The sequence below is a fragment of the Rhodobacteraceae bacterium M382 genome, assembly GCA_025141015.1.
Classification (GTDB): Bacteria; Pseudomonadota; Alphaproteobacteria; order Rhodobacterales; family Rhodobacteraceae; genus Aliisedimentitalea; species Aliisedimentitalea scapharcae.
The window spans coordinates 812,501-869,387 of the sequence record CP081098.1; the positions used below are offsets into that span (position 1 = coordinate 812,501).

55 protein-coding genes and 2 rRNA genes (2 of these 57 cut by a window edge) are annotated in these 56,887 nt (G+C 56.9%); 28 read left to right on the forward strand and 29 right to left on the reverse strand.

Annotated elements, in window-relative coordinates; genetic code table 11:
- Positions 1-1,854, forward strand: a 23S ribosomal RNA gene (locus tag K3727_03575); it begins 974 nt to the left of the window's first position.
- Between the two features lie 226 nt (positions 1,855-2,080).
- A 5S ribosomal RNA gene (rrf, locus tag K3727_03580) occupies positions 2,081-2,195 on the forward strand.
- A gap of 347 nt (positions 2,196-2,542) precedes the next feature.
- Here rrf and K3727_03585 read toward each other — a convergent pair.
- Complete coding sequence (locus K3727_03585; GenBank protein ID UWQ91895.1) at positions 2,543-2,791, reverse strand: hypothetical protein; 249 nt, start codon at positions 2,789-2,791, stop codon at positions 2,543-2,545.
- Between the two features lie 476 nt (positions 2,792-3,267).
- Between K3727_03585 and K3727_03590 the strand changes: the two genes are divergently transcribed.
- From K3727_03590 to K3727_03650, 13 genes are all read left to right on the forward strand, one after another.
- Positions 3,268-3,882 (forward strand): hypothetical protein, encoded by a 615-nt coding sequence (locus tag K3727_03590; GenBank protein ID UWQ91896.1) that lies wholly within the window; start codon positions 3,268-3,270, stop codon positions 3,880-3,882.
- A gap of 370 nt (positions 3,883-4,252) precedes the next feature.
- On the forward strand, positions 4,253-5,182 hold the full coding sequence (locus K3727_03595) for a hypothetical protein (GenBank protein ID UWQ91897.1): 930 nt from the start codon (positions 4,253-4,255) through the stop codon (positions 5,180-5,182).
- Between the two features lie 57 nt (positions 5,183-5,239).
- A complete protein-coding gene (locus K3727_03600; GenBank protein UWQ91898.1) occupies positions 5,240-6,721 on the forward strand; it encodes a UbiA family prenyltransferase in 1,482 nt (493 codons plus the stop codon).
- On the forward strand, positions 6,718-7,950 hold the full coding sequence (locus K3727_03605; protein ID UWQ91899.1) for a glycosyltransferase family 39 protein: 1,233 nt from the start codon (positions 6,718-6,720) through the stop codon (positions 7,948-7,950). Before K3727_03600 ends, K3727_03605 begins: the two co-directional genes overlap by 4 nt.
- A gap of 4 nt (positions 7,951-7,954) precedes the next feature.
- Positions 7,955-8,326: a hypothetical protein gene (locus K3727_03610; GenBank protein UWQ91900.1), complete on the forward strand. Its 372-nt coding sequence runs from the start codon at positions 7,955-7,957 to the stop codon at positions 8,324-8,326.
- A gap of 130 nt (positions 8,327-8,456) precedes the next feature.
- Positions 8,457-9,569 (forward strand): LytTR family transcriptional regulator DNA-binding domain-containing protein, encoded by a 1,113-nt coding sequence (locus tag K3727_03615; GenBank protein ID UWQ91901.1) that lies wholly within the window; start codon positions 8,457-8,459, stop codon positions 9,567-9,569.
- A gap of 137 nt (positions 9,570-9,706) precedes the next feature.
- Positions 9,707-10,561 (forward strand): xanthine dehydrogenase family protein subunit M, encoded by an 855-nt coding sequence (locus K3727_03620; protein ID UWQ91902.1) that lies wholly within the window; start codon positions 9,707-9,709, stop codon positions 10,559-10,561.
- Positions 10,562-10,573: 12 nt separating this feature from the next.
- Positions 10,574-11,068 (forward strand): (2Fe-2S)-binding protein, encoded by a 495-nt coding sequence (locus tag K3727_03625; protein UWQ91903.1) that lies wholly within the window; start codon positions 10,574-10,576, stop codon positions 11,066-11,068.
- Positions 11,065-13,482, forward strand: coding sequence for a carbon-monoxide dehydrogenase large subunit (locus K3727_03630; GenBank protein UWQ91904.1), 2,418 nt, complete (start codon positions 11,065-11,067; stop codon positions 13,480-13,482). The genes K3727_03625 and K3727_03630 overlap by 4 nt, the downstream gene beginning before the upstream one ends.
- Positions 13,483-13,596: 114 nt before the next feature.
- On the forward strand, positions 13,597-14,463 hold the full coding sequence (locus K3727_03635; GenBank protein ID UWQ93260.1) for a MoxR family ATPase: 867 nt from the start codon (positions 13,597-13,599) through the stop codon (positions 14,461-14,463).
- The gene (locus K3727_03640) at positions 14,460-15,647 is read left to right on the forward strand and encodes a VWA domain-containing protein (protein UWQ91905.1); all 1,188 of its coding nucleotides are present in this window, start codon (positions 14,460-14,462) and stop codon (positions 15,645-15,647) included. The genes K3727_03635 and K3727_03640 overlap by 4 nt, the downstream gene beginning before the upstream one ends.
- Positions 15,644-16,447 carry an XdhC family protein gene (locus K3727_03645; GenBank protein UWQ91906.1) on the forward strand — a complete coding sequence of 268 codons (804 nt, stop codon included), beginning with the start codon at positions 15,644-15,646 and terminating at the stop codon, positions 16,445-16,447. The genes K3727_03640 and K3727_03645 overlap by 4 nt, the downstream gene beginning before the upstream one ends.
- A gap of 248 nt (positions 16,448-16,695) precedes the next feature.
- Positions 16,696-17,145 carry a carbon monoxide dehydrogenase subunit G gene (locus K3727_03650; GenBank protein ID UWQ91907.1) on the forward strand — a complete coding sequence of 150 codons (450 nt, stop codon included), beginning with the start codon at positions 16,696-16,698 and terminating at the stop codon, positions 17,143-17,145.
- Between the two features lie 221 nt (positions 17,146-17,366).
- On the opposite strand, the gene K3727_03655 is transcribed toward K3727_03650, so the two are convergent.
- The 7 genes from K3727_03655 to K3727_03685 all read right to left on the reverse strand — a co-directional run bounded on the left by K3727_03655 (position 17,367) and on the right by K3727_03685 (position 27,259).
- The gene (locus tag K3727_03655) at positions 17,367-18,743 is read right to left on the reverse strand and encodes an aspartate aminotransferase family protein (protein UWQ91908.1); all 1,377 of its coding nucleotides are present in this window, start codon (positions 18,741-18,743) and stop codon (positions 17,367-17,369) included.
- 214 nt (positions 18,744-18,957) lie between these two features.
- Positions 18,958-20,145 (reverse strand): acetylornithine deacetylase, encoded by a 1,188-nt coding sequence (gene argE / locus K3727_03660; protein ID UWQ91909.1) that lies wholly within the window; start codon positions 20,143-20,145, stop codon positions 18,958-18,960.
- Positions 20,142-20,840 (reverse strand): GntR family transcriptional regulator, encoded by a 699-nt coding sequence (locus K3727_03665; GenBank protein UWQ91910.1) that lies wholly within the window; start codon positions 20,838-20,840, stop codon positions 20,142-20,144. The genes argE and K3727_03665 overlap by 4 nt, the downstream gene beginning before the upstream one ends.
- Positions 20,841-21,188: 348 nt before the next feature.
- Positions 21,189-23,600, reverse strand: coding sequence for an FAD-dependent oxidoreductase (locus tag K3727_03670; GenBank protein UWQ91911.1), 2,412 nt, complete (start codon positions 23,598-23,600; stop codon positions 21,189-21,191).
- 25 nt (positions 23,601-23,625) lie between these two features.
- Positions 23,626-25,170, reverse strand: coding sequence for a trimethylamine methyltransferase family protein (locus K3727_03675; GenBank protein ID UWQ91912.1), 1,545 nt, complete (start codon positions 25,168-25,170; stop codon positions 23,626-23,628).
- A 91-nt stretch (positions 25,171-25,261) separates the two neighbouring features.
- Complete coding sequence (locus K3727_03680; protein ID UWQ91913.1) at positions 25,262-26,182, reverse strand: LysR family transcriptional regulator; 921 nt, start codon at positions 26,180-26,182, stop codon at positions 25,262-25,264.
- 189 nt (positions 26,183-26,371) lie between these two features.
- Positions 26,372-27,259, reverse strand: a complete 888-nt coding sequence (locus K3727_03685) for a LysR family transcriptional regulator (protein UWQ91914.1) — start codon at positions 27,257-27,259, stop codon at positions 26,372-26,374.
- Positions 27,260-27,773: 514 nt separating this feature from the next.
- On the opposite strand from K3727_03685, the gene K3727_03690 reads away from it, so the two are divergent.
- The 5 genes from K3727_03690 (at position 27,774) to K3727_03710 (ending at position 31,191) form a co-directional block, all read left to right on the forward strand.
- Complete coding sequence (locus K3727_03690) at positions 27,774-28,121, forward strand: hypothetical protein (protein ID UWQ91915.1); 348 nt, start codon at positions 27,774-27,776, stop codon at positions 28,119-28,121.
- A gap of 98 nt (positions 28,122-28,219) precedes the next feature.
- Positions 28,220-28,651 (forward strand): cytochrome c, encoded by a 432-nt coding sequence (locus K3727_03695; protein ID UWQ91916.1) that lies wholly within the window; start codon positions 28,220-28,222, stop codon positions 28,649-28,651.
- Between the two features lie 10 nt (positions 28,652-28,661).
- Positions 28,662-29,003, forward strand: a complete 342-nt coding sequence (locus K3727_03700) for a copper resistance protein CopC (GenBank protein UWQ91917.1) — start codon at positions 28,662-28,664, stop codon at positions 29,001-29,003.
- 2 nt (positions 29,004-29,005) lie between these two features.
- A complete protein-coding gene (locus K3727_03705; GenBank protein ID UWQ91918.1) occupies positions 29,006-29,872 on the forward strand; it encodes a CopD family protein in 867 nt (288 codons plus the stop codon).
- Between the two features lie 8 nt (positions 29,873-29,880).
- Positions 29,881-31,191 carry a multicopper oxidase family protein gene (locus K3727_03710; GenBank protein UWQ91919.1) on the forward strand — a complete coding sequence of 437 codons (1,311 nt, stop codon included), beginning with the start codon at positions 29,881-29,883 and terminating at the stop codon, positions 31,189-31,191.
- A 398-nt stretch (positions 31,192-31,589) separates the two neighbouring features.
- Here K3727_03710 and K3727_03715 read toward each other — a convergent pair whose 3' ends face one another.
- From K3727_03715 to secG, 15 genes are all read right to left on the reverse strand, one after another.
- Positions 31,590-31,835: an acyl carrier protein gene (locus K3727_03715; GenBank protein ID UWQ91920.1), complete on the reverse strand. Its 246-nt coding sequence runs from the start codon at positions 31,833-31,835 to the stop codon at positions 31,590-31,592.
- Entirely contained in the window at positions 31,825-33,234 is a 1,410-nt protein-coding gene (locus K3727_03720; protein UWQ91921.1) for an acyl--CoA ligase, read from the reverse strand. Before K3727_03720 ends, K3727_03715 begins: the two co-directional genes overlap by 11 nt.
- Complete coding sequence (locus tag K3727_03725; GenBank protein ID UWQ91922.1) at positions 33,234-34,205, reverse strand: hypothetical protein; 972 nt, start codon at positions 34,203-34,205, stop codon at positions 33,234-33,236. The genes K3727_03720 and K3727_03725 overlap by 1 nt, the downstream gene beginning before the upstream one ends.
- A 458-nt stretch (positions 34,206-34,663) precedes the next feature.
- Positions 34,664-35,671, reverse strand: coding sequence for a hypothetical protein (locus K3727_03730; GenBank protein UWQ91923.1), 1,008 nt, complete (start codon positions 35,669-35,671; stop codon positions 34,664-34,666).
- Between the two features lie 89 nt (positions 35,672-35,760).
- Positions 35,761-36,567, reverse strand: a complete 807-nt coding sequence (locus tag K3727_03735; protein UWQ91924.1) for an ABC transporter permease subunit — start codon at positions 36,565-36,567, stop codon at positions 35,761-35,763.
- Between the two features lie 49 nt (positions 36,568-36,616).
- Complete coding sequence (locus tag K3727_03740) at positions 36,617-37,501, reverse strand: ABC transporter permease subunit (protein ID UWQ91925.1); 885 nt, start codon at positions 37,499-37,501, stop codon at positions 36,617-36,619.
- A 107-nt stretch (positions 37,502-37,608) separates the two neighbouring features.
- Entirely contained in the window at positions 37,609-38,316 is a 708-nt protein-coding gene (locus K3727_03745; GenBank protein UWQ91926.1) for a transporter substrate-binding domain-containing protein, read from the reverse strand.
- Positions 38,317-38,357: 41 nt separating this feature from the next.
- Complete coding sequence (locus K3727_03750) at positions 38,358-39,131, reverse strand: amino acid ABC transporter ATP-binding protein (GenBank protein ID UWQ91927.1); 774 nt, start codon at positions 39,129-39,131, stop codon at positions 38,358-38,360.
- A 208-nt stretch (positions 39,132-39,339) separates the two neighbouring features.
- Positions 39,340-40,161 carry an SDR family oxidoreductase gene (locus tag K3727_03755; GenBank protein ID UWQ91928.1) on the reverse strand — a complete coding sequence of 274 codons (822 nt, stop codon included), beginning with the start codon at positions 40,159-40,161 and terminating at the stop codon, positions 39,340-39,342.
- A gap of 1 nt (position 40,162) precedes the next feature.
- Positions 40,163-40,903, reverse strand: coding sequence for a PhnD/SsuA/transferrin family substrate-binding protein (locus K3727_03760; protein ID UWQ91929.1), 741 nt, complete (start codon positions 40,901-40,903; stop codon positions 40,163-40,165).
- Positions 40,900-41,340: a TerB family tellurite resistance protein gene (locus K3727_03765; protein UWQ91930.1), complete on the reverse strand. Its 441-nt coding sequence runs from the start codon at positions 41,338-41,340 to the stop codon at positions 40,900-40,902. Before K3727_03765 ends, K3727_03760 begins: the two co-directional genes overlap by 4 nt.
- Positions 41,341-41,412: 72 nt before the next feature.
- Complete coding sequence (locus K3727_03770; GenBank protein UWQ91931.1) at positions 41,413-41,868, reverse strand: TerB family tellurite resistance protein; 456 nt, start codon at positions 41,866-41,868, stop codon at positions 41,413-41,415.
- Between the two features lie 42 nt (positions 41,869-41,910).
- Complete coding sequence (locus tag K3727_03775; GenBank protein UWQ91932.1) at positions 41,911-42,204, reverse strand: DUF1330 domain-containing protein; 294 nt, start codon at positions 42,202-42,204, stop codon at positions 41,911-41,913.
- Positions 42,205-42,691: 487 nt separating this feature from the next.
- On the reverse strand, positions 42,692-44,335 hold the full coding sequence (locus K3727_03780; GenBank protein ID UWQ91933.1) for a CTP synthase: 1,644 nt from the start codon (positions 44,333-44,335) through the stop codon (positions 42,692-42,694).
- A gap of 188 nt (positions 44,336-44,523) precedes the next feature.
- Positions 44,524-44,892, reverse strand: coding sequence for a preprotein translocase subunit SecG (gene secG / locus K3727_03785; GenBank protein ID UWQ91934.1), 369 nt, complete (start codon positions 44,890-44,892; stop codon positions 44,524-44,526).
- A 208-nt stretch (positions 44,893-45,100) separates the two neighbouring features.
- Here secG and nthA point away from each other — a divergent pair, with 208 nt between their 5' ends.
- From nthA to K3727_03800, 3 genes are read left to right on the forward strand one after another with little or no spacing between them, the layout of a single operon-like run.
- Positions 45,101-45,724, forward strand: coding sequence for a nitrile hydratase subunit alpha (nthA, locus tag K3727_03790; protein ID UWQ91935.1), 624 nt, complete (start codon positions 45,101-45,103; stop codon positions 45,722-45,724).
- On the forward strand, positions 45,721-46,395 hold the full coding sequence (gene nthB / locus K3727_03795) for a nitrile hydratase subunit beta (GenBank protein UWQ91936.1): 675 nt from the start codon (positions 45,721-45,723) through the stop codon (positions 46,393-46,395). The genes nthA and nthB overlap by 4 nt, the downstream gene beginning before the upstream one ends.
- Complete coding sequence (locus tag K3727_03800; protein ID UWQ91937.1) at positions 46,395-46,724, forward strand: nitrile hydratase accessory protein; 330 nt, start codon at positions 46,395-46,397, stop codon at positions 46,722-46,724. Before nthB ends, K3727_03800 begins: the two co-directional genes overlap by 1 nt.
- Before the next feature lie 4 nt (positions 46,725-46,728).
- Here K3727_03800 and K3727_03805 read toward each other — a convergent pair whose 3' ends face one another.
- On the reverse strand, positions 46,729-47,124 hold the full coding sequence (locus tag K3727_03805; protein ID UWQ93261.1) for a hypothetical protein: 396 nt from the start codon (positions 47,122-47,124) through the stop codon (positions 46,729-46,731).
- 162 nt (positions 47,125-47,286) lie between these two features.
- On the opposite strand from K3727_03805, the gene K3727_03810 reads away from it, so the two are divergent.
- Together K3727_03810 and K3727_03815 are read left to right on the forward strand one after the other, a co-directional pair.
- Positions 47,287-48,582, forward strand: a complete 1,296-nt coding sequence (locus tag K3727_03810) for an adenylosuccinate synthase (protein ID UWQ91938.1) — start codon at positions 47,287-47,289, stop codon at positions 48,580-48,582.
- The gene (locus tag K3727_03815) at positions 48,582-48,821 is read left to right on the forward strand and encodes a DUF2842 domain-containing protein (GenBank protein UWQ91939.1); all 240 of its coding nucleotides are present in this window, start codon (positions 48,582-48,584) and stop codon (positions 48,819-48,821) included. Before K3727_03810 ends, K3727_03815 begins: the two co-directional genes overlap by 1 nt.
- 150 nt (positions 48,822-48,971) lie before the next feature.
- On the opposite strand, the gene K3727_03820 is transcribed toward K3727_03815, so the two are convergent.
- Entirely contained in the window at positions 48,972-51,176 is a 2,205-nt protein-coding gene (locus K3727_03820; GenBank protein UWQ91940.1) for a chemotaxis protein CheA, read from the reverse strand.
- Between the two features lie 138 nt (positions 51,177-51,314).
- Here K3727_03820 and K3727_03825 point away from each other — a divergent pair, with 138 nt between their 5' ends.
- The gene (locus K3727_03825) at positions 51,315-51,980 is read left to right on the forward strand and encodes a thiamine diphosphokinase (protein ID UWQ91941.1); all 666 of its coding nucleotides are present in this window, start codon (positions 51,315-51,317) and stop codon (positions 51,978-51,980) included.
- Here K3727_03825 and K3727_03830 read toward each other — a convergent pair.
- The 4 genes from K3727_03830 to K3727_03845 all read right to left on the reverse strand — a co-directional run bounded on the left by K3727_03830 (position 51,952) and on the right by K3727_03845 (position 55,620).
- Positions 51,952-52,890, reverse strand: coding sequence for a DMT family transporter (locus K3727_03830; GenBank protein UWQ91942.1), 939 nt, complete (start codon positions 52,888-52,890; stop codon positions 51,952-51,954). The genes K3727_03825 and K3727_03830 overlap by 29 nt on opposite strands.
- Before the next feature lie 106 nt (positions 52,891-52,996).
- A complete protein-coding gene (locus tag K3727_03835) occupies positions 52,997-54,370 on the reverse strand; it encodes an L-serine ammonia-lyase (protein UWQ91943.1) in 1,374 nt (457 codons plus the stop codon).
- The gene (locus K3727_03840) at positions 54,370-55,071 is read right to left on the reverse strand and encodes a glutathione S-transferase family protein (protein ID UWQ91944.1); all 702 of its coding nucleotides are present in this window, start codon (positions 55,069-55,071) and stop codon (positions 54,370-54,372) included. The genes K3727_03835 and K3727_03840 overlap by 1 nt, the downstream gene beginning before the upstream one ends.
- 84 nt (positions 55,072-55,155) lie before the next feature.
- Positions 55,156-55,620: a hypothetical protein gene (locus K3727_03845; protein UWQ91945.1), complete on the reverse strand. Its 465-nt coding sequence runs from the start codon at positions 55,618-55,620 to the stop codon at positions 55,156-55,158.
- A 73-nt stretch (positions 55,621-55,693) separates the two neighbouring features.
- Between K3727_03845 and K3727_03850 the strand changes: the two genes are divergently transcribed.
- Entirely contained in the window at positions 55,694-56,134 is a 441-nt protein-coding gene (locus K3727_03850) for a MarR family transcriptional regulator (GenBank protein UWQ91946.1), read from the forward strand.
- 93 nt (positions 56,135-56,227) lie between these two features.
- A protein-coding gene (rpiA, locus tag K3727_03855) for a ribose-5-phosphate isomerase RpiA (protein ID UWQ91947.1) crosses the window boundary here: on the forward strand, positions 56,228-56,887 show its 5' portion. The gene runs 129 nt beyond the window's last position; the window shows 660 of its 789 coding nt (coding positions 1-660); the start codon lies at positions 56,228-56,230; its stop codon lies off the right edge, out of view.

Genomic DNA, 56,887 nt, shown 5'->3' on the forward strand with positions numbered 1-56,887 from the left:
TGCTAACGTCCGTAGTGGAGAGGGAAACAACCCTGACCTACGACTAAGGCCCCTAATTCATGGCTAAGTGGGAAAGCAGGTGGGACGACCAAAACAACCAGGAGGTTGGCTTAGAAGCAGCCATCCTTTAAAGATAGCGTAACAGCTCACTGGTCTAATCAAGTTGTCCTGCGGCGAAGATGTAACGGGGCTCAAGCCATGAGCCGAAGTCTAGGATGCACATAGTGCATGGTAGCAGAGCGTAGTGTGACATAGTCTCATTCCTCCTTAACTCCTTCGGGAGTATTGGAGGAGAGAGGCTTTCGATGAAGCGGGCGCGTGAGCGATCCCGTGGAGAGATCACTAGTGAGAATGATGACATGAGTAGCGACAAAGAGTGTGAGAGACACTCTCGCCGAAAGTCCAAGGGTTCCTGCTTAAAGCTAATCTGAGCAGGGTAAGCCGACCCCTAAGGCGAGGCCGAAAGGCGTAGTCGATGGGAACCAGGTTAATATTCCTGGGCCATGGAGTGGTGACGGATCTCGAAGGTAGTTCATCCTTATCGGATTGAATGGGCTGCTGAGAGGTTCCTGGAAATAGCCCTCCTATAAGATCGTACCCTAAACCGACACAGGTGGACTGGTAGAGAATACCAAGGCGCTTGAGAGAACTATGTTGAAGGAACTCGGCAAAATACCTCCGTAAGTTCGCGAGAAGGAGGCCCGGTTCCTAGGCAACTAGGGGCTGGGGGCACAAACCAGGGGGTGGCGACTGTTTATTAAAAACACAGGGCTCTGCGAAGTCGCAAGACGACGTATAGGGTCTGACGCCTGCCCGGTGCCTGAAGGTTAAAAGGAGGGGTGAGAGCTCTGAATTGAAGCCCAGGTAAACGGCGGCCGTAACTATAACGGTCCTAAGGTAGCGAAATTCCTTGTCGGGTAAGTTCCGACCTGCACGAATGGCGTAACGACTTCCCCGCTGTCTCCAACATAGACTCAGCGAAATTGAATTGCCTGTCAAGATGCAGGCTTCCCGCGGTTAGACGGAAAGACCCCGTGCACCTTTACTACAGCTTCACATTGGCATTAGGCCGAGCATGTGCAGGATAGGTGGTGGGCTTTGAAGCAGAGACGCAAGTCTCTGTGGAGCCTCCCTTGAGATACCACCCTTGCTCTGCTTGATGTCTAACCGCGGTCCGTTATCCGGATCCGGGACCCTGTGTGGCGGGTAGTTTGACTGGGGCGGTCGCCTCCTAAAGCGTAACGGAGGCGCGCGAAGGTTGGCTCAGAGCGGTCGGAAATCGCTCGTTGAGTGCAATGGCAGAAGCCAGCCTGACTGCGAGACTGACAAGTCGAGCAGAGTCGAAAGACGGCCATAGTGATCCGGTGGTCCCGAGTGGAAGGGCCATCGCTCAACGGATAAAAGGTACGCCGGGGATAACAGGCTGATACTGCCCAAGAGTCCATATCGACGGCAGTGTTTGGCACCTCGATGTCGGCTCATCTCATCCTGGGGCTGGAGCAGGTCCCAAGGGTACGGCTGTTCGCCGTTTAAAGAGGTACGTGAGCTGGGTTTAGAACGTCGTGAGACAGTTCGGTCCCTATCTGCCGTGGGTGTAGGATACTTGAGAGGAGTTGCCCCTAGTACGAGAGGACCGGGGTGAACGAACCACTGGTGGACCAGTTGTCGTGCCAACGGCAGTGCTGGGTAGCTATGTTCGGACAGGATAACCGCTGAAGGCATCTAAGCGGGAAGCCCCCCTCAAAACAAGGTATCCCTGAGGACCGAGGTAGACCACCTCGTCGATAGGCCAGAGATGTAAGCATGGTAACATGTTCAGTTGACTGGTACTAATGGTCCGATAGGCTTGATTTGATCCAGTAAAAGTAAGACTGCTGGCCTCATGTAGCGCTCCGCGCAATAGGCCAACAAAACTGGAACCAAACAAAAGCATACAGCCCCAAAAAATCTTGGCTTGGACAGCACAATGTTGATTGATCTCTATCCGCTCTGACAATGAATGGGTGACAACGCGCTTTCCTTTGGAAAACGCTGTCTGTCACTCTCACTGTCCGAGAGCGGACAGTGAGTATTTATTCGGTTTGGTGGTCATAGCACGAGTGAAACACCCGGTCCCATCCCGAACCCGGAAGTTAAGCACCGAAGCGCCAATGGTACTGCGACTTAAGTCGTGGGAGAGTAGGTCACCGCCAAACCTAATAAATACTCACAAAATCTCTCAATTCGATCCAAAACACACACCCTCCCAAAAAAACACCAGACAAACTAAAATAATCGCAAGTCGATATGTCATCGACAAAATTGACGTGTGGCCCTGAAACGCCTCCAGCTTTGTGTAACCTCCGCCCAACCACAGGACGGAGAAATGAAGGTGGGAGACATCGGCGAGCAGATCATTCAGAGGGTCAAGGAACAGGGCTGAAACCTTCGGGAAATTCGGTGGGCTCAGGATGCGGTGACAAAATCGTGGCCTCAAACCCATCGCACCGGACGAGCTTGGCTCATCCGGTGCGAAAACCGAGGATTGACTGTCTCTGAGGGCTTATCCCGCCTGGCGGGCGTCCTGCTTGCAGTCGCGTTTGTCGTGCCCGGCACCTTCGGATTGACGGCAATCCTGGCGATCGCCCCGGCGGTCCTGGCGGTTGTCCATGCCGCGTGTGTCGGCAACCTCATAGCTGGAGCTCGCGGGCATCATTCCCGTGTCCAGGACGGGCATCGGCGCGGTCGAAGCGGAAGCCAGAGAGGCGGTGAGCGCAACGGCGACGGCGGCGAAGGTGGCTTTGGTGAACATGATCTGGGTCCTTTCCCTGTGAGCGGTGTGACCGATCTGCGGCCCGCTCCGTGTCTGATGACACCAATATGCGCCCCCCATCGCCCCAATGCCGGTGAATTTGGGTCAAAAACTTGCGAATACGAGACGCAAAGCCACCCAAACATAACCCAAGACAGCAATAAAACCTCAGACCCCAACGTGCCCGAATGCGCCTCAAATAAAATCTCCAAACAACACAAAAAAATACAAACAAAAATCAATGACAGAATAAGAAAGGGTTTCGCCATTTGTCGACATGATCTGGCGAGGCAGTGATATGAGGACATTCAATTTAGAGGGCGACGGGTTGGCCTGTATTTGGTAAGATGGCGGTGATAAACCGCGAAATCTTTGAGTTACGGCAAGAGACGGTTGGTTTCCTGAGGCCGCATTATGGGCGGACACCCGAGTATTTGGTCCGGCTGAAAAGCCGGGAAAAACTTTGGGAGAGTATAATGTCTAAACTGAATTATATTATGGTCACCGTCGCCAGTTGCGCGCCGGCCTATTTGGATCAGGCTCTGGCGCATGTTGGAAATCTGGTGACTGAATTAAAGGGGCAGGCCGGGGCGGTCATGGCAAGATATGGCGTTGTCAGCACAGGTGAACACGCTGGCAGTCTGATCTTGTTCCAGGGTTATGATGAATTGAATGGCATTGATCGGGCCTTTGGCGTTTACGGCACGTCGGACGCCTACAAGGATCTGATTGGAAGCGGCCAAATCGCTGTCACCCTGCGCAACATCATCAAGATGGAAGACATCGGGCTCGACAATTCATCTACGGAGCTTCCGGCATATGGGGTTCTGACCCGGTTTGGATCTGCTGATTTGATGTTGGAAAAGATGAAGCCGGTTATTCCGTGTTTCGAAGACAATGGTGCGATGTTCCTTCGGTACGGAACGATCATGACAGGAAACGCGGCTGGACGGAGATTGTTGGGCGTGGGCTACCCCTCCATGGATGCAATTGAAAAAACCTACAATGCCTTGCGGGAAAGCAAAGAGTACAACGACGTGGTGCAGGATATCGATTTGGATTTTCGCAACATATTCCGCTATGCGGGTTGATCACCGGCCAAGCAGGAAACTGGCACATGCGATTCCAGGGCGATTGGGCTCAAAATAGTGTAGGCCATCCGGCCAACTCAGTGCAGCGACCGCATCTGCCGGGCCTGTAACGGTTGGTCAACATCTGCGCCTACACGCTTGCCATCGCCACGCACGTGAGGGTGGCAAGAGGCCCAAATCCAAACTTTGGAACGGTATATCCCGCCCAAAAGCAGCAAGAGTTCTTCGGGGAAAATCCGGAACAAATCCGGGTTGATCGGTGTGATTGTCGATGATTTTGGCCTGACGGGTCCTGTCTACAGCTTGTCAGGCCCTAAAGGGTTGCCTTGAGCACTCAGTTGTCTGACTCTCTTGGAACTGGAGTGTGTTGATGACCCGACCGAATTTTGCCCGTGTGAACGAGATCAGAGAGCCCAGAACGGGTGCCTGGACAGGGCCCCTGCGTATCATTGCGTGCTGTCTGTTGTTGTATCTCATCGCGGCGGCCCAGGTTGAGGCCGAGCAAAAAGCGCAATGGCCCAGAGTGGTTCAGTCAGGTCACAGTCTGACCGACAGCATCATTGATCCCTTGCGGAGTTTCGTCAGGTTCTCTGGGCGGCGCGCGGCGAAGATGGATGCATCTACCATTCCCGGAAGCCCGATGGACTGGCGCTGGTCACATCCGGCCAATCCAGACATTCGCCAACCCGAGGTGATCGGGGATTATGACGTTCTGGTGATCACGGAACGTGCGCCTTTGTCCGGGACCGTCGAATGGCATAATTCATCGGACTGGGGGCTTCGATGGTTCGAGCACGCCTGGCAACACGGTGGAAATGGTCGCGGAGCCCGCACAATCCTGTATGCCACCTGGATTGATGTCATCAGCGGCCCTGACTTTGACAATCCCTATAACGACATCGAAGGTCATCTGACCTTCAGGGAACGGTTGCCGCTGGAACAGCGCCGCTGGCAAAAGATCCTTGATCACGTCAACACCAACAAACCTGATGCTGCTGTCGACATGGTGATGATCCCCGGACCTTTGATCATGGCGGCTGCATATGATGACATCACAGCCGGGATTGCTCCGGGAATTACCCATATCTCACAACTGTTCGAAGATAGTATTCACCTCAATGAAATGGGCAGCTATCTCATTGCCTTAGCTCATTTTTCGGTGATTTACAAACAGGATCCGCGTGGTCTCCCGCAGGGGGTGCCAGCCAGAGGTGGCCCGGACAAGGCCCAAGCCAAATGGATGCAGGATCTGGTTTTGGACGTGTTGATGCGTTTCCCGAGCGATGGGTTTCCCGGTTAATCTTGCATTGAAAGCGAAAATCCAGATTATGAAAGCGATTTCAACCGGGTGGGCAAATTGAAAAATCTGGATACTCCCGATCGCAACATTCCGTTGATCGTTGATCTTGACGGCACACTCTGCCGCAGCGATACGCTCCATGAAACGATTGTTGGAATGCTGGGACATGGCCAGCAGACGTTGTTTCAGCTGCCAGGTTGGCTCCTCCAGGGCAAGGCGGCCTTTAAGGAACATCTTGCTTTTCATCGGATTTCAGACGCGGCAAGCCTGCCGTATAATGCTGATGTCATTGAGCAGATCCAGACGGCCAAAGCGCAAGGACGAACGATCTTGTTGGTCTCGGCCTCCCATCAACGTCAGGTTGACGCTGTCGCCAATCATTTGGATTGTTTCGATGACGCTATTGGAACTGGGGGGACGCTTCCTTTGCAGGTCGCCGGTGAAGGTGCGACCAACTTGGGCGGTGGAAACAAAGCACGCTTTCTGATCGATCGCTTTGGCCAGGGTGGGTATGATTATATCGGAGACCACAAGACCGATTTGCCGGTCTGGAAAGGTGCGCGCCGGGCCTTGGCCGTCAGCCCGAACGGCGGGCTCGAGCGGGCGGCTGCAGCACAGGGCATCGACCTGGAACCTGTTGGCGCTGCATCGACATCCAAATTATCGGCTTTGTTCAGGGCGATGCGGCCCCATCAATGGGCCAAGAACGCCTTGATCCTGTTGCCAGTTCTGACAGCACAAGACGCGGCATTGGTGTTGCCTGCGATTGTCGCAATGATTTGCTTTTGTATGGCGGCGTCTGCGGCCTATTTGATCAATGACCTGATTGATCTGGCGGCCGACCGCGCCCATCCGCGAAAACGGATGCGACCGCTGGCGGCTGGAACACTGCCTGTGTCGTATGGGTTGGCGGCGGCGGCCGTGTTGCTGCCGAGTGCCTTTGGGATTGCTGCGGCCATTCTTCCGGGGTGGTTTGCTTTGGTGCTGGTTCTCTACATGGCTCTGACGTTTGCCTATTCATTCTGGTTGAAGCGCAAATTGATGATTGATGTCATCGTTCTCGCTGCACTGTATACCCTGCGGATCGTTGCAGGTGCTGCGGCAACCGGAATCGTATTGTCGCCCTGGTTGCTGACTTTTTCGATGTTTCTTTTCTTCTCGCTTGCGACAATCAAACGTCAGGCTGAACTCGAGGATCTGGCGCAGAGCGGTGGCGAGAAAACCAAAGGGCGCAACCTGTTGGTGGTCGATTTGCCAATTCTGCGGGCGATGTCGATATCGGCGGCCCAGGCTGCGGTTCTGGTGTTCGCGTTATATGCCGAAGATGACGCCGTGCGGCAGCAATACGCGCAACCGGATCTGCTTTGGGGTGTCTGCCCAATTCTGTTCTTCTGGCTAGGGAGAATGCAGTTTTTGACCGCGCGTGGTTTCATGCATGATGACCCTGTGGTGTTTTCGATGCGGGACCGTATCAGTTTGATCAGTGGCTTGTTGACTGTGGTTCTGATTGTTTTGGCCGCCGCGGGTGTGAGCTCATGAAGCCTGCGCAAACTCGCATTTTCTGGATATTGTTGATTTTCGGAATGGGGCTGAGGCTGATCTGGGCATTGATGGTGCCAGTCGAACCGATTTCGGACGCCCATGCCTATGATGTTTTTGCCCGCAATATCGTTGCCTATGGCGTCTATGGCTGGACCCCTGATGAGCCAAGTGCGTATTGGCCGGTTGGGACGTCTGCCATTGTCGCTGCTGGTTATGCCCTGACCGGGGGCAGCTATTGGAGCGTCGTGTTCTTTAACCTGATTGCCGGAGGCGCAATCATCGTCTTGACACAAAGGCTCGCGATGCGTTGGTTTGGCGGCGTTGCCGGGCTGGCTGCGATGGCGATCGTGGCGTTTTGGCCAAACCTGATCATGTTTACCACGACGATAGCCAGCGAACTGTTCTTCCTCGCATTTTGCCTTGGGGGGTTGTTCTTTTGGAAGCGCCCTGACGGGGATCGGCCATTTGTGGATCTTGTCTTGTGCGGACTTCTGTGGGGAGCGGCCTGTTATGTTCGCCCGGTTATTCTTTTGGCTCCGGTTGCGCTGGCGCTGGTCGATGTCCCGCGCGGGGTTTTACCCTTTGCACGCAGCATGGTTCGCGCTGGTTCTGTTATCGTCCTGATCGTTGCAACTGTCGCACCATGGAGCGAACGCAACCGCCAAGTTCTGGGTGAGAGAGAGCTGGTTTCGACGAACTTCGGTGCCAATCTGTGGATGGGCAATAATCCAGACAGTGATGGTGGATACAAACCCTTGCCACCCGAAGTCCGAGAGATGAGCGAGATCGAACGCGGTGAGTATCTAAAGGAAAAGGCTGTGACCTACATGGCCAGCGATCCTTGGGGTACGGCAAAGCGTAGTCTGAAAAAAGCAGTCCTGCTGCACAAGAATGAAACCATTGGTGTTGTTTGGAACCAACAGGCGATCGAACGTCTGTATGGGGCCAAAACTGTGTACCTGTTGAAGTTGATCGCGAGCGGATATTGGTACCTGGTGTTGACTGGTGCACTCTGCGGTCTGTTTATCGTTGGAAGGCGCGAGGGGTATGTGTCTGCGATATTTCATCCGGCAACTGCCCTGTTGGGCTATTTCACTGCCGTTCACGCAATGATCGTTGTGTCGGATCGCTATCACATGCCCAGTGTGCCTTTTCTGGCGGTCTTCGCTGCTGTAACGGTTGGCAGTATCGTCGTGCAGTTGGGGTCCACTGCGAACAGGAAGTGAAACTATGATGCTTGGTCACTGGGCTCTTATCGCGCTTGCCGCCACGTCGAATGTGGTCTTGAATTTATGCCTCAGAAAAGCCAGCCGCATGTTGGACCTTTCGGGGGCGTGGCCATTGGTGTTGAGCCTGCTGCAATCGGTCTGGATGTGGTTGGCTGTGGTCAGCGCGGTCACGCTGATCGGGGCCTTCATGGCGGCGATACGGGTGTATTCGCTGAGCATGACATATACTGCAATCACTGCGCTTGCGATGGTTGCGTTGACCGTAATCGGCGCGCTGGCCCATAGCGAACAGATATCGTCGCTGCGTATCGCAGGCCTGACATTGATCATCCTCGGGTTATGTGTGTCTGCGTTTGCGGAAACCGGAAGCTGAAATGCGGCCCAACGGTTCGGCACCGCTGTTCGCGATTGCATGAGCGGCGCGGAGGTCGAACACGGTTATGTTGACAATACTGTCATGGGTTTAACTTGATCGGAATTATCGGTCTCGTTAGACACACACCATGGAGTTGTTGGACTATTCCCATAACAACGGGCTGGTATTGGCGTCGCTATTTGTTGCGCTGATTGCCGGCTTTACCGGATTGTCCCTGACCAAGGGCCTGTCCGAACGTAGCGTGCCGCACAGGAAGATCCTGGTCGCGCTCGCCTCTGTGGCATTGGGAGGCGGCATCTGGTCGATGCATTTTGTTGCCATGTTGGGTCTGCAGATGCCAATTCTCTTCTATTACGATGCCGCGATCACATTGGCCTCGGCTTTGGTGGCCATTCTGGTTGTCGGCATCGCCCTGCTGATCCTGCATTTCTGGAAACGGACCCGGACCACTTTGGCGTTGTCAGGGGTCATTGTTGGGCTTGGGGTGCTCGCGATGCATTATATCGGCATGGCGGGGCTGGAGCTGTGCAGAGCGCTCTATACACCGACCGGAGTCACGTTGGCGATCTTGTCGTCCTGTGCGCTGAATATTGCGGCCTTTTCGATTGCCTATGGGCAGCGTACTGACCGGAACATCATTTTGGGAACCGTGGTTTTTGGGGTTGCCGTGTTCACGGTGCATTTCATTGCGCTTTGGGGAACCAATTTCATCCCGGTCGAGACCGCGACCGAAGTCGGCCCGTTGATCGGCAATGATGTCATGGCCATCGGTGTTGTTCTCAGCAGCTTTGTCTTGTGTGGGGCGTTCCTGTTGACGGGGATTACGTTTCTGACGCCGCAAACCACGGCTCCCGCGCCCACGGCTGATCCCGAACCAATTGTGCCGGAACAGCCGGCTCTGACGCCACGCGCGACACAGATACCATACGAACAGGACGGCCAGACCCGGTTTGTGGACACGGCCGATGTCGCGCTGATCCGTGCTGAAGGGCACTATACCCATTTGTACACGGCGGGTGAAAAACTGTTCTGTGTATGGTCGATCACCGAAGCGGAAAAACGGTTGATCCCCGGCGCGTTCATCAAGACCCACCGCAGCTATTTGGTTAATCCTACCTTTGTGTCCAGCTTTGAACGTCTAAAGGACAACGGGATCTGTTACTTCAGGATCGCCAGTGTCGAAAAAGCTCCGGTCAGCAGATCACGCCTGCCGATTGTGCGCGAGGCGTTGGGAATATAACAAAGCGCAGTTCGTGCACCGTTATTCGCATTTCGTGCAGAAAACCGCTCTTTTCACTGAAATCCGGTAGCCGCGGCTGCCTGTTGCATTCCTTCCTGTGACCCAAGCCAGACCAAGCATGGCAGGGAGGACCAGCAATGATACCAGCGGCGTTCGATTATCATCGACCCACGAATATGGGCGACGTGATCGCTCTTTTGGAGCAGCACGGTGATGATGCCCGTGTGATGGCAGGAGGGCACAGCCTGATCCCCATGATGAAGTTGAGGATGGCCGAGATACCGCATCTGATCGACCTTCAGGATGTCCAGGGTCTGGACGGGATCACCATTCAGAACGGGCGCATCACACTGGGTGCTTTGGTGACGCAACATGACCTGATCAACCATCAGGAGCTGACAGAAAGCGCCCCAATTCTGCGCGAAGCGGCGCTTCAGATTGCAGATCCCCAGGTCCGCTACATGGGGACCGTTGGCGGCAATGTCGCAAATGGGGACCCGGGCAATGATATGCCCGGACTGATGCAGTGTCTGGATGCCCAGATCGCGCTGATCGGTCCCGGGGGTCCCCGTAGCGTTGCGGCACGTGAGTATTACCAAGCCGCCTATATGACGGAACGAGAGGACGACGAAGTTCTGACCGCGATCAGCTTTGACATCCCACAAGGCGGGTACGCCTACGAGAAACAAAAGCGCAAAATCGGTGATTACGCGACCGCAGCCGCCGCCGTTCAGATCCAGAAGAGCGCCGGTCAGATTACGTCGGCCTCGATCGCGATGACCAATCTCAGCGACGTTCCGATCTGGTCTGCGGATGCCGCCGCTGCGTTGGTTGGGACACCCTGTGATGAGCTGGCCGTAAAGGCCGCCGTTGCAGCAATGCTGGGAGATATCGACCCGGTCGAAGACAACCGTGGCCCCGTTGCGTTCAAGCGCCACGTGGCCGGGATCATTCTGGCGCGTGCGATCCAGCGCGCCTGGGATCGGGCATAAGGGACCAACACAATGTCAGACAAAATGCACGTCAAACTGAACGTAAATGGCGAGGACCACGAATTCCTGGCCGAGCCGCGCGAACTGTTGATTTATGCGCTACGCGAGAAACTGAACCTGACCGGTCCGCATGTGGGTTGCGACACGTCGCACTGCGGGGCCTGTACGGTAACTGTTGATGGAAAATCGGTGAAATCCTGCACCATGTTTGTGGCCCAGGCCAATGGTGCGGAAATTACCACCATCGAAGGTATCGGCAACCCCGGTGCGCTGCATGTGCTTCAGGAAAGTTTTCGGGAACACCACGGATTGCAATGTGGGTTCTGCACGCCGGGCATGATCATCCGGGCAACAAAATTGCTCGAAGAAAACCCGACTCCCACCGAAGAAGAGGTTCGCTTTGGCATGGCCGGGAATATTTGCCGCTGCACAGGCTATCAGAACATCGTCAAATCCATTCTCGCGGCCGCGAGCGAATTGAACGCCAGCAAGGAGGCTGCAGAATGAATGATATGACGCCTGACCAAAAAGAACGCTCTGCCAATCTCAAGGGGTTGGGCTGTTCGCGAAAACGCGTTGAAGATGCCCGATTTACCCAAGGCAAAGGCAATTATGTCGATGACATCAAACTGCCCAACATGCTGCACGGAGATTTCGTGCGCTCCCCCTATGCCCATGCGCGTGTTGTTTCGGTCAACAAAGAAGCCGCTTTGGCGCTGCCTGGTGTTGTTGCCGTTCTGACCGCAGAGGACCTGGCCCCATTGGGGTTGCATTGGATGCCCACACTGGCGGGTGACAAACAGATGGTATTGGCGGATGGCAAGGTGCTGTTTCAAGGACAGGAAGTGGCCTTTGTCGTGGCCAATGACCGCTATATCGCAGCGGATGCCGTGGAACTGATCGAGGTCGAATACGAAGAACTACCGGTTCTGACCAACCCGTTCGAAGCGATGAAATCAGATGTGGTCCTGCGCGAAGACCTGGCCGGTCAGACAGAGGGTGCGCATGGGCCGCGCAGGCATCATAACCATATCTTTACCTGGGAAGCAGGTGACGAGGCGGCCACCAACCAAGTGTTGGACAATGCCGAGGTGGTTGCAAGTGAAAGCATGTATTATCACCGGACGCATCCCTGTCCGCTGGAGACATGCGGGGCCGTGGCGTCGATGGATGCGGTGAACGGCAAGCTGACCCTGTACGGAACCTTTCAGGCTCCGCATGCGATCCGCACGGTGGTGTCGCTGATCTCGGGCATCGAGGAGCACAATATTCGTGTTGTGTCTCCGGACATTGGCGGTGGCTTTGGCAACAAGGTGGGGGCCTATTCCGGGTACGTCTGTTCTGTCGTGGCTTCGATCGTCACCGGAAAGCCGGTGAAATGGGTCGAAGACCGCATGGAAAATCTGATGACCACGGCTTTCGCGCGCGATTATCACATGACGGGCAAGATCAGCGCCACCAGGGACGGTAAGATCACCGGGCTGCATTGTCATGTGACGGCGGATCACGGTGGTTTCGATGCCTGTGCGGACCCAACCAAATTCCCGGCCGGGTTCATGAATATCTGCACAGGGTCTTATGACATTCCAGTCGCCTATCTGGCCGTAGATGGGGTTTACACCAACAAGGCTCCTGGGGGGGTTAGCTATCGATGTTCTTTCCGCGTGACCGAAGCGGTGTATTTCATAGAACGCATGATCGAAGTTCTGGCGATCAAGTTGAACATGGATGCGGCCGAGCTGCGCCGGATCAACTTTATCCGAAAGGATCAATTCCCCTACAAGGCTGCGCTGGGTTGGGAATATGACAGTGGAGATTACCACACCGCCTGGGACAAAGCGATGAAAGCGGTGGACTATGACGGGTTGCGCGCGGAACAGGCGCAACGGGTCGAGGACTTTAAGGCCGGGAAAACCCGCACGCTGATGGGCATCGGTCTGACGCATTTCACTGAAATCGTCGGCGCAGGTCCGGTTAAAAACTGTGATATTCTGGGTATGGGGATGTTTGACAGTTGTGAAATCCGCATCCACCCGACCGGATCGGCGATTGCGCGTCTTGGCACGATTTCCCAAGGTCAGGGGCACGCAACGACATTCGCACAGATTCTGGCCAGCGAAATCGGGTTGTCGGCAGACAGTATCACCATCGAAGAAGGTGACACCGACACCGCGCCATATGGGTTGGGAACCTACGGGTCACGGTCAACCCCGGTCGCGGGCGCGGCGGCGGCCATGGTCGGGCGCAAGATCCGGGCCAAGGCGCAAATGATCGCAGCCTATCTGCTCGAAGTTCACGACGACGATGTGGAATTCGACGTTGATCGGTTTGTCGTCAAAGGAGCTCCGGAACGCTTTAAGACCATGAAGGACATTGCCTTTGCGTCCTACAATCAGGCGATCCCGGGGTTGGAGCCGGGATTGGAGGCTGTCAGCTATTATGACCCACCCAATATGACCTATCCGTTTGGGGCCTACGTCTGTGTGATGGACATTGACGTTGACACCGGTGTGCCGGAAATCCGCAGATTCTATGCGCTGGACGACTGCGGCACACGCATCAACCCGATGATCATCGAAGGGCAGATCCACGGTGGGTTGACCGAAGCGCTGGCTGTCGCTCTGGGGCAGGAGATCGCCTATGACGATCTGGGAAATTGCAAGACCGGGTCTTTGATGGATTTCTTTCTGCCGACAGCGTGGGAAGTGCCCAATTATGAAACCGACCACACGGTCACACCCAGCCCACACCACCCGATCGGGGCCAAAGGCGTTGGCGAGAGCCCTCATGTGGGTGGTGTTCCGTGTTTCTCCAATGCGGTTCAGGATGCGTTCCGTGCTTTTGGACTGACGCATACCAATATGCCGCACGATCATTGGCGGATCTGGCAGACTGCCAATGATCTAGGTTTGCACGACTAACGCATTTGGTGCCGGTGTTGCCGGCCAAACCGTCCGGAGGGGAGTATCCCTCTCCGGGCTCCCGCCCAATTGCATCTTCGATCTGAAAGAAACGGGATCATCGCATTGACTTACATGGACCTGCAAAAGCAGCTGGCCAAGGTCGGCTATGTAACATCGGATGATTTGGCGATGGCTGTGCATCTGGCCCTGTCCTTGGGGCGGCCCTTGTTGCTCGAAGGGGCTGCCGGTGTCGGCAAGACCGAAATCGCGTTGGCTTTGGCTGCGGTTCGCGACACGCAATTGATCCGCTTGCAATGCTACGAAGGGCTGGACGCAGCGCAGGCGATTTATGAATGGAATTATCAGCGTCAGCTTTTGACGATCCGGGCGGCTGCCGAGGCCGGTGAGACTGGCAAAGCGGTTGAAGACCGGATTTTTTCTGAAGACTTCCTGTTGCAGCGCCCCTTGCTCAAGGCAATCCGCCAGGATCAGCCGCCAGTGTTGTTGATTGACGAGATAGATCGCGCCGATGAGGAGTTCGAGGCCTATCTGCTAGAAATCCTGTCGGATTTCCAAATCACTATTCCAGAGCTGGGTACGCTAACGGCGGTCTCGCGCCCGATTGTCGTTCTGACGTCGAACGGTACCCGCGACTTGAGCGATGCGTTGCGCCGACGTTGCCTGTATGCGCATGTCGCCTACCCGGATCGCGAGACCGAGCTGGCCATTCTCAAGACACGTTGCCCCGAAATTGAAGTCCGGTTGGCCCGACAAATCATCGGGTTTGTGCAATCCCTGCGCCAGGAGGATCTGGAAAAGAACCCGGGCGTCGCCGAAATGCTGGATTTTGCTGCGGCGCTCATGGGGCTGGGGATCGCGGACCTCAGCCATGATCCCATAGTCTTGCAAGCGACACTCGCCACGCTTTTGAAAACCGAATCCGATCGCTACAATATCACACCGGAAATTGCCCAGCGGCTGGCGGGAAAAGCAGCATGAGCAGGGTGACAAAATTTGCTGCCCGAGATCCGGGGCCAGCGGCACGGGTGATTGGGTTCATGGCCCATTTGCGTGCCAACGGCCTGAGAGTCGGTGTGAGCGATGGGGCTCTTGCGCTCAGGGCTTTGGCCTGTGTGCAGGCCGCCAATCCGCGTCAGGTTCGTCGCGTGCTGCGTGCAGTTTGTACCGGCACGGCAGACGACTATACCCGGTTTGATGACCTCTTTGATGCCTATTGGTTAAACGGGGGGCGCGTCGCGGAAAAAACGGTTCCGGTACAATCTGCGTCCGCAGGGGCACAAGGCGTGACCTCCTCGCGCAAGAGCGGTGACTTGGCTCGCAGTGAGAGGAAGGGCAGGGCGACCTCGCCAGAGACCGGAGATGCGGATAGCGACGCAGACGGCGTGGGGACGCTAGTGGCGAGCACCGGTCATTCGGTGTTCAAGAGAGATTTGCGTGATCTGGTCGAGCCGAGCGACATTGCCGAGGCCGAAGTGCTGGCCCAAAGCTGGGGAGCGGCGCTGCGACACAAACGGTCGCGTCGTCGCAAACAGGCGCAAAAGGGCGATCAGATTCATTTTCGCAAGCTGATCCGCCATAGTCTGTCGACCGGGGGAGAACCTGTGGTTCTGCCTAAGAAACGTCGCCCGGACAGGCCTTTGAAAATCACGGCCATTTGCGATGTTTCTGGGTCGATGACTGTGTATTCGCGGATTTTTCTGGCCTTTATCATGGGGCTTATGCGGGCGGATGATGCATGTGATGCCTATCTGTTCCACACCCGTCTCGTCCGCATAACCGATGCTTTGCGGGACAAGGATACCCTGCGTGCGTTGGGGCGATTGTCACTGCTGGCAGAAGGGTTTGGCGGCGGATCACAGATTGGCGCATCGCTGTCGTTGTTCTCGCGCAGCTATGCGCGCCGGTTTGTGGATGGACGAACCGTGGTTCTGATCCTGTCGGACGGCTACGACTCGGCGGGATCTGATCAGATTGGCACGGCTCTGGCGGCGCTGAAGAAACGCGGATGCAAGATCATCTGGCTGAACCCCCTCAAAGGGTGGGAGGGGTATGAGCCAGTGGCGCGCGGGATGGCGGCGGCGCTGCCGCATCTCGACCTGTTTCAAGCGGCGAATACTTTGGCCGACTTGGCCGCATTGGAACCGGAGCTGGTAAAGATATGACCCCGGCAGAGATGACAGATACCGATATTGGCACCTTGGCGCGCAAGATGCGGGCCGAACGGAAACCATTTGCCATTGCCACAGTCATTCGCACCGTCGGAGCAACCGCTGCGAAACCCGGTGCCAAGGCGATTTTGGATGCAGACGGAACGATCCTGCAAGGCTGGATTGGCGGTGGGTGTGTCAAAGGGGCTCTGGCCAAGGCCGCCGCGCGGGCCGTGGCCGAGGGCAAGCCACAGTTGATTTCGCTGCATCCGCAGGATGTGCTGGAAGAAAAGGGAATTGTCGCTGGCGAAGATGTAGATGGGGTACGGTTCGCCCGCAATGGTTGCCCGTCCAAAGGGTCAATTGATATCTTTGTAGAAACGGTTCTGCCACAGCCTGAGTTGGTGATTTTTGGCCAATCTCCGGTCGCGCGCGCGCTGGGCAATTTGGCCGAGCAGTTCCAGTGGACTGTTGCGGTCTCGCCAACCACACCTGCCGCGCTGGAACACCCCGGATTCCAAAATCGAATGGTCGTTGTGGCGACACAGGGACAGGCTGATCTTGACAGTCTGCGCAGCGCGCTTGCAGCGTCAGCCCAATTTATTGCGTTTGTCGGGAGCCGACGCAAGTTTGCGGCCCTGGCAGACCAGTTGATCGCAGAAGGAATTCCACAGAAGGCGCTCGCAAAGGTCCAGGCCCCCGCAGGGTTGCACATCGGTGCTGTGACACCGGATGAAATTGCGCTGTCGATCCTGGCACAGCTGACACAGGTGCGGCGTGGCCACCTGCGTGGTGCTGGGGGGGGCGATGCATAGGGTGTTGGCATTCTTCGTTTTGGCTCCACCGCAGGGTGATACAGTGCCGATCGCTCCCATCAACCGGTACCACGAAACCGAAATTATCGCAGGACGTCCACCATGTCCTGTCATTCAGGAGGGCTATTCACTCATGCGAAAAATCCTGTTGAGCGTGTTCAAAAAACTCAAATCAAAACCTCTGACAGCCGAACAGGCAGAGGTTTTGGCGAACGTAAAATTCCCCTGTTGCTAAGAAGGACACCCAGATGGAATTGACAGACGAAATCACAATCAATGCCCCGATTTCAGTTGTTTATGAGGCTTTGAATAACCCGGAGGTGTTGCAGCAGTGTATCCCGGGATGCGAAGAGTTGATCAAACACTCAGATACAGAGCTGGAAGCCAAGGTCGTGCTGAAAGTCGGACCCGTCAAGGCGCGGTTCAGTGGGAATGTTGAGCTTGACACCTCGGGAGCGCCCAATGCGTTTTCCCTGACCGGGCAGGGCAATGGTGGAACCGCCGGACATGCCAAGGGCGGTGCTGATGTCACGCTCCAAGAGGTCGGTGGCGCGACCATTCTGAAATATGAAGCCAAGGCGGAGATCGGTGGCAAGCTTGCCCAGCTTGGCGGGCGTTTGATCCAAAGCACAGCCAAGAAACTGGCCGCAAAATTCTTTAAGACGTTTGCAGAAGTGGTCGAGACGGTTGATGCCTGACCGCCGGAAGTAGGCGCGTGTACTTATCCCTGCGTTTGTTTTCCGTGTTGTATATCTGGTTGGAAGACAGCCGATCCCCAGCGTGTAGGGCGCAAGGAATGGGAAGCGGCCGGTCATGTTGTTCAGGGTGCCTCTGAAATAGCGCGATCATGTGCTTGGGCATGGCTGCCCCGGTCACCACAGACTACGTTGGCCCACCAAAGGGCGGGCCAGCGTATGGGTCATGTTGTTGGCAGGACATCGTTCAGGGCGTCGGCTGTTGCGCTGACAATCACATCTGCTTCCGCCCGTGTCAGGCACATCGGCGGGGCCAGACCTATGATATCCCCCTGTGGCATGGCCCGTGCGATCACGCCGCGTTTCAGCATTCCACCCACAACCGATGGGCCCGCTTTGAGCCCTGCATCCAAAGGTGCGCGGCTTCTGCGATCAGCTGTGAGTTCAACAGCGCACAGCATACCTTCGCCGCGGATTTCACCGACATTCGGATGTTCGGCCAGTGCCTTTTTCATCTGGGCATTCAAATAGGCACCCACCGTAGCGGCGTTTTTAACCAATCCCAGATCGTCGATCAATTTCAGATTGGCTACGCCGGCTGCGGCGCAGATCGGGTGGGCGGAATAGGTCCAGCCATGGCCAATGGGACCAAAGGCATCGGTCCCATCTTCGAGTACCTTCCAGACCCTGTCGGAGACGATGGAGCCGGACAAAGGCGCATAGGCAGATGTCAGCCCCTTGGCGATGGTGATGATGTCCGGTTCGATCCCATAGTGTTGCGACCCGAACATGCTGCCCAATCGACCAAATCCGGTGACCACTTCATCTGCGATCAGAAGGATGTCATATTTTTTCAGCACGTCCTGAATCGCCGCCCAATATCCGGCAGGCGGCGGGACAATGCCGCCGGTGCCCAAAACCGGCTCGCCTATAAAGGCGGCAATTGTGTCGGGGCCTTCGGCCTGGATCATCTTGTCCAACTCGGTGGCGCAATGGGCGCTGAACTCCTCTTCGCTCATTGTGGCGTCCGGGCGGCGATAGTAATAGGGCGCTTCGGTGTGGATCACCTGCGCCAGCGGCAGGTCGAACTTCTTGTGAAACAGTTCAAGCCCGGTCAGCGATCCGGTCATCAACCCCGACCCGTGATAACCACGCCAGCGCGAGATGATCTTCTTCTTTTCCGGGCGGCCCAGGATATTGTTGTAATACCAGATCAGTTTGATGTTGGTTTCATTGGCGTCCGAGCCGGACAATCCAAAATAGACCTTGGACATATTGGACGGAGCCCGGTCCAGGATCATTTTGGCCAGGGTGATTGACGCCTCGGTGCCATGACCGACGTAGGAATGATAATAGGCCAGTTCCTGTGCCTGGGCGGCGATGGCGTCTGAAATCTCGGTTCGGCCATAGCCGACGTTCACGCAATACAGCCCGGCAAACCCATCCAACAGGCGGGTGCCGTCGCGGTCTTCGATGTAGACACCGCTGCCGCCCGTGACAATCCGGTTGGGCAGATCCCCGCGGGCAAAATCCGCAAGATGGGTCGATGGGTGAAAGAAATTCTCGCGATCCCATTGATCCAGTTGATCGTTCTTCAACATCTATCTCTCCTCAGGTCCGGGGTGTTGGGGTATTTGGCAATCAGTTGGCTACTGCGATCAAAAGACACGGTCATCGCGCATTCAAAACAGTTGGGTAACGAACAGGTTTGCGGCGACATCGCCTTGGATCGCGCCAGGTGCGAATTACCATTCTTGCGCTGGGCCTTGTAACGTACGGGCAGGGAAAAATGCGGTTGCATGGATGGCCCGGTTTTCACTGTGACAGTCGGTCAGACAGGCGCTTCAGAAATTCGAGCCCTTCGGTCAGTTCTTCCACGGTGATGAATTCATCCGGCTTGTGCGCGCGATTGATGTCGCCGGGACCAAAAACAACAGTCGAATAGGCGTCGTCGCTGAAATATCCTGCGTCGGTGCCAAAGGACACGACGCGGGTGTCATTGATGCCGGTAAGAGCGCTGACAAATTCGGCGGCTTTGGCTGCGTTGCGATCGTCCAGCGGCGGAACGGCAGTTTCGGTGATGATACGAATGTCGGTGTCGGGTGCGATGGCGCGCAGGGCAGGCAGGATTTCGGTCTCGGCGAATTCCGCGATTTCTGTAATCACTGCTGCGCCGTCTTCGCCGGGCATCGGGCGGTATTCCCATTTGAAATTGCACCAACCGGCGGTGGCGTTGCGCGCGGCTCCGCCTTCGATTGTACCGATGTTGAATGTCGGGTAGGCCGGGTCAAAGGCCGAGTTGGCAATCGGATGGGCCGCGCGGTTTGCCCCCATTTCTTCAATCTTGGCGATCAACTTCGTCGCGGCATTGATCGCATTTGCGCCTTTGGTCGGGTCACAGGAATGCACCGCATGACCGATGATTTCGGTGCGCATTTCATACCCGCCCTTGTGGCCGGTCACGATGGTCATATTTGTTGGCTCTCCAACGATAACGACCTCGGGACGATAGGTTTCGCCCGCCATCGCATCCAAGAGAACCGGCATACCCAATCCACCGATTTCTTCGTCATAGGAAAAAGCGATGTGGATGGGGTGTTTCAATTCGGCGGCCTGAAAGACCGGAACCGAGGCCAGAACACAGGCCAAAAATCCCTTCATATCGACCGACCCACGGCCAAACAACTGGTTGCCCATGCGAGTCAGGACAAAGGGATCAGTGGCCCAGGCCTGGCCATCGACGGGAACGACGTCTGTGTGGCCATTCAGAACAACACCGCCGTCAATTTGCGGACCGATTGTCGCAAAAAGATTGGCCCGCTCGCCTGTATCGTCATAGCTCAGCGTGGTTTTGACCCCATGGGCTGCCAAATAGTCCCGGACATAGCCGAGGATCGGGTGGGTCGATCTGCCCGAGATGCTGTCAAAACCAACGAGGTTTCGCAGAATTTCGATGGTTTCTTCCAGCAGATCTGGTGACGGCCCGGTCAACGTATGGGTCATGATTCCACCATGGAGCGGCCCAGCAAAGTCATCATGCGTTGCAGATCTTTGCTGCGGTATTCCCCGACGCCGCGAATGTCGTTTAGCGCCATCGCGGCGCGAATTTCCAACAGCTCGTTGAGCTGTCCTGCAAACACGTCGTCCCAGCCGAACTGGGGCAAAAACGTGTACCAGATCCGGGCCACGCGGTAATACAGCAATTCGATCACTTCGCGCAGCGGCGTATTACCGGTCAGATCTGACAACAGGTGTTGCAGGTCGTTTGCGACCAACGCCAATGCGCCGAAATTGCCCCTGTCGGATTCCAGATCTTTGGTATCCGCAATGATCTGATCAATCCTGGCCAAATGCGCAGATGTGATTTCGACCGGCGACAGTTCACCCATCATCGCGGCCAGCCGTTTGCGCAGATCATAGGTTTCCTTGAAGGTGTACAGATCAATGTCAGTCACGATCGTGCCGACGCCGTTTTTAATCTGCACCAGCCCCATAAACTCGAGCTTGTTAAAGACCCGTTTGATCGGCGTTCGGCTGATCCCGAATTCCTTGGCCAGCGTCCCTTCGCTCAGAACTGTGCCGGGACGATAGCGCAACAGGCAAATGCGGTCGCGCAATGTGCAGAAAATACGTTCAAATCGCTCGTTTCCTGTTTCATCTTCGACAGCGGGCAATTGCATTTGGCGCAGTTCTTGCACGTCAGGCTCCTTGGCAAAACGGGTTGCACAGCTTTTGTGGTGCGCCGTTCAGGTTCGATTCTGCGGTGACATGCAAATCAATAGGGGTGAATTTTGCTAAGATCAACCTGTATACAGATTGTCTGGACCATAATTTTACCTTCGGCCAAGCTTGTTGCGCGTCGGTTTCTATGTGGTTCGATTGCGAGGTGAATGTGGAGAGCCAGCGAATGTTGAACGTGACACCGCCACATCGTGATTTCATCCCGTGACACCATGACGTCACCGTGTAGCGATATCTAGGTCATGCCCTTTGGTGACGATGGAGTGGATATCGCCAACCAAGCCACGTGGTCAAACTCTGTCAGATCAGGCTTTTTGTCGCGCATTGGTCGGATCCCAGACCGGCGCGCCATGTAAGGTGAACGCCCGGCGTTCTCCCAGTATCATCACCTCAAGGCCGTCGCTGCATTTGGGATCGATATAGGCAAAAGCCAGGCTTTTTCCTGTGGCATGACCGTAACCGCCAGACGTGCAGACACCGACTACAGTTTCTCCTTGCATGACCGCCTCGCCGCCATAGATGTCACAATCGGTGGCCGCGACTTCGCCGTAAACCAATTTGGTCGTGATGCCCTGTCGTCGCACCGCCTCTGTCGCCGCACGGCCTTTGAAGGCGCCTTTGGTCGGGGCGTAGAACCGGGTGCAATCGGCCTCGATCAGGGTGATTTCATTGGTCAGCTCAGATGCGTACCCGCGATACCCCTTTTCCATACGCAGCGAATTCACCGCCTGAATGCCGAAATCGGCAATGCCATGTGCGGCACCTTTGGTCCAGATTGCATCGTATAGCTGCGCCAACTCTGTCATCGGCACATGAAGCTCCCAGCCCAGTTCCCCCACATAATTGACCCGCAAGGCACGTACTGGAATCCCGGCGATTTCAATTTCTTGCCCGGTGAGCCAGCGGAATGAAGCATTGGTTAGATCCGCATCCGCCAGCGGAGCCAGGACATCACGTGCGCACGGGCCGGCCACAACCAACATGCCAAAATCATCGGTGACATTCCGGATGGTCACGTCATCACTTTTGGCCATGGTCAGTTGATCCAGAACCACCTGTTCGGCACCGGCCCCCGACAGGACATAGAACCGATCGTCACCAAGACGCGTGATGGTCCATTCACCTTCGATCCGACCGCCGTCGGACAGAACATGGCTCAGGGAGATGCCGCCCATGCGTTTGGGCAATGTGTTGGCCGTCAAATGGTCCAGCAGTGTCTCGGCCCCGATGCCAGTCACCTCGAATTTGGCAAAACTCGACAGATCCATGATGCCGACGCGATCCCGCACGGCCCGGCATTCTGCGGCGACCAGATCAAAGACAGAGTTGCGGCGGTATTGCAGTTTCTCTTCGAACCCGTCGGGTGCAAAATATTTTGGGCGTTCCCAGCCGTACACTTCTGTAAAGACGGCACCCTTGGCCCTGAGCCGATCGAACAGGGGCGTGATGCGGTTTGGTCGCCCGGCCTGGACTTCACGGCCGGGCAGGGGCGTTTCAAACATGTTTTCATAGTCGTCAAAGCTTTTGGCGCGGGTATATTCCGGATCGGCGTAGGTCCCAAAACGGCGCGGATCGACACAGTGCATGTTGATTTCGGCGTCACCATGCACCATCCATTGCGCTAGGTATTTCCCGGTGCCCGCCCCCTGCGCAATGCCAATTGCAGCTCCGCAGCATTGCCAGAAATTGCGCAACCCCGGCGTGGGGCCGACCAGTGGATTGCCATCTGGCGTGTGGGGGATCGCACCATTGATGATCCGTTTGATCCCGGCATTGGCAAAGATCGGCATCCGTTCCAGCGCTTTTTCCAGCCATGGCGCTATCCGGTCTATGTCTCCTTCGAACAGCTCATTTTCGCTATGCCATTCGGGAAACCCGCCACGTCCAGTCCAGGCTTCGCGGCTGCCATAGTGTTCATAGATGCCGACGAGGCCTGCATTCTGTTCCTGACGGTAATACCCCGCTGTGGCGGGATCTCGCATGACGGGCAGTTCACGGTCTGATCCTTTGAACTCTTCCAAAGGTTCGGTGACCAGGTATTGATGTTCCATGTTGGTGATCGGAGTTTCCACGCCAACCCATTTCCCCACCTCGCGCGCATAACACCCGGCGGCATTCACGACATGTTCGGCCCGAATGTTGCCGGTGTCCGTCACCACCTCGAATTCACCGGATGCCAGAACGTTGATGTCCGTGACCCGGGTACGGCGGATGATGGTGGCCCCCATCTGGCGGGCACCAGCGGCCATGGCGTTGCAGGCACTGGACGGGTCCACATGGCCGTCCATGTTGGTATAGGCCCCGGCCAGAATGCCATCGGTTTTGATCCAGGGATTCAATTCCTTGATCCGGTCAGGACCTATGACTTCCATGTGGAAACCGACATTGGCCGAGAACCCGGCCACATGGGCGAACCAATCCACCTCTTCCTGTGTGGTTGCCAGTCGGATACCGCCGCAGCCATGCCAACCGGCAGGCTGCCCGGTGATTTCCTCCAACCTGGGATAGAGCGTGTTCGAATAATGGTGGATCTTGGCCATATTGTAGTTGCTGATAAAGCTGGGGCACTGCCCTGCCGCGTGCCAGGTCGAGCCCGAAGTCAGTTCGCCCTTTTCGATCAGCACCACGTCTGACCAACCCTCTTCGGCCAGGTGATAGGCGAGACCTACCCCCATCATGCCGCCGCCAACGATCACTACTTTTGCCCGAGATTGCATGATGAATTCCTTTCTTTGACGGGTGTTACCAGACGCCGTTTCCGGGGCGCATGCGCGCCTTGGGCAGAATGATGTTGAAGGTGTCGCGCAGCTGTGTGTCGACAGCTTCGGGGATGTGGCTGGGATAATGTTCGCTGAGCACCCTGCGCACGGTATCGCGCGCGACGTCCCGAGCATCGCGTGCACCGGCCTCTTCCCATTCGCTGATGCTGCGGCGGTCGGCTATGTCGGGATAGAGATAGTCGGTTTTCATCCGCTCAAAGGTCTGCGGGTGGCCCAGATAGTGGCCTTCGCCCATCACGACATCACGGATCACGTCAAAGTTGAGTGTATCCTCGGTTACTTCTACCCCTTTGACCGTGCGCAGGATCGCCCCCAACAGGTCATTGTCGAGCACATAGCTTTCCAGGCTCGTGCCCATCAGCGATCCCTGCATTCCGGCGGATTCATGTATCATCGACGCCCCTGCATGGGCCGCGAGAGAGATGGTATATCCTTTTTCGCCGCCTGCCTGCATATCGGGGAGCTTGCTGTCGGTCATTCCCGCGGGCACAGAATTGGGCAGGTCGTAAAACCCAGCCATTTGCGCGCAGGCTGCAGATAGCAACGCCTGTTCACCAGAGCCGCCGGACATCGCGCCGGTCCGCAGGTCGGAAACAAAGGGCCAGGTGGCAAAGATTGCCCGGCAATTGGGGTCGATTACGTTGCACAGAACCAGCCCGGCCAGCACCTCGGCACAGGCCTGGGCGACGGCCCCGGCCAGGGCGGCAGGGGCGGTTGCGCCTGCCTGACCAGCGGCGACCAAAAGGATCGGCATCCCTGCAACAACAGCGGCTTCCAGCGCATCGCAGCTTTCGGTGGCGAACCGCATGGGGGGCACGACATGACAACAGACTGCAGTGCAAAACGGCCGCTTCCGGAATTCACCCGCCCCCCCGGCAACGGCATCCAGCATCGGAATCACGGCCTTGACGCTGGCCGCATCTGTATAGCTGACGGCTATGGATTTGGTGGTTCCGGCCAGGCAGGCGTAGGTGGTATTAATATCCAGGTCCAAAACCGATTTGGCATCACGTGCGACAATCGAACGATGGTACCAATGCACATTGTCCAACCGATCCACCAATCGCGCCACGTCATAGAGATCCGCAACTGTGCTTTCGCGATATTTTCCGGTGTCAAAGTCCATGATTGTTGGAGCAGCACCGCCTGTCCCCGCGTGAACCCGTTTGCCGCCGATTTCCAGATCGTGGCGCGGGTCAATCCCATGCAGGGTGAATTTGCGCCGGGTGCGAGCAATAACATCTTCGACCAGAGCACGCGGGAACCGTAGGCGGCCGTTTTCGTCAACCCAACATCCGGCCTCGATGGCGCGCGCCTCCAGGCTGGGGGTTATCTGGGACAGCCCCAGATCCTCGAGAAGCTTCAGGACCAGCGCGTGAACGCGTTCCAGATCAGGCTGGGTAAAGGGCTTGTATTGTCCTCCCTCCATTCCGGGCCGAATGGGCGGGGCAGGCTGAACAGCCGTTTTGTTTCGGCGGCTTGGTTTGCGTGTGGCGACGGCGGACATTCGGGAACCTCATGCGTATCATGGGGCTCATCTGGTGGTCTTTGTCGGTGTTTCTCAAACAGTCATTTTGAATGCAATGCATTCCCCCAGATCATGCGAAGAGCATTTGATTTTCGGCTTCGGACATTACCCAGCCAAAGAACTTGGCAATCGCAGGGTTGGAAACGGCCACCTGAGATGTGCCAACGTAATAGCTGTATCGGGTCTGCAATGGTATGCCAAAGGGGCAGATCAGCCGCCCGTCTTCGATCATCGGGTCTGTGATATAGCTCCACCCCAATGCCACCCCACGTCCGGCTTCGGCCGCTTGCAAAACCATCGGGTAACTGTTCAGACGAATGCCCCGGCGCACAGGTTGCCCCAAGACATCCTGTTGAACCAGCCAGACAGTCCAGTCGATCGCGCCCCAGATGTTGCCGCCGCCATCCAGATGCAAAAGGGTCTGGTCCAGAAAATCAGAAGCCTGTTTCAAGTCCGGATGGGCCAGCAGGTATTCTGGGCTGCACACCGGATAGACGGATTCGCCAAACAGTCTTTTGGTTGCGACGCCTTCCCAATTGCCATCGCCATACAAGATAGCAACATCCGCATCGCCCCGACACAGGTCGACCAACTGATCGGTTGCCAGAATGCGCAGGTCAATGTCGGGAAATTCTTCACTGAACCGCTCCAATCGCGGCATCAGCCAATAATAGGAAAAGGCGACAGAGGCCGCGACGGTGATTTGGGGTGTTTCAGAGGTTGCGCGCATCTGGTTCAGGCAAACCGAAATCTCGTCCAATCCCCGCGTGACCGCATCGAACAATCGACGGCCATCTGGGGTATGATCAATGGCACGATGCCTGCGTAGAAACAGGGGGCGACCAATGTCGGTCTCCAGATTTCTGATCTGCCTGCTGACAGCGCTTTGGGTCAGGCACAATTCATCCGCCGCCGCGGTAAAGCTCATCCGGCGGGACACGGCTTCGAATGTGTGGAGCTGAGACAAGTTTGGCAGAGCGTATTTTTTCAAGCAAACATCCCCGCAAGAAATGTGTCAGGCATCAAAAGTAAAAGGAAGATTATTGCCCAAAGTCAAAGGAAATTGACCACGGGCACAGACAGGTTGCGTTCGCCTGCCAGGCCACTGGGTATTGGGGCAGGAACGCCTGAACCGATTTTCAAGAATACAGGGCACTCAGGCTCGATCACATTTGGGAATTCACTTGAATATCGCTGCATAACGCGGGGCAAAGAATTTGATGAACGCTTTGATTTCGGGGCGTTTATAGGCCTGGGGGGCCGCGAGCAACATATGAGGTGCGGCGAGTTCCTTGATTTCATCGAAACAACGAACCAGCGTCCGGTCTGTTTCCATCAGTTTGACGTTGCTGATCCCCAGGCCGTGACCCGCCCGGATAGCGGCATGCATCAGCTCCAATTCGCTGAATGACATGACAATCTGATCCGGTGACACATGACGCACGAGCCATTCATGGAAAACATTTGGCACGTCGTCGCGTTCGAATGTCACAAATTTGTGGCCCGCCAATCTGTCGGGCGAACCTGGCAAGCCATATGTCTCGGCGTAGCTGTGCCCACCAAAAAGCGACCAACGGGCGGTGCTGATCTTGCGGCAGATAAGACGGTCGTCTGGTTCGGCTCTCACCAAACGCAAGGCGATGTCGGCTTCGTTCGCCAACAGATCCAGCGTCTTGACAGCAGGTAAGAATTCAAAGGTGACTTTTGGATGCAACGCTGAAAACTCGTTCACGATCGCAGTCATACGAGGAGAGAAATTCCCGGAATAGGCGGTGATGCGAATTGGCTGTACAGCGGTCAACTCCACAGCCTTCGCTTCGAAATCCAAGGCCGCTTTTTCAAGCGCTTCGGCCAATGGCATGAGAAGGCGCGCATGTTCTGTCGGGCGAAAACCGCGAGTATCCCGTTCGAACAGGATCAGTCCGGTCTCGCTCTCAAGCGCTGCGATACGCCGCGCGACTGTCGGTTGAGCAAGTCCCAGTTTGTTTGACGCCGCCAGCGTCGATCCTTCCCTAACAACCATCAGAAAGAACCGAACGTCCGACCAGCTGCGAAATCCGTTCTTCATTTTTGTAGAATGGCACAATGGCTGGTGCGATACCACAAACGTCTGCAGGCAGGTATTCTGGGGGCCATATCATCAAATTTGAAGGGAGCCGGTCATGTTGTCGTTTGCAGTCTCTTTCCCCGTAGCCTGGACCCGGATGCATGCAATTCGCGAAAAGCTCGCCCTCTTCCCCTGTGTCCCGCACAGATCAGAGCATGATCCGGAGGATGCGCGCCACAGGCGTGCATTCATTCAGGAAATGATGAACAGAAACCCGGATGCGTTCCAAAGTGATTTGGACGTTCAAAGCATGATGCAATCCTACCCCGACTGGGTCTGATGGAGTGGCGCAGATCCTTGAACCTGTCCCAACACAAGTTCCAATATGCTTGGGCAGGATCAGCTCAAAACTCTGGCAGAAGGATACTGACCTGGTTTCCGTCAGTGACCGACTGGTTTGGTGATCTGCCTTGTCCCGAGACCGCATTCCACCTAAGTTGTGGCAATGGCTCATGTGAAAAGTCTGATCTCTGTGATGTCTCTTGTTGTCTTGGTCCTGTTGACAGGGCTGGGCAACACAGCACATGCATGGGCGAATGAATGTGTCGCAGGCCATTGTGACACGCATATGCATTTGCAAAGTGCGCCAGATCATGCCGAGAGCGCCGAACAGCTCAATGATGCCGAGGCCAATGACCCAAATGGCGGATCCGATCCCAGCAAGTCGGCAGAATGCGGCGCGCTCCAATGCGCAGCGCTGATGGTCCTGCCCCAGGCCTTTGCCAATGTTGCCGTTCGGCTTGATGCTGCACTGGTCTGGCAGCAGGCCCGGTCCTGGACGCCTGCGCGATTGGCCACTCCGACCAGACCACCTAACGCTTGAAATTGATATCTGACGTCACCTTCCAACAAGGTGGGCGATTTGAAATGGTTGCACAATTTGATGCGATCAAATCCAGTTTCAATTGGTTAGGATCCAAAATGAACCCCAAAATCATCACACTCGGCGTTTGTGCAGGAGCGGCTGTGGCTGCATTTGTATTTCTGAAAACAGGAGCACCCGAACACACCGCCGCGATACCTGTCGTTGCTGGCGATGCCATGGTTTCCGTGCAAATTCCTCCGCTCGAGGGCACCGCGGCGATCGGACAAAGCATCTTTGAAAATACCTGCGCGGCGTGTCATGGTGAAAATGCGGCCGGGATCCAGAATGTAGCTCCGCCGTTGGTGCATATCATCTATGAGCCTGGCCACCACGGCGACGAGGCTTTTCAACGGGCTGTCGCTGGGGGTGTCAAAAGCCACCATTGGCAATTTGGCGATATGCCACCTGTAGTGGGGTTGACCCGGGGTGATGTGGCTATGGTCATTGACTATGTTCGCACCTTGCAACGTGCCAACGGAATTGAATGAGGAAGTGCTCATGAAGTATTTTGCAATCGGTGCTGTTTTTACCATTCTGGTGACAGGTGCATCTGCCCATTCTAAAATTGAAACCACGATTCCGGCAGATGGTGCCGTTCTGGCGAGCGCTCCTGCCGAGATCGACCTGACCTTTGGCAAGGATATCCGTCTGACGCGGGTCGTGCTGAGCCATCAGGACGGAGCAGCGGTGCCGTTGGACCTGGGCAGTCAAACCCAATTTGGACGTGGTTTCACCGTGCCCCTCCAGAGCCTGGGCCAGGGCGTCTATCGCATCGAATGGCGCGGGCTGGGCATGGATGGGCACGCCATGACGGGCACTTTTACCTTTGCGGTGGAATAGCCATGCCGGACATATGGAGTATGGCCGCAATCATGGCCAAGCTGGCGCTGTACATCGGGGTGACCGGGGCGTTGGGTTTGGTGCTGATTGGTGCCGTCTTTGCAGGTTCAGTCGCGCCCATCCGCAATCGGATGCGGATGCAAGCCGGTGGTTTGGCGGCGCTCGCGCTTGTCGCGGCGATGGCGGGTTTCATGCTGCGCGGTGCGGCGCTTACTGGTGGTGCAGGGGGGATGATTGACCCTGAAATGCTGGGTTTGCTGTGGTCAACGCCAGTTGGAGATGCATTGGCGTATCGGATTGCCGGAAGTCTCCTGATGCTTGGTGGGTTGTTTGTGCCGCATGTTGGAATGTGGATTGCGTTGGCGGGCGGGGGGCTGGCGTTGTGGTCCTTTACCCAGATAGGGCATGTGCCCGATGCTGGTCAGTTGGGTATCCGTCTCACGCTGTTTGCGCACCTGCTAGGGGTTTCTTTCTGGTTTGGTGTGCTGGGTCCGTTGCATCACCTGTGCCGTCATCACGACCATCTGGAGCGCGCCGCCCGGCTTGGGCATCTCTTTGGTCAGGTCGCATCGGTCGTCGTACCGGTTCTGTTTCTGGCGGGCCTATGGATGGTGTGGCGCGTGCTGGGAGACCTGTCGATGCTGATCACGTCCGGCTATGGGCTGACCCTGTTGATCAAGCTGGCATTGGTTGGGGTGGTATTGGCTTTTGCCGCGGCCAACAAATTGCGGCTTGTTCCCGCGATGTTGGCGGCACAGCCAAAGGCTGCGGACCGGATGGCCCGGTCCGTTCAAATTGAAACGGGCGTCATTCTTGCCATTCTGGCGACAACCGCGACGCTGACCAGCGTTCTGACACTTCCAACATGAGGGCCAACATGAAAAGACGACATTTTCTGGGAGCTTTGACCGGAGCGGCAGTTGCCCCGCGGATCAGTTGGGCCGGGGTACGGGTTGAATTGGTGGCACACCCGGTCGAGGCCCAAATTCTGTTTGACGATTTCCCGCCGACGCCCATGCTGGGGTTCAACGGGACGACACCCGGTCCGGCGCTGCGTGTTCGACAGGGAGATTTCCTGGATCTTCTGTTCCGAAACCAAATCAAGGACGGATCGGCGGTGCACTGGCATGGGGTGCGCTCTGATAACGCGATGGATGGAGTGCCGGGGTTAACGCAAGACATTGTCGAACCGGGCGCGGAATTTGCCTATCGCCTGCGGGTCCCGGATGCGGGCACCTTTTGGTATCATTCCCACAACCGATCTTGGGAACAGGTGGCCAAGGGCCTGTACGGCCCGCTGATCGTCGAAGAGACATCGCCGCCCGATGTCGATCACGAACTGATCGTCCTGATCGACGATTGGCGGATGACGGAGGAAGGCGCATTGGCTCCCGGGTTCGACAACAGGCACGATCAGGCGCATCAGGGGCGGTTGGGAAATTTTGCCCGGGCGTTGATTGATCCTGACAGTCCAGTGCGCCGCGGCGACCGTCTGCGTCTGCGATTGATCAACGTGGCCACCGATCGGATTTTCCCGATCGACCTGGGGGGGCTTGAGGGCAAAATTGTTGCGCTGGACGGAATGCCGTTGCCAACGCCACAGCCAATAACGGACGTTGTTCTTGCTCCGGCACAACGGGTGGACATCATTGCAGATGTCACGGCAACGAACCGGGTCACGTTCGATTTTCCGGTGAGCGACGGCCCTTATGCGTTGGGTGAGATCCTGGTTGACGGCGAGAACACTAACAGGCGTTCCGGTCGGATCACAGCTTTGCCGCCCAATAGGATGCCGACCCCGGATCTGGAACAGATGGCTATTCTGCAGCTGAACATGCAGGGAGGGGCCATGAGTTCAGCGATGAGGTCGCAGACTGATATCTGGGCGTTCAATGGGCAATCAGGTTTGACCAATATACCGTTTCACCGGTTTGAGCGTGGGCAGACCGCGCGCATAACCTTGATGAATGACACCCGGTTTGCCCATGGGATCCACCTGCACGGGCATCACTTTTTCGAATTGAACGACGCCGGGGATCTGGGTGCATTCCGAGACACCACATTGGTCAATCCAGGCGAAAAACGCGATATCCTGTGCGTGTTCGACAACCCGGGAAAATGGCTGCTGCATTGTCACATGCTGGGACATCAGGCGGCGGGCATGAAGACCTGGATCGACGTGGCATAACCAGTCGGTTCATTGACCGGGTGAAACTGAAATATCCGGCGCAGGCCGCACCGACGCGGGAGACCTAATTCGGGCAGATCAGAACGCAGGAGTGGCGGTTATTATATGCGCCAGTAAGACACTGCACAAATCGCGCAGTGTGTGTGGGAGAGTTTGTTTCGCGGAGAATTGAGAGATGAGAATACCGCTGCTGCGGGGAGGCTGTTGGCTGACCTTTCAACCCGAGAAATGGCGCCCGTGAAATTCAGACGGCCGGTATGGCCGGAAAAGTTATGAATTTCTGTGCTCATTCCCCCCGTGGTGCCATAGCCGGCACGCCACAGGAGCTGGTGCAAACCTGCCTGAACGTGGTGAACAGGCCCGGAGACTTAGCCCTGACGCCCATTCACCTGATCGGATCAGCACGGATCGTTGGAGCCACACAAATCAGCAATGGCCCCCGTCAGCGCAGGGATTGTTGGGTGATCCAACAACAGCCAGCCGGGCAGCTCGACAGCCAATGTTTCGGATAGGGTTACGATCACTTGTTCAGACGCAAGAGAATCGCCGCCCGCATCAAAAAAGTCGGTCGTATTGTCCACTTCAACGTCCAACGCTGTGGCGAAAGCGGTACGAACCAGTTTGGCTATTGAATCACGATGCATGGGGCATGTCTGCATTGAGAGGGAAGACCAAGTCTGTGAGACCTTTGAGGTCGATCTTGCCGCCCACGTTCAAGGGGATGGAGGGCCGGATCTGGATGTGATCAGGAAACTCGCTTGCGGGGAGCAAAATACGTAAATCTCGAGTGATTTTGTTGGTGTCTGTTATCTTGCTTTGAACAATCAGATGAATTTCATCTCCGCCGTCTGCGTCAGGCTGGGTCAGAACCGCGGCCTCTTCGATACCTGCCAAACGCAGTGCGGCCATGGTGATGCGCTCGGCGGGAAAATTGACGCCTTTGCGGCTCAGCAAACCTTCCTCTCGCCCCGTGATATGCAGGTACCCATCGTCGTCGAGCCATCCCATGTCGCCGGGGCAGGCATCCTCAACTTGGTCGGACGAGACATGAACGCGGCCGATTTCATTGCGTGTACATACCCGGTCTCCTGATCTGATGCTGACGTGCACCCCGTCGAACGGTTTCCCACAGGAGGTTGGGCGTTCCAGAATTTCACGCCCTTGAATGACGCAGATCGCGCCAAAACCAACGGCGCTATAGGTCATGCGAAAATTGGGGCTCAGGCGCGTCACGGTTGCGACCTTGTCATCGGGGGACGCAGGGCCGCCGACTGCGACCAGAAGCGCAAGTTGCGGGTACCGGGGAATGGAGCCAGACAGGGCCGTCAGACGACGCAGGGTGGACGGTGGCAAGCTGCAGTCCGACACATCTTCTCGCGTCAGCGCGGCGTCCAGCTCATCCAGCCGGTGCACAGGGTCCAAGGCGACGATGGGTTTACCGCTGGCCAAGTTGCGGAGGCACCGAAAGCAACTGGCGGAATAGGCCACTGATGTGGCGCAGAGCGACGCACCCTGCTCGGGAGTTGGCAAACGCGTTTTGTAATAGTCGATTGTCGCGCCCAGATTTATGCCTGACCTCGGGTGCAGCTTGGGCGCTCCGGTCGTGCCTGAACTGGAAAACCAGATCGCGGTTGCATCGCCAGCCGTCTCATGGATGTGTCGGGGTGCCTGCATGGGGGACGGGTGCATGTCCTGAACCAGCGTCTTAAATCCCCTAACCGGGCGGGTGCTGACGATAACCTTGGGGGTCAAACGATCCTGCCATTCAGTCAACCGGTTAGGCGGCGTGCGAAAGTCTACAAGACAACCGGCAGCCCCGATGATCCAGCACCCGATCAAAGTATCCAGCGCCGATAACGTATCGCTGGCGATGATCATGACAGTGTCACCAGGTTTGACCCCTGCACCATGCAGCATGGCCGAGCGTGCGTGGGCCCGCGCCAGAAATTCACCCCGGGAATACCATGTGTTGCGATGTTCGATCAAAGCGGCATTGGGGCGGTCCGCTAGGGTTGCCAGGATCATGTCGGCGGCCGTGGTCATCAGACAGGATCCACGTTTTCGTACCCGCCCACCATGGCCGTAGCCTCTGCCATGATCTCCTTGCCGCGCTGTGTCAGAACCGCATGTTGTTCGATCACGGCGTGGGCCGTTTGAAATCCGGTGATGGCCTGCGTTGCTTCCGTTTGCAGGGCGACGCGGGCATTCGGCCCCAATCCGTCCAATGGCGCATCAGACCTGATGAGATCCTGCAGAAAGGCCACCATCCGCGCCAGAACAAAGGCTGCGTGATAGACACCGTTCATGGGGCGGCCTTCTTGTCGCAAGGGGCTGCCATGGCGTTCGTCAGGGTCGTTGAGGGTGATTTCATCGTCCAGATAAGCGTAAAACAGTTTCAGATGGGAGCTTTCGTGTATCAGAGTCAGCATCTGGGGGAGCGGGTCGGCTCTGCCAATCGGGTTGACCAGAATACTACCCCAGGCCGCAAAGGCCGAAGCCCCGCCAAACCGGCCTGCGTTGCTCTGGGGCTGTGCGACAAGGATTGTTGAAACCAGGGTGTCGAATTCCCGCCACCAAAGCGGAAGATGTTGGCCAATCAGGGTGCGAACCTGGTCAAAGCCGGTATGGAACCGCGCAAGGTTCGCGCGATCCGGTGCCATTAATTGTGTGGTCAGTCCGATATCGTCGCAATAAGCCGATTGCAGCAGGTTTTTTTCGGATTCAGACAAGTCAGGGACCTGCCATGGGCAGACCCGCACCATGTCTGCCGCGGCGTTGGGGGCCAGGACGGCCCCGTGCTCGTCCACAAGACGACGGATTTCGCCGAGATCTCCGCGCTGCGCTGCCTCGCGCATCAGATTTTGCAGAGCGTGTGCCGCCGGGGCCCCGGAAAATCCGCCATTTGGTTGTGGCAGATCCAAAACTTCGACAACCAGATGTGTAAACGCCTGTTTCAGACGCATGTCGACATCAGAGGCCATAGCCGCCGTGTACCCAGGGTCAGGTTTCAGCATTGTTTACCCGACCGATTGGGTCAACGCGACCGTGTTGCAGAGCTGGGAGCGCCGGGTTCAACGTCGCCCACCTTGGCGGCACCAGCCGAAGGAACTTTAAGCGAAAGGAGTTTTTTCAGGTCGATTTTCATGAGCTTCTCCGGTCAACGGGTGTGATCAGTATTGCAGAATTCAAACACCGCACCTGGGTCTATTGAGTTTCAGAGTTTGGAATTTGCCAGAAAGCAACACAGTGGACACCGCGCCGACACAAAGCAGATGGCAGGGGATGCCAGGGCAACCCTCAGACTTATTTGGCAGATGCCTTCTTTGCAGGAGCTGCAGGCGCAGTTTCAAACCCTACTTTGGCATTTCCGGCTGAGGGGACTTTGAGCGACAGCAGTTTCGCTGGGTCGATTTTCATGGGGTTCTCCTTTTGCATTGAACCTGCCTCAGCAAATACGCAGAGCCGGTTCAGGTCAATCAAATTCCAAAGGTTGAAATTGGGAAAATGGCCAATCAATCGGTCCGTACCCGTGTTGGCACAACACTGGCCACAAAAGCCACGGACCGGGTTCGGAGGGGCGGGGGATGCAGAAATGGAGATCCGGCGCATTGATCGGGTCCAATACCCAGTCGGAATCACTGATCCGAAACAGGGATCCATCCCGTTTGCCCCACACAGGAACCAGGGCCAGTGACCCGTTTGAATGCGACCGGGGTGCCCGCAGCGTGACATTTTCGGGGGTATCGCTGAGAACGTGCCAGGTTTCCGGAGGCTGTGGTGCCGAATTGTGTTGCCGGGCGATGTCCGAGGGCACCACAGGTCCAGGATCGACAATGGCCCGGGCCAGGGACACGATGTTTTCGGGCTGGAAATACTGGGCGTGCTGCCCGTCAATCGGACTCCATTCACAGGATCCATACGCAATGGACCAATTTCTCAACGGTCCTTGGGTGCGGTCCGGCTGCGTCGAATAGAACGGATTTATTTTGGTGCTATCGCGTCCGAACAACAGGTGCACATGACCGGGATAGGGATATCGCACCTCTGCATCCAGAGTTACCAACCGCAACACCTGCCCCCCCAAGGCCTGCAGACACAGCGCCGTTCGATAGGCCAGGATGGCCGATTGGCAATTTCCACCGACAACGCAGGGAGATGTGCCAAAATGTCGAAACAAGTGTATTGCGAAATGTTCTGCCAGATCGTGGGCGACTGAAGAGTTTACCTTGGACGGGTCAATGACACCGTTCAGGGATCTCATTCCGGCAAGCGGCTGATCTGGACCTAGCGCAGCTGCGAGTTTTGGAAATTCGCGTTCGGTGTTGAAGCACCAGAATATGGGCACAGCAGTGCCTGATTCATTGGCCAGATGCACACAACCTGCGTCATCCAGAGAGGTTTGCGACCAGCTTCTGGTCAGAACCCGGTTGCGCCGCAAAACTGCGTCCAATCCGTCTTTCTGTTTTGGTGTATTCGTCATTTCGGCCTTTGTCAGTAATCCATGGCGCGGATCACACTCCAAGTGAGACAGCCCGCAGCCAGCCGCGAACGGTAAACGCGATGGCTGGATTATCGGATCAGATTCGGCCGAATACGCAGCTTGGCCTTGCGTTCCTGGGGCAGATGCCGGTTCAGGCGCTGATTAACCAGACCAAACACACCGACCACGATCAGCGTCAGCAGAATGAAATAGAACGCCAGGATCGGGTAGGGGATGAACGGGTTGAACGTCTTGTCCGCAAAATAGCTGGCGTAATACAGTGCATCGCCCTTTTGCCGCCAGCTGGGAAAGGCCGAAAAGAAAACCAGCGTCGTGGCATGAAACAGAAAAATCGCCTCGTTCGTATAGGCGGGCCATGCCAGCCGCATCATGGTCGGGAACACAACGCGTCGGAACCGGGTCCAGCCGCTCAGCCCATAAGCATCTGCGGCTTCGACGTCGCCTTTGGGGATAGAGCGCAACGCGCCGTAAAAGATCTCTCCCGAATAGGCGGCCGTGTTCAGGAACAGAACGATTAACGCCCCCAGCCAGGCCGAAGTGAACGCATCCAGAAACGGGTAGGATTGCTTCAACGACAGGAAGAAAAAATAGGCAAAGAAGAACTGGATGAACAGCGGCGAGCCACGGAAGATGAAGATGAACCATTCCGCCGGCTTGCGCAGCAGCGGATTGGAAGAGCCTTTGGCCACGGCCACCGCGACGGCCAGAAAGAAGCCGGTACATAGCGCCATCACACCAAAATAGATGTTCCAGATCATCCCCGAGCCGATCAGGGTGAAATGTTCGCACAGAGTATAGTCACCCTTGGGCAGCAACCGTTCGCCGATGCCGATCGCGCGCAGGCCATAATCCTGAATGGTTTGAATGCAGCTCATGGTCGGCCTCTTTGAACGGCTGGGCAGGGCATGCGGGGCAGGATGTTCATCACACGGCCGCCTTTCTCTGGGCTTCGCCACCGGTTGTGGCCTGCCCATGGGTCAGCTTGACCATAACCCGTTCCAGAACGATTTCCGAGATCCGGGTAAAGGCAAGGTAAAACACCAGCAGGAACAGGAAATACCAGATCCGCCAATCGCCATGTGGATAGTCGGTGAATTTGGCGTTCTTTGTGCCGCCCAATTCGCGGGCCCAATAGACGATGTCTTCGATGCCCAGTAGGAATAACAGCGGTGTCGCCTTGATCAGCACCATCCACAGGTTTGACAGGCCGGGCAGGGCAAAGACCCACATCTGTGGCACCAACACCCGCCAGAACGTCTGGCGTGGCGACATGCCATAAGCTTCGGCTGTTTCCAGCTGCGCCCGTGGGACCGCCCGCATGGCACCGTACAGCACATTGGCGGCAAAGGCACCAAACACGATGGCAAAGGTCAGAACCGCCAAAACAAAGGCATAGGTTTCGTGCATCCATTGCGGCGAGGTCGACAGGGGCATCTTGGCAATGTCACAGACGACAAAATCGCTGCCTTGGCGGATCGGTTGATCCCAATCAGGGCATTTGATCTTGTGTCGGATCCATTCGAACCCCTGGTCCAGCGCAATCACGAAGAACAGGAAAAAGGCAATGTCAGGTACGCCACGCACAATGGCGGTATAGCTTTTGCCAAGCCAGCGCAGCGGGGCAATGCGGGACCGGGCGGCGCTGGCGCCCGCAAATCCGAACATCAAAGCCGTCGGTGCAGTCACCGCCAGCAGTCCCAGAACCGTAAAGACCGAAATATAAAGGCCCGCGTGTTTACCCGTGGTCAGATAACAGCTGAGCCAACTTAGGCCTTCTAGCGTCGAAGGATCCGTACAATAGGAAAACATGGCCAGGCCTGTCCTCGTCTGTCTGCTCCGTCACGCGAGGCAGGTAGAGAATATGGATGGGTCCGCAGCATAGGCCGCGGACCCGAATGATCCCGTCAGGGGTCAGATTACCACTGGGAGGAAACTTCCCATTTGGCGATCATGGTGTTCAGAGTGCCGTCGTCTTTCATCGACTGGATGGCAGTGTCGAATTTGCCACGCAGTTCGCCGTCGGATTCACGCAGGCCCATGCCAACGCCGCCGCCGATCTGTTCCTTGCGTTCCAGCATCACCAGACCGTCGCCAACAACCGTGTCGAGAAAGCTTTGGTCAGCCAGAACCGCATCGGCTTCGCCGTTGCGCACGGCGGCCACAGTTTCTTCGGGGGTGGCGAATTCCACCAGCGTCCAGCCCTGTTCAGCAACAAAGGCGGCCTGGATGGTGTTGGCCTGGGCGGTCACAACGCCACCTGCCAGGTCCACATCAGCAGACAGGGCCACATAGGCGGATGGGTCCGGCGGGGTGTAAGGCTGAGTAAAGTCGATGACTTCGTCACGTTCGTCGGTGATCGACATGCCAGCGATGATCGTGTCGTAGTTGCCCGACACCAGATTCGGAATGATCGAATCCCAGTCGTTTTTGACCCATTCACAGGTCAGGCCGGCGCGTTTGCACAGCTCGTCGCCCAGTTCACGCTCGAAGCCGTCAATTTCGCCGGCGTCATTGACAAAGTTCCAAGGGGCATAGGCACCTTCGGTCCCCATGCGCACGGTGTCGGCCATGGCCATCCCCGCGCTCAGCGCCAAGGCTGCGGTGCCCAGGATCAGTTTTTTCATGTTTATACTCCCATTTTTTTGGTTTGGTTGATTGTGAGGTGTCAGTGCCGGGTGGCCGACAGGAACCCCTGCAGCCGTTCGGACGTGGTGTTGTCAAAGACCTCGGCGGGTGTGCCTTCTTCTTCGATCAGGCCCTGATGCAGGAACACGACATGGTCAGACACATCTGCAGCCAGTTTCATGTCATGGGTTACGATCAACATGGTCCGGCCCTCAGCAGCCAGATCTTTGATCACTTTGACCACTTCCTGTTCCAATTCCGGGTCCAGCGCTGACGTCGGTTCGTCGAACAGCAATGCTTCGGGCTCCATGCACAGAGCACGGGCAATGGCGGCCCGCTGTTGTTGGCCGCCTGAAAGTTGGGCGGGGTAGACATCGCATTTGTCTCCGATGCCGACCTTTTCCAGATAGGCACGCGCGGATTTCTCCGCCTCGGCCTTGTCGCGGCCCAGCACGGTCACCGGAGCCTCCATCACATTTTGCAGGATGGTCATATGAGCCCACAGGTTGAACTGCTGAAAGACCATCGACAAATTGGTGCGAATGCGCAGGACCTGTTTGGGATCCGCCGGACGCCTGTTCAATGCCGTGCCTTTCCAGGTGATCGGTTCGCCTTTGAACAGAATATCCCCTTGTTGGCTGTCTTCCAACAGGTTGCAGCAGCGCAGCAGGGTGGATTTCCCAGACCCTGAGGATCCGATCAGCGACACGACATCGCCCCTATGTGCGGTGATATCTACACCCTTGATGACCTCGAGGTCGCCATAGGCCTTGTGCAGGCCGCGAATTTCCAGAACAGGTGTTGTATCAGACAAGGGCAGTTTCACTTGTTTGTTTTGATTTTGCGCACCTATTGGACCCAATTTTCGGATCAATGCAATGTGCAATACGGTTGACCCTAGGTGAATTTCGCCAGATTGGCAGGTCAAACCGACAAAACGGAAGTTTATCGAACATTGAGCAGGGGCACCGTGGCTGGATCAGCGAATTGGGCGTCTCCAGACAGCCGCCGCGACATGATGGTTACGCGCTGGATTGCCCCTTGGCACCATGGCGCGAAAGCATGTCGTGTGATGGGTAATCAATGGTCATCATGCCCCCGTCCACCGTCAGCACCTGCCCGGTGACAAAGCTGGCATCAGTGCTGGCCAAAAACGCGACAACCCCCGCGATTTCGGCGGGGCTTCCCATGCGGTTTAGCAGCGAAGGCGGCTGGCTGTCGCCGCCGGTGGTCTCGCGGGCCATTTCAGGCGAAGTGGCGATCCATCCCGGACTAATGGCATTGACGCGCACTCCCATAGGGGCGGCTTCGGCGGCGAATGAGCGGGTCAGCCCTTCGACCCCGGCCTTGACTGCGCCATACAGGCCCCAGTTTCCGTGATGTGTCCCAGTCGAAGAGATGTTGATCACCGAAGCCCCGGACGATTTTGCCAGATAGGGCAAGGCATGTGCAGTCATCAGATAGGTGCTGTCCAGATTGGCACCACGGTAAAATTCCCAGCGTTCAGCCGGAGGTGTTTCGGGCGTGACCGGGCTGCGCAGCAACCCGCAGCCTGCATTGTTGACCAGAACATCCAGGGATCCGAAATCGTCCTGAATTCGGGAAATTGCGGCCGTAATTTCTGCTTCGATACGCAGATCAACCTGATAAAAACGGGCCACTGCACCCAGGTCCGCGATCTCCTGCACCGCTATGCGACCTTTGTCCGGATCACGACCAATCAGCGCAAGCTGGGCACCTTCGCTGGCAAAGCGTTTGGCAATCCCCAATCCGATCCCGCCATTTCCGCCGGTCACAACAACCGTCCTGTTGAAAAATCGCTGCGGTGCAGATGCGGGTGTCATATTATTGTTCTGGTGCTGGTGGGGTTGGCACAGCCAGATACGTTTCTGCCGGAATTGACACGATACCACGCAGGTGCAGCGTGTCGCGGTCTTCGGGGCTCAGATCGGCAATGGCTCCTTTGATCGCGTCGAAAACTTTTGGAGTTTCGCGCCCCAAAGCCGTGATGAAAGGCAAGGTTGGTGTTGGTGTCGTCCGTTCCAATTCGATCAGGTCAGCGGCGAAATCATCATATTTACGCAACAGTTCCCAGGTCAGCCCGTCCAGCGCAGCAAAATCGGCGCGTCGTTCAAAAACCGCCTGCGCCGAATTGCGGTGTCCGCCTGTGACGACAAGGCTGCCGGGTGCAATACCCAGATCCATCATGTGGGTCTTGGGGGCGGCCCACCCCGATTGTGACACTGCTTCGTTATAGGCGAACCGAGAGCCGTCAAAATCGGACAGGGTTTTGCCAAGATCCGACTTATGCGCGACAAAAACGCTGCAGTAATGCCCCGGGGGGCAACCAGGCAGCCCGTAGTCAGGTGTGCCGACCAGTTGCACCTGCCCATGCAGACGGGTGCGATAGGGCATGCCGCAGGTCTGGGACAACAACAGATCCGGAGAGTGCCAGACCTCCCAGAAATCCACATCCCTGGTCAATGCTGCTGGACCAGCGCCCAGATGGGCCTGAATGGCGGACCAGAACCGGTCGTTTGCAGCAGCGGTTTCCGGGCGGTCATACATCCCAAGGTGTGCGATCATTGTTGTGTCTCTATGCGTTTGCGCGCGCGGGCGCTGTCGACATCGCTGATTCCCAGCAGATTGGTTGCAAGACGCAGCAAAGCGTCCTCGGCGGCGTCCCTTTCACCGTCGGCCAGTGCGACCTGCCACATGGCTTCGACCACACCGGTGCGGTCCTCATAGGGCACGGCTTCCTTGATTGCGCGTGTAAAACGCACCGTGTCAGGGGCTTCGGCTTCCAATGCCTCGGCCTCTTCGCGCAGCAATGCAGCACCGCCGATATCGAGCTCAAAGCGCGCGATCAGAATCCGGTCGATCCGGTCCTGTTCGACTGCGGCATAATTGTGATCGGAACGCGCAATCCGCACCAACAATGCAGAGAGAGCAAGACGGGCATCTGAATCCGCCATTGGCGCCGGATTCGGTTGCAGCAGTCGGGACAGAAAATCAGCTATCATGGCGCGAATACTAACGCCTTCTTTGCGCCCGCCAAGGGTGAAATTTCTTTTTCTTTTTCCCGTTTCTGGTCGTTAACCGTCGGTGTTTTGATCTTTGTTCAGGGCGCGTGCGCGTGCTGCTTGGCTGTCGGCATAACTCAGCCCCATGGCCTTGCGCGCGTCTTCGACTATGCGCAGCTCGCCTTGGCGTTCTTGATCATCGGCCAGCACAACTTCCCACAGGGCATCCAGCGCGGCCAGCCGCTCTTCCAAATCGGTGGTTTCGCGGATCAACTTGCCGAATGTATCGGTTTCTGGCGCGGCGGCGTGCAGCTTTTCGCACGTCGCGCGGACTTTGGCCGCTTCGATCGCGTTGTGCTGGTACAGTCGCGCCAGAATACGGTCGATCAGGCTGATTTCTTCGACCTGGTATTCGCGATCTGACTGGGCAACCCGCACCAGCAATGCACCCAGCGCCAATTCAGCGTCCGGGTCGGGTAGAAAAGCGGGTTTGTCGGGCCGGAAGGCCTGAAAGAACTTTTTCAGCATACGGCAATTCTACCCCATATTTTGCGGTTGTCCAAGTGTGAACTACCCGTCATAGCCTTCAATGATTTCCATATCCCCTGTCGACACCGGGTCACGCAATGCCTTTGCATCTTGGTAAGAGACGCTGTCATAGCAGGCTTTGGCCGTCGGAAAATCAGCAAACTCGATGACAACGGTTCTGCTGCGCATCTGCCCTTCACGGATTTCCTTGGCTCCACCACGGACCAGGAACCGGGCGCCGTATTCGGCAAAAGGCGCTGCATTGGCCGCGATATAGGCCCTGTAGCGCTCCATATCATCCACATCCACATGTGCGACCCAATACCCTTTTGCCATGCTCAACGCTCCTCGATTTTGTGTATCGTGCCGTGGTTCCAGCGAACTTTCCAGTGCAAAATCATCAAAGAATTCCGCTGTTTTCAGGATGCGGTTTCTAATGGAGAGAGCGACATTCCAGAGCTGCGCATTGCGTTGTCGCCCAGGTGTCGTGGGCAACCCAGCCGATCGAATTTTCCAATGTGCCGGACAATGGCACCGAAATTACCAGATTGCGCGACAGCAGTTGTTCCAAATGATCGGAGTCATCGAGAGTAACCTGGGCTGTGCGAGCAAATCGCCCGTGATCACAGGCAGGCCAAAGCCCGACGGTGAAACCGCTTTCGACGTCGGTTTTTGGGATGTCGAAGTGGCCGGTGCAGTTCCTGGCTTGCAGATGTTTGAGCTCTGCTGAGTAAAGCCATGGCTGGCAGATCTCGTTGCGTCTGGTGTCGAAAGGTATCGAAACCAGACGCTTTAATTTGATCTGTATTGGCCCGATCTGGTCTCAGACCAGCCGCGAAGTATCCTTGGCCGCGCGCACGAAATCGGCAAACAGCGGATGGGGTTCAAACGGTTTGGACTTCAGCTCTGGGTGAAACTGAACGCCAATGAACCACGGATGATCGGCCCATTCCACGATTTCGGGCAGCCGCCCGTCAGGGGACATGCCCGAGAATTTCAACCCGTGTTCTTCCAGCTGTTCACGGTATTTGATGTCGACCTCATAGCGGTGGCGATGGCGTTCTTCGATCTGCGTGCCGCCATAGACCCGCGCCACATTGGAGCCCTCCTGAAGCGTCGCATCGTAGGCACCCAAACGCATAGTGCCGCCCTTGTCATCGCCGACCTTGCGCTCGACCCTGTGATTTCCCTGCACCCATTCCTTGAGATGGTAGACAACGGGTTCAAAGCGCTTCTTGCCTGCCTCGTGGTCGAATTCTTCAGAGCCGGCGGTCTTCATGCCTGCCACATTGCGCGCCGCTTCGATGACTGCCATTTGCATGCCCAGACAGATGCCCAGATAGGGGACTTTGTGTTCTCGAGCATATTGCGCGGCCTTGATCTTGCCTTCGGTGCCGCGTTCGCCAAAGCCGCCGGGGACCAGGATGGCGTGGAAGCCCTGCAGATATGGGGTGGCGTCTTCGCTGTCGAACAGCTCGGCATCAACCCACTCGATCTTGACCTTGACCCGGTTGGCCATGCCGCCGTGGGTCAGGGCCTCGGCAATCGACTTATACGCGTCCTCCAACTGGGTATATTTACCGACGATGGCGACTTTGACTTCGCCTTCGGGGTTATAGATCCGGTCGGCGACATCTTCCCAGCGGGCCAGATTCGGTTTCGGGGCAGGGGTGATGCCAAAGGCATCCAGAACCGCCTGATCCATGCCTTCGCGGTGATAGGCCAGCGGGGCTTCGTAGATCGACTTCAGATCCTGCGCGGCAATCACGCTTTCGGCGCGTACATTGCAGAACAGTGCCAGCTTTTCACGCTCTTTCTGCGGAATTGGCCCTTCCGAGCGGCAGACCAGAATATCAGGTGCCAGGCCGATGGACCGCAGTTCCTTGACCGAATGCTGGGTTGGTTTGGTTTTCAGCTCACCCGATGCCTTGATCCAGGGCAGCAGGGTCAGGTGCATGAAAATACACTGGCCGCGCGGTTTGTCCTGGCTGAATTGGCGGATCGCCTCAAAGAAGGGCAGACCTTCGATATCGCCAACGGTACCGCCGATTTCGCACAGCATGAAATCAACTTCATCTTCGCCGATCGAGATGAAATCCTTGATCTCGTTTGTCACATGCGGAATGACTTGGATGGTTTTTCCTAGGTAATCGCCGCGGCGTTCCTTTTCCAGAACGTTCGAATAGATCCGTCCCGAACTGACCGAGTCGGTCTTGCGGGCGGCGACACCAGTGAACCGTTCATAGTGGCCCAGATCCAGGTCGGTTTCGGCACCATCATCGGTGACAAAAACTTCGCCATGTTCAAAAGGCGACATGGTGCCGGGATCAACGTTCAAATACGGATCCAGCTTGCGCAGGCGGACGGAAAAGCCACGCGCCTGCAACAGCGCGCCAAGTGCGGCAGAAGCCAATCCTTTGCCCAAGGATGAGACCACACCACCAGTAATAAATATGAAACGCGCCATGGTTGTTCGGCTGCCCCCGTGAACGTTCGGTTATTGTGTACGTTTTGCGTCTGCCCAAACGGTTTGGGAATCACCCAAAAAACCGCAGCATCACGGGACTTCACTCTTATAGGAAATGCGCAATCAGCGCAAGGGAACCGCAAGATGCTGTTGCGGTTCCTTACCAATACTCAAACTGTTGTGTAACTTTAGTCGGCTTTTGGCACCAATGGCGCGTTGTCACCTTCGGCGGGTGGCAACAGGCTGTCGCCGGACGGAACCGCAGGTGTACCGGTATCTGTGCTTTCGACCGGTGCCGGAACGCCAAGTCTGTCGATGACCGAGGATCCAGCCGATTTCTGCGCCGCGATGATGGTCAAGGTGATTGACGTCACGATGAAAGCAGCTGCCAGGACCCAAGTGATCTTGCCCAATGCTGTCGCTGCGGCGCGACCGGTCATGGCGCCACCGCCGCCGCCGCCCATACCCAGGCCTCCGCCTTCGGACCGCTGCATCAGAACGACGGCGATCAGGCCAAGGGCCAAGAGAAGGTGGATGATGAGAACGACGTTTTCCATGGGACCTGCGGCTTTAAGCTGTCTGACGCGCGGTATGTAGGCAAGTTTGTCCGCCGGGGCAAGGGATGACTTTGGCGGATGCGCTAACTTGGTTGGAAACCGTATCGGCGAGGGCGTGGCGCTTTTTGCGACTTTCTTCGCGAGGACGTGACGCAGGGCTGGGTCATTGAGGCTGGACAAGGCCCCGGACAGGGGGCAGCATCCCGCCATGCCACATGATCTCCATGACCACCCGCACGCCCTGTTGCCGCCTGACCCTGCATTGCGGGTCAAGGCGCTGGAAACGATTCTAACCCGTAAAAAGCTGATCGATCCGGCGGCGTTGGATGAAATCATCGACACATATCAGAATCGTATTGGTCCCCAGAATGGTGCCCGGGTGGTGGCCAAGGCGTGGAGTGATCCGGGATTTCATGCCGCCTTGATGCAGGATGCGACCGCTGTTGTGGCCGAGCTGGGATACTTTGGGCGGCAAGGCGAACATATGGTGGCAGTGCAGAATACGCACGCGCGCCACAATATGGTCGTGTGTACCTTGTGCAGCTGCTATCCATGGCCATTGCTGGGCATTCCGCCAGGGTGGTACAAGTCCGACGCTTACCGTGCCCGTGTTGTGCGCGAGCCGCGCAAGGTTCTGGCCGAATTCGGCGTGACCTTACCCAAGGAAACAGCCGTTCGAGTTTGGGATTCCACGGCCGAGGTCCGTTACTTGGTGATCCCGATGCGCCCCGCAGGAACAGACGGGATGGATGAGGCGGAACTGGCTCAGCTGGTGACCCGCGATTCGATGATCGGCACCGGCTTGGCCCTGACACCAGGGGAAACACCATGAGCCGTGTGCACGATATGGGCGGGCGGTTCGGTGACGGGGCAATCCAACCGGAACCACAGGGCATTCCACAGCTGGGTGATTGGCAGGCGCGGGCTCTTGCGCTGACATTGGCCAGCGGATCGTTGGGCAAATGGAACATTGATGTGTCGCGCCACGCGCGGGAATGCCTGTCGCCCAAGGATTACGCGCGGTTTTCCTATTTCGAGAAATGGATCGCTGGGTTGGCGGATCTGCTGGTACAAACTGGGGTTCTGACACTCGAGGATTTGCAAGGCCGGGACGGTGATCCACCGCATCCATTGGCCCATAAAGTGTTGAAGCCTGAAGCCGTCTCCGGTGTTTTGGCCAAAGGTGGCCCTGCGGACCGGCCCAGCGATGTACCGGTGCAATTTGCGCCGGGTGATATGGTCATGACCCGCCATCCTGGTGGGAATGCACTGGTCTCGGGCGGGCACACCCGTTTGCCTGCCTATGCAATCGGCGCCCGCGGGCAGATTGTTCAGTTGCATGGCACTCATGTTTTGCCTGACAGCAATGCCCATGGCTTGGGCGAAGCACCCGAGCCGATTTATGCGGTGGCTTTCGCCGCATCCCAGCTGTGGGCTAATCCCGAGCACCCGGGGGATGAAGTCGTGCTGGACCTGTGGCAATCTTATCTGGAGCCCGCATAATGGCCTGCCCTGACATCTCGGCCCCCGAGCCCGTCTTTGCCGAACCTTGGCATGCACAGGTGTTTGCGCTGACCGTGCATCTGAACGAATCCGGATGTTTTGAGTGGCGTGAATGGGTGGAGCGGTTTTCAGCAACGCTGAAACGGCACGGCCTGTCGCGCGAACTGGATGGGGGAGAGGATTATTTCAACGCCTGGCTGGAGACGCTGGAGGGCTATCTGAGCGAACGGGGCGATGCGACGCCAAGTGAAGTGTCGCAGGTGCGGGGGGATTGGGAGCAGGCCTATTTGCAGACCCCTCATGGTGATCCGGTGCGGCTGGCCGAGTGACGTCCTATTCGTCCACGTCGTCCATGTCGGCCTGCCCCGACAGCGCACGACGGACGTGACTCCAGCTGAGGCCAATGCCCAGCACGACTGACAGCGCCAAAATACCCAGCCAGACATTCATTGTCGGATTGTCCAGCTGCAAAAGCCCCAAGTCATACAGCACCCATAACAGGGCGGCGACGACAGACAGAACCAGAAACATGCCGAATCCCCCAATCGACCGGATCGTGGCGCGCAGGTAGATGATATAACCGATGGTCAGAAGCAAACCGGTCAGAACTGCGATAGACAGACGGGATTCGTAATTGTCCATCGACCAACGGACATAGTTCCATTGGGTCGGGTTATAGGTCAGCGCCAACAGCGCAAACGCGAACATCCACCTGAAAAACAGCCCGATCATTCCAATAACCCATCGTTTTTTTGCTCAGAATCGCGCATTCACGGGCCTGTGTCCAGTCCTTGGGTGTCCGGATCGGGGTGTGCGTCGAAATTACGGTTCCCTCGCGGGTGTGGCGTCGTTATACGGAGGCCGGTTTGAACCAGCATCAAAGGACCGGATATGGCCAATGTCGTCGTGGTCGGCGCCCAATGGGGTGACGAAGGTAAAGGCAAAATCGTGGATTGGCTCAGCGAACGCGCTGACGTCATCGCCCGATTCCAGGGCGGGCATAATGCCGGTCATACGCTGGTGATCGACGGCAACGTCTACAAGCTGCACGCGCTGCCCTCGGGTGTGGTGCGGGGCGGCAAGTTGTCGGTGATCGGCAACGGTGTGGTGCTGGACCCCTGGCATCTGATGAAAGAGATTGAAACCGTGCGTGCCCAAGGTGTCGAGATCAGCCCCGAAACGCTGATGATTGCCGAAAACACGCCGCTTATTTTGCCAATCCATGGTGAGCTGGATCGCGCCCGCGAAGAGGCTGCAAGCGCTGGTACCAAAATCGGTACCACCGGTCGTGGCATTGGTCCTTGTTATGAGGACAAAGTTGGCCGCCGCGCAATCCGCGTTATGGACCTGGCTGACGAAAGCACCCTGATTGCCCGCGTTGATCGTGCGCTGCAGCACCACGATCCGCTGCGCAAAGGGTTGGGGTTTGATCCGGTTGACCGGGACGCACTGATCGCGCAACTCAAAGAAATTGCACCACAAATTCTACCGTTCTGTGCTCCGGTCTGGAAGGTTCTGAACGAGAAACGCAAATCCGGCAAGCGGATCCTGTTCGAGGGTGCCCAGGGCGCGTTGCTGGATATCGATTTTGGGACCTATCCGTTTGTGACGTCGTCCAACGTGATCGCCGGGCAGGCGGCAACGGGTGTCGGCATCGGTCCGAATTCGATCGATTTTGTGCTGGGCATCGTCAAGGCATATACCACCCGCGTCGGCGAAGGCCCGTTTCCGACCGAGCTGGAAGACGCAGATGGTCAGCGTCTGGGTGAACGTGGGCATGAATTCGGCACCACCACCGGGCGCAAGCGCCGTTGCGGCTGGTTCGATGCGGCGTTGTTGCGCCAGACCTGTGCAACGTCGGGCGTCAGTGGCATTGCCCTGACCAAGCTGGACGTTCTGGACGGGTTTGAAACCCTGAAAGTCTGTGTTGGATATGATCTGGACGGAGAGCGTCTGGATTATCTGCCGACCGCTGCGGATCAGCAGGCCCGCTGTACTCCGATCTACGAAGAACTGCCGGGGTGGAGCGAATCGACCGAGGGCGCGCGCAGCTGGGCGGATCTGCCCGCCAATGCGATCAAATACGTTCGCCGCGTCGAAGAGTTGATTGATTGCCCCGTCGCAATGGTTTCCACCAGCCCGGAGCGGGAAGACACCATTCTGGTGACTGACCCGTTTGCCGACTGATGGCGCAGGATGAAAAAGGCCTGAGCTACAAAGCCCGGCGGCGTTGGTCATTGGTGATCCTGCTGGTTGGTTTGCCGATCTATATCGTGTTGGCCATCAGCGTGGTGGGGTGGTTGGACCGCCCCCCGATTCTGGTCGAATTGGTGGTTTATGTGGTCCTGGGCCTGCTGTGGGCTCTGCCGTTCAAATTTGTTTTTCGTGGCGTCGGCAAAGAAAATCCAGGCACCGACGCGGAATAGACAAATCGCTGTTGCAGCATGACATGGAAAGGGAGCGGTTTTTTGACGGCTCCCTTTTTTGTCGTGCGGCATCGGTTTGCGGTTGTTTCGAAGAGAATAAAAAACGGCCCCAAAGTGGGGCCGTTGGAACAATCCAATGGGTGAGGGCGCTTAGCCAGCCGCGCGGCTGTCGGGCCGATAGCCAATATCACCGGACGCCGTGAAGCGCCCGCTTCCGGCTTTTTCGATCTTGCCGTCGCGCAGCAATTGGCCAAACGAACGCAGACCGTCTTCGCGATTGAATTCGGTGGTGGCCTCCATTTGACGCACCTTGTTCATCAGCTGGGGGCGCGAAAACTGCTCAAGCCCTTCCACAAAGCTGAGATAGGCGGCCGCAGCTTCCAGAAGTTCGGGCAGTTCGACGGCCCCCCTTTCGGCGGCATAGGCAGTGAAACTGCTGCCGTTCGAACCGGAAGCAGCGTTAACCTGTTCCAGATGAGAACCACGAATGCGACGGGGGCGGATTGGGCCGCGTGCTTCGGCTGGGGTGTCGATCCGTTGCTCGGCGACCAGCTTGAGCGGCGCGGCGCGTTCTTGCGTGCTGGGACGTTCGGCACGCTCCTTGCGGCTTGCAGGTGATACGGGACGACGGGGGCGCACCACATTTGCCAGGTCGGTACGGTACGGTTCATCGTCTGTGTGCGATCCGACAGTACCACCGGCAGCGCGTTCTGCCTCGGCGGCGGCAACAGCTGCGCGCAGTTGGTTGAACGTGTCACGGTTGGTCGAGGCTTCAGGATCTTCCAGCTTTTGGTCCGCCGCCTCCATCAACCGCGAGACGTCTGTTTCCGGGGTATCTGCGGCCGCTGCCGTGCGTGGTTCCTCTGGGGTGTCTTGGGTGGCATCGTCAAACGCTGCATCCTCACCCAGAATCAACAGATCTGATTCAGCATGTTCTGCAGGATCGGGCTCTTCAGCCTCATCGTTTTCAACCGTCAATTCGGCCTCAACAGCAGCCAATTCACGCAGCAGATCAGCTTCTTCTTCCTCCGACAGCGATGTCTCGGCCATGGCAGCCTGTTGTTCGGCAACGCCGTCGTCCTCGGGGTCGTCTACCTGTTCGAGCGTACCCGAGGCCATTGCGGCCTCGATATCTCTGCGTTTGATCTTGTGAATGCGCGGGAGAGCCGTTTTAGGGGCAGGTTCGGCATCCGAGGCTTCCATAATGTTGGTCAGGTCTTCATCCAGGGCGGCTTCTGCGTCGTCTCCCAGATCGTCGAACAGGCTCTCATCCTCACCATCCTGCGGGTCGGACTGTTCCAGGTTGGTATCTACGTCGATATCCAGATCAGTCTCTTTGTCCAGTTGATCCAGGAATGCGGAAATGTCGGCATCATCTGCCAAAGTGTCCCTATGATCTTGTGTTTCTGCAGGATCAGCCTGAACGGTCGGCGCGTCCTGGGCGGCAATCATGTCCTGATCTGGGGACTCAATCTCTTCGTCCAGCGCCTGGGCAATATCCTGAGCGGCGGTTGCGACAAACGAATCGGCATGTTCGTCTTCCGAATATTCGGCGTCGTCCACGGGCGCAGACTTTCGCGAAACAACGTCCCGAATGCGTTGCAGTTTTGCAGCAATACTGTCTGCAGCGGGAACCGTGTCTTGCGTATTTTTCTGTATGACGGGATCCACATCGCGTTCCGAAACATCCAGTGCTTCGAATTCGATTGGTGTGTCGACCGGTGTATCAACCGCAACCAGGACCGTTTCGTCTTCAATTTCGGGTGCGTCGTCGGCTGGGTCTTGCGTGGTCTGTTCCACCACCGCGTCCATCTGGTCGTCAGAATCTGGTTGTTCGGCCAGATCTACGGCCTGCGCCGCCTCGGCGATGCTGTCGTTCTGATCAGCCTCTGTTGCCTCAGCCTGTTCCGCCTGTTCCGCCTGTTTGGCACTTTCGGCCATGGCAGGCTCAATGGACTCTGGCACTTCGGATTCGGGCGTCGCGGCTACGGGGGGCTGTTCCGCAGGCGGTTGCGCAGCCGGAGCCGGGGCAGCCGGGGGTGTTGCCGCTTCCGAAACAGGAGGGGATTGTACAGCAGGTTGCGATACAGCCAAAGCAGGCTCCGAAGCCCGCAGGACAATGCCACTGTCACCCTGACGGGCTTCGACTTGGCGTGAAATCTCGCGCTGGGCAATCCGGGCCAACATGTCAGCATCCGGTTGAGGGGGTTCGGCGCCGAAGTAACGATCATCCGACGCCAGATCGCGGAAGTACTCGGCAATCGCCTTCATCGTGTCAAAGGAGTCGTCGAATCCCTCAAGCGTACACGAAAACGTGCCGTAGGATACTGTCAGTACCTTGTTGTTCTGTACCATCGGTTGCTCGCCTCTTACCATTTATTGCCACTGATCTAATAGGAACAGAGAGACAATTTCGGTCCGAATCTGTGTAAATGAACGTATCATTTTGTGGCTAGATTGTGGCGGCTGTCAAAAGTGGGCATTAAAGCGGGCATGAAAAAACCTGTTGTTCAGTCCCCGAATCCCGTCACCCTGATTGGTGGAGGAGCGGTCTATTCCGAAGATTTTGCCTATGCCTTGGCGCGGGCACCCGACCTGGTGGCGGCCGATGGCGGTGCGCTGGCAGCGTTGGACCGGGGATATACTCCGCTGGCCGTGATCGGGGATATGGATTCCCTGCCGACGGCTGCCCGGTCTCTTTTGCCACCGGAAACGGTATTTCCGATCACGGAACAGGACAGCACTGATTTTGACAAAGCCCTACGCAGCATTTCGGCACCGCTGGTTTTGGCGATCGGGTTTCTGGGGCGGCGGCTGGACCACCAGTTGGCAGCCTTTAGTACGTTGATCCGACGGTCCAACATACCTTGTATTCTGATTGGCGAACTGGAGGTGATTTTCCACGCGCCTGCGGATTTCACAATGGAATTGGAGCCGGGGTCGATCGTGTCACTGTATCCCATGGCACGGGTAACAGGGCGCTCCGAAGGGCTGGAATGGCCAATCGACGGGCTTCAGCTGGCACCGGATGGGCGCATCGGGACATCGAACAGGGCCTTGGGGCGTGTGCGCCTGTCGGTAGATGGGCCGGGGCTGTTGGTGATAGTGCCCCGAAGCGCGCTTGATGCGGTTATGCGGGCGATTGTGCCCGAGAGCTGACTTTGGGTCGGGGCGTTTGCTGTTTGGCGACGACGCGTTCGCGGGCGACAATATACAACCCAGCCCCCATGATGATCGCAATGCCAAAGCTGGCCAACATGTTGGGTAGATCGCCAAAGATCCCCCAGCCAATGAATGTGGCAACCGGAATCTCAAGATATTGCATCGGTGCCAATGTGGTTGCGGGCGCATAGCGCAGAGACCAGGTCATCAACAGATGCGCAATTGTTCCCAGCAGACCAATGCCCAATAGCAATGAAACCTCATACGAAGACGGAGTTTTCATCGTCAACGGGGCAATATCCATATGCTGACCGACAAGCAGAACCGGCAACAGCACAACTGTCGCCATCACGCCACTGACAGCCTGCAGGCCGATCGGATCGGTTTCCTTGGCGATCTGGCGAGTGACCAACATGAACAAGGAGAATATCACAGCGACAGCCAGTGGCCACAATGCGGGCCAGCCGACCGCGGCAAAGCTGGGCTGAATAACCAGTAAGGTTCCGATGAAGCCAACGACACAGGCCAGAAGCCGTCGCATGCCGACTTCCTCGTTCAAGACATATTTGCCCAACAGCATCATGATGAAGGGCATGACAAAGGCGATGGCAACGGCATCTGCAAGGGGCAGATATTGCAACGCGGTGAACATCGCACCAATGCCGGCGATATGGAGCGCGGTACGCAAAACCGTCAGGGTCAACACCCGGCGGTTCATTCGCCACAGACGGCCGGTCATCGCGACAATGGGAATCAAAACGGCCGCCTGGATGGCGAAACGAACAAACAACAACTGTCCAAGGGGGACAGATTCTCCAAGCAGCTTGGCCACCGCGTCGCCCATAGGGGCGACGACACAAAAGCCAAGCATCAGAGAGATACCAAGAATGGGGCGATCAATAAACATGGGTTCACGCTAGGCGGGCGTTAACCTTTGCGCAAGTCAAGGTTGCGTGCGTTTTGGGATTTCTTGCCTTAAACGATCTCTCTAGAGTTGTGACGCGGCGTCACAATCAGCAATTTGGAACATTGACCGCCAATCCCCCCAACGAGGTTTCCTTGTATTTTTCGTGCATGTCATGCCCGGTCTGACGCATGGTTTCGATGACTGCATCCAGCGGCACGAAATGCTGTCCATCTCCACGCAGCGCCAGGCTTGCGGCAGAGACGGCTTTGATCGCGCCCAGGCCGTTGCGTTCGATGCAGGGCACCTGAACCAGACCTTTGACCGGATCACAGGTCATGCCCAGATGGTGTTCCAATGCAATTTCGGCGGCGTTTTCCACTTGCTCGGGTGAGCCCCCCATAACGGCACACAGACCGGCTGCGGCCATGGCTGCAGCGCTGCCAACTTCGGCCTGGCAGCCCGCTTCTGCACCAGAGATCGAGGCATTGTATTTCACCAACCCGCCGATCGCGGCCGCTGTCAGCAAAAAGTCTTCGATATGGCTTTCAGAGGCGCCGGGCACGTGGTCCAGATAATAGCGCAGGACCGCAGGCAATACACCAGCCGCACCGTTGGTCGGTGCGGTGACAACCTGTCCACCGGCGGCGTTCTCTTCGTTGACGGCCATGGCGTAAACGCTCATCCAGTCATTGATGGTGTGCGGTGCGTTCAGGTTCATGCCGCGTTCGGCCACCAGCGCGTCGTGGATCCCTTTGGCGCGGCGACGTACATTCAGGCCGCCGGGCAGAATACCGTCGCGGTTCAGCCCGCGTTCAATACAGTCGTTCATCACCTGCCACAGACGGGCGGTGCCCTTGGCGAAACTGTCGGCGCACCCACGCGCGATTTCATTGGCGCGTTTCATGTCTGCGATGGACTTGCCACTGGCCTGGGCCATCTCCAGCATTTCGGCAGCTGAATGGAATGGAAAAGGGACCGGTGCGCCGTCATCGGTGTCTTTGCCGTCTGCCAGCTCCTCTTCGGTCAGGACAAACCCGCCGCCGACCGAATAATACACCTGACGCAGGATCACGTCGCCCTGGGCGTCTGTAGCCATCAGGATCATGCCATTGGCATGACCAGGTAGATTGTGATCATAGTCAAAGATCATGTCCGCCTTGGGATCGAATTTCAACGCGCCCAATCCTTGGGGGTGCAACAGGTGGGTGGCGTTCAGATCGGCCAGCGTGGCTTCGGCTTTGGCGTCGTCATAGGTATCAGGCAGGAACCCGGCGAGCCCCAGAATGGTGGCGCGGTCGGTGGCATGACCCACACCGGTAAAGGCCAGCGACCCATGCAGGGATGCGCGCAGTCCGTGAAATTCAAACGGCGAGGCCCGCATCAGATCCAGGAACCGCGCGGCGGCCACCATCGGGCCCATAGTGTGTGACGAGGACGGGCCAATGCCCACTTTGAACATATCGAAGACGGAGAGGAACATCAGGTGGCTGATCCTTCTGGCGGTGTTGGGTGTATGGGGTGCGTGAATGGGGTCGGGCCCAGGCCTTCGGCTTCTTGGGCATGGTGTACGCTGGGGCGGGTTTCCAGACGCATCAGAATGGCTTGCAGGGCAGGGTATTGGTCCAGATTGAACCAGCTGCGGTCATGCTGTGCCGGATAGAGCGCCATCCAGCGCATCTGGCAGGCCAGATATAAATCCAGAACGGACGGGCTATCGGCGCCCAACCAATCAGTCCCCGCAGCGTTGTCCAGATTCCGCAGGTGGGTATCAAGCCGCCGAGCCATCCCGGTGCGCAATGCCTGTTGCAGGTCTGCGTCCGGTCCGATGTATTTTTCGGCATAGAACAATTGGCGCAGATCCGCATGCAGGGTGTTAGAAGCAAAGAACAGCCATTTCAGGAAGGACGCGCGCCCGGTGCTGTTTGGCGCCGGGGCCAGCGCGCCATGTCGGTCGGCCAGCCACAACAGGATCGCTGCGGTTTCAAAAATGGGTCCGTCGGGTGTTTCTAGAACCGGGATCAATCCATTGGGATTTAGCTGGCGATACCCTTTGCTGTCTTGTTGACGCTGACGACGGTCGATCACAAGGGTGTCAAAGGGCTGGCCCAGCTCCAACAACGCCAGCCGGATCACCAGCGAGGCGTTGTCAGGAGCATAATGAAGGCGATACGTCGGTGTCATGGATCCTGATCTAGACCGGGATGGTGATTCCCAAAGCTTCGTTTCCGACGTTTCCTATCGGAAACGCGCATTTTTGCGACATGTTTAGCGTGCGTGGCCTGACTTGGCACCTTTTGAGGCACGGCGACGCGCCAACGCCAGACCGTCCCGCATGTTCAGGGTCAAAAGGAAGATGTTGGTCGCACCTGCGATCAGCTCGAGGGTTTGGATCAAATAGAACCCTGTATCGAACGGACCCTCGGATGCTCTGTTGGCCAGGAACACCGCGCTGGGGAGCAAGATCAGAACACCGTTTGCTGCGATGATCTTCATGCGTTTGGACTTTTGGGTCACCTGGGGCAGTTTCCAGCCTTTGCCCAATTTGGCCCCTGTTGCTCCGGTGGTCATCATGGCCGGGATCAACACCAGCATTCCGTACAGAATCGCCTGTTTCACAGCTGCGACAGTTTCCGCGTTGGCAAAAATTTCGCTGACGGCTGTTGAAACCCAGAAGGTCGAAATCGTGGCAAGCGCGATGCCACCGGCTGTGGCGTGGATCTTTGGGGACATGATGAGCTCCATTTAAATAGCGTGCTATGTAAATATAGTTGCATAGCACGCTATTCAAGTATCTTTCTTTCACATGAGCGATTTTCAACAAATGTCGGCCGGGTATCTGGCCAACCACATGGCCCGACTGTTTGCAGTTGGACTGAGCAAACGGTTGCAGGCGACTGGGCTGGCTCCGGCCCAATTCATGGTGCTGCTCGAGCTGTGGCAGGCTGATGGCCGTACTCAGGCCGACCTGATGGGCGCGCTGGACGTTGAACAGGCGACGATGGCCAATACGTTGTCGCGAATGGATCGCGATGGGTTGATCGAAAGGCGCCCTTCCGAGACGGACGGGCGGTCGCGGATCGTATTTCTCAGCGACAAGGCCCGCGCCCTGGAGCAGGCGGCAAAGACCGCGGCATGGCACCAGAACGAGGTCGCGTTGCGAGGTTTGGACCCAGAGGAACGGGGGCTGTTTCTTTCGCTGATGCGCAAGGTCATCGCGAATATGCAGCGTCCGGACGCGCCCTGATGCCGGCAGCCGCAACAAAGTGATGCGTTTTGTGCCTCGCAGTTGCGCGGTGCATTCCGTATAAGACCGGCAACGCAACGAGGGGATGCTGCCATGACCGGAGAATTGTCGCCCATCGACAAGGCTAAATTTGTCGCTGCCAAACGGGCGGCCGACATGGTCGAAGACGGAATGCGCGTGGGGCTGGGGACCGGATCGACCGCGGCCTGGCTGGTGCGGTGTCTGGGTGAGATGGTTCGGGATGAGGGGCTGAAGATCCGCGGTGTTCCCACATCGACTCGCACCGCTGAACTGGCACGCGACGTTGGTATCGAAGTGATCAGCCTGGATGAAGCCAAGTGGCTGGACCTGACCATCGACGGCGCGGATGAATTCGACGGTGATCTGAACCTGATCAAGGGCGGCGGCGGCGCATTGTTGCAGGAAAAAATCGTGGCCACCGCATCAGATCAAATGGTGGTGATCGCGGACATCGGCAAAGAGGTCGAAAACCTTGGGGCGTTTCCTTTGCCGGTCGAAGTGATTCCATTTGGCTGGCAAACGACACAGGCGCTGATCGAGGAAACCCTTATTTCCATGGACGTTCTGGGGCGTCAGGCGACGCTGCGGATGAATGGAGACGCACCTTTTGTCACGGATGAGGGGAACCATATTCTGGACCTGCATCTGAAACGCATTGGCAACCCGCGCCAATTGGCCATGGTAATGAACCAGATGCCGGGTGTGGTTGAAAACGGTCTGTTCATTGATATC

What these genes read in the sequence shown, in the direction of transcription:
- K3727_03645 (UWQ91906.1), top strand. Translation starts at nt 15,644, where the DNA reads ATGACCCCGGCAGAGATGACAGATACCGATATTGGCACCTTGGCGCGC.
- K3727_03835 (UWQ91943.1), bottom strand. Translation starts at nt 54,370, where the DNA reads ATGTTCCTCTCCGTCTTCGATATGTTCAAAGTGGGCATTGGCCCGTCC.
- K3727_03720 (UWQ91921.1), bottom strand. Translation starts at nt 33,234, where the DNA reads ATGACCACGGCCGCCGACATGATCCTGGCAACCCTAGCGGACCGCCCC.
- K3727_03820 (UWQ91940.1), bottom strand. Translation starts at nt 51,176, where the DNA reads ATGGTACAGAACAACAAGGTACTGACAGTATCCTACGGCACGTTTTCG.
- K3727_03595 (UWQ91897.1), top strand. Translation starts at nt 4,253, where the DNA reads ATGACCCGACCGAATTTTGCCCGTGTGAACGAGATCAGAGAGCCCAGA.
- K3727_03730 (UWQ91923.1), bottom strand. Translation starts at nt 35,671, where the DNA reads ATGACGAATACACCAAAACAGAAAGACGGATTGGACGCAGTTTTGCGG.
- K3727_03780 (UWQ91933.1), bottom strand. Translation starts at nt 44,335, where the DNA reads ATGGCGCGTTTCATATTTATTACTGGTGGTGTGGTCTCATCCTTGGGC.
- K3727_03745 (UWQ91926.1), bottom strand. Translation starts at nt 38,316, where the DNA reads ATGAAAAAACTGATCCTGGGCACCGCAGCCTTGGCGCTGAGCGCGGGG.
- K3727_03735 (UWQ91924.1), bottom strand. Translation starts at nt 36,567, where the DNA reads ATGAGCTGCATTCAAACCATTCAGGATTATGGCCTGCGCGCGATCGGC.
- K3727_03705 (UWQ91918.1), top strand. Translation starts at nt 29,006, where the DNA reads ATGCCGGACATATGGAGTATGGCCGCAATCATGGCCAAGCTGGCGCTG.
- K3727_03590 (UWQ91896.1), top strand. Translation starts at nt 3,268, where the DNA reads ATGTCTAAACTGAATTATATTATGGTCACCGTCGCCAGTTGCGCGCCG.
- K3727_03630 (UWQ91904.1), top strand. Translation starts at nt 11,065, where the DNA reads ATGAATGATATGACGCCTGACCAAAAAGAACGCTCTGCCAATCTCAAG.
- K3727_03830 (UWQ91942.1), bottom strand. Translation starts at nt 52,890, where the DNA reads ATGTTTATTGATCGCCCCATTCTTGGTATCTCTCTGATGCTTGGCTTT.
- K3727_03740 (UWQ91925.1), bottom strand. Translation starts at nt 37,501, where the DNA reads ATGTTTTCCTATTGTACGGATCCTTCGACGCTAGAAGGCCTAAGTTGG.
- K3727_03810 (UWQ91938.1), top strand. Translation starts at nt 47,287, where the DNA reads ATGGCCAATGTCGTCGTGGTCGGCGCCCAATGGGGTGACGAAGGTAAA.
- K3727_03845 (UWQ91945.1), bottom strand. Translation starts at nt 55,620, where the DNA reads ATGTCCCCAAAGATCCACGCCACAGCCGGTGGCATCGCGCTTGCCACG.
- K3727_03760 (UWQ91929.1), bottom strand. Translation starts at nt 40,903, where the DNA reads ATGATCGCACACCTTGGGATGTATGACCGCCCGGAAACCGCTGCTGCA.
- K3727_03710 (UWQ91919.1), top strand. Translation starts at nt 29,881, where the DNA reads ATGAAAAGACGACATTTTCTGGGAGCTTTGACCGGAGCGGCAGTTGCC.
- K3727_03620 (UWQ91902.1), top strand. Translation starts at nt 9,707, where the DNA reads ATGATACCAGCGGCGTTCGATTATCATCGACCCACGAATATGGGCGAC.
- K3727_03635 (UWQ93260.1), top strand. Translation starts at nt 13,597, where the DNA reads ATGGACCTGCAAAAGCAGCTGGCCAAGGTCGGCTATGTAACATCGGAT.
- K3727_03695 (UWQ91916.1), top strand. Translation starts at nt 28,220, where the DNA reads ATGAACCCCAAAATCATCACACTCGGCGTTTGTGCAGGAGCGGCTGTG.
- K3727_03640 (UWQ91905.1), top strand. Translation starts at nt 14,460, where the DNA reads ATGAGCAGGGTGACAAAATTTGCTGCCCGAGATCCGGGGCCAGCGGCA.
- secG (UWQ91934.1), bottom strand. Translation starts at nt 44,892, where the DNA reads ATGGAAAACGTCGTTCTCATCATCCACCTTCTCTTGGCCCTTGGCCTG.
- K3727_03625 (UWQ91903.1), top strand. Translation starts at nt 10,574, where the DNA reads ATGTCAGACAAAATGCACGTCAAACTGAACGTAAATGGCGAGGACCAC.
- K3727_03770 (UWQ91931.1), bottom strand. Translation starts at nt 41,868, where the DNA reads ATGCTGAAAAAGTTCTTTCAGGCCTTCCGGCCCGACAAACCCGCTTTT.
- argE (UWQ91909.1), bottom strand. Translation starts at nt 20,145, where the DNA reads ATGACCCATACGTTGACCGGGCCGTCACCAGATCTGCTGGAAGAAACC.
- K3727_03765 (UWQ91930.1), bottom strand. Translation starts at nt 41,340, where the DNA reads ATGATAGCTGATTTTCTGTCCCGACTGCTGCAACCGAATCCGGCGCCA.
- K3727_03655 (UWQ91908.1), bottom strand. Translation starts at nt 18,743, where the DNA reads ATGTTGAAGAACGATCAACTGGATCAATGGGATCGCGAGAATTTCTTT.
- K3727_03585 (UWQ91895.1), bottom strand. Translation starts at nt 2,791, where the DNA reads ATGTTCACCAAAGCCACCTTCGCCGCCGTCGCCGTTGCGCTCACCGCC.
- K3727_03650 (UWQ91907.1), top strand. Translation starts at nt 16,696, where the DNA reads ATGGAATTGACAGACGAAATCACAATCAATGCCCCGATTTCAGTTGTT.
- K3727_03815 (UWQ91939.1), top strand. Translation starts at nt 48,582, where the DNA reads ATGGCGCAGGATGAAAAAGGCCTGAGCTACAAAGCCCGGCGGCGTTGG.
- K3727_03675 (UWQ91912.1), bottom strand. Translation starts at nt 25,170, where the DNA reads ATGTCCGCCGTCGCCACACGCAAACCAAGCCGCCGAAACAAAACGGCT.
- nthB (UWQ91936.1), top strand. Translation starts at nt 45,721, where the DNA reads ATGAGCCGTGTGCACGATATGGGCGGGCGGTTCGGTGACGGGGCAATC.
- K3727_03775 (UWQ91932.1), bottom strand. Translation starts at nt 42,204, where the DNA reads ATGGCAAAAGGGTATTGGGTCGCACATGTGGATGTGGATGATATGGAG.
- K3727_03715 (UWQ91920.1), bottom strand. Translation starts at nt 31,835, where the DNA reads ATGCATCGTGATTCAATAGCCAAACTGGTTCGTACCGCTTTCGCCACA.
- K3727_03615 (UWQ91901.1), top strand. Translation starts at nt 8,457, where the DNA reads ATGGAGTTGTTGGACTATTCCCATAACAACGGGCTGGTATTGGCGTCG.
- K3727_03800 (UWQ91937.1), top strand. Translation starts at nt 46,395, where the DNA reads ATGGCCTGCCCTGACATCTCGGCCCCCGAGCCCGTCTTTGCCGAACCT.
- K3727_03700 (UWQ91917.1), top strand. Translation starts at nt 28,662, where the DNA reads ATGAAGTATTTTGCAATCGGTGCTGTTTTTACCATTCTGGTGACAGGT.
- K3727_03755 (UWQ91928.1), bottom strand. Translation starts at nt 40,161, where the DNA reads ATGACACCCGCATCTGCACCGCAGCGATTTTTCAACAGGACGGTTGTT.
- K3727_03840 (UWQ91944.1), bottom strand. Translation starts at nt 55,071, where the DNA reads ATGACACCGACGTATCGCCTTCATTATGCTCCTGACAACGCCTCGCTG.
- K3727_03725 (UWQ91922.1), bottom strand. Translation starts at nt 34,205, where the DNA reads ATGCTGAAACCTGACCCTGGGTACACGGCGGCTATGGCCTCTGATGTC.
- K3727_03690 (UWQ91915.1), top strand. Translation starts at nt 27,774, where the DNA reads ATGTCTCTTGTTGTCTTGGTCCTGTTGACAGGGCTGGGCAACACAGCA.
- K3727_03825 (UWQ91941.1), top strand. Translation starts at nt 51,315, where the DNA reads ATGAAAAAACCTGTTGTTCAGTCCCCGAATCCCGTCACCCTGATTGGT.
- K3727_03670 (UWQ91911.1), bottom strand. Translation starts at nt 23,600, where the DNA reads ATGCAATCTCGGGCAAAAGTAGTGATCGTTGGCGGCGGCATGATGGGG.
- K3727_03610 (UWQ91900.1), top strand. Translation starts at nt 7,955, where the DNA reads ATGATGCTTGGTCACTGGGCTCTTATCGCGCTTGCCGCCACGTCGAAT.
- nthA (UWQ91935.1), top strand. Translation starts at nt 45,101, where the DNA reads ATGCCACATGATCTCCATGACCACCCGCACGCCCTGTTGCCGCCTGAC.
- K3727_03685 (UWQ91914.1), bottom strand. Translation starts at nt 27,259, where the DNA reads ATGAAGAACGGATTTCGCAGCTGGTCGGACGTTCGGTTCTTTCTGATG.
- K3727_03850 (UWQ91946.1), top strand. Translation starts at nt 55,694, where the DNA reads ATGAGCGATTTTCAACAAATGTCGGCCGGGTATCTGGCCAACCACATG.
- K3727_03605 (UWQ91899.1), top strand. Translation starts at nt 6,718, where the DNA reads ATGAAGCCTGCGCAAACTCGCATTTTCTGGATATTGTTGATTTTCGGA.